Below are 56189 nucleotides of genomic sequence, written 5' to 3' on the forward strand. Positions count from 1 at the left end.
GGCGGCGCACCGGCTTGCGGGTGGTGCTCCGGGGCTTAGGGCGGCACACCGGGCTTTCGGATGGCGCTCCGGGTCTTCGGGCAGCGCACCGGGCTTGCGGGTGGTCCTCCGGGCTTTCGGGTGGTCCTCCGGCGGCCGTTCTCAGTGGCCGCCGGTGGGGCGCTGGCAGCCGGTGCTGTCCGGGTATCCGGCGAAGGCGTCGACCTTCGTGGTGGCCAGGTCCATGGTGCCCTCCAGGCAGATCGGCGCGTGGTCCACGAGGAAGCTCACCCCGGTCGGACCGTTCTGGAAGACGCCGACCACGGCGGGGTCGTAGCCGAGTCCGACGATGCTGTCGTGGACGTGGCCGGTGCCGAAGTCCTTCTTCTTCCGCAGCGGTTCGAGGGCCGCGGTCAGGGCGCGGGCCTGCGCGAGACCTTCGCAGCGCGGCTGTCCGTGCAGCGGCAGCGGGATCTTGAAGCCGTTGTTCTCGGCGTAGTGCGGCGCGCCGTCGCCCGCCTCGGGGAGGCCGGTCGCGGTAGGCGCCGGCGTCGCGGTCTCCCCCGGGCACAGCACTTCCGGCGGGGTCGTCACGGCGCGCGAGGTCGCGACGGGCGGGTGCCCGGACGGCAGCCCGGCGCCCGTGCCGTCGGCGGTGCGCGTCCCGCAGCCGGACAGGACGAGGGCGAGCACCGCGACGGCGGCCGGCGCGGTCGGCAGGAGGAGGGCGGCGCGGCGGCCGGTGGATCGGGGCATGCCACGATCATGCCGGGTGCCACGGGCCCGCCGCGTGAGTACCCCTACTCAGTCGGCCCGATCGGCGCGACCGTCATTCCGCGTCGATGCCGGTGATGACGGGATCGCCGAGCCGGGCGCCGTCCTCCGCGATGCCCGCGACCCGCAGTGCGTCGCGCACCAGGTCGGCCGCGACCTGCTCGGCGCCGTCAGGATTGTCGGCGTCCACCGCGACGCGGACGCTGAAGGCGCTGGAGTCGCCGTACATGGTCAGGATGTCCAGCTCCTCGTCCTCGCCGAAGTCGGTGCTCTGCGGGTCGGCGGGCCGCAGCGCCCGGACGAGCGTCGTACGGGCCTCGGTGGTCGGCGCGTCGAGGAAGGTGCCGGGGACGGTCACGACATAGGTGGTCATGAAACTTACGTGTGCCCGCTGCGCGGCCGGTCATCCCCGGTGCGCCGGGTGTCACGCGTTCGGGCGCCCGGCGCGCCGGTGTGCGGCGCGCCGGGCGGTCCCTGCCGGCAGAAGGTCAGCTGTGGTTCCAGGTGACGCTGAAGTTGGTGCCGCCGGACAGCGCGGAGGTGGTCGCCTTCGTGGTGCTGCCGGAGGCCATGTTGATCTTGTCGGGGCCGAAGTTCCCGATCGGCTGGCCGTTGGCGGTGGCGCTGGTGAACGACGCGGTGCTGAAGTGCGCGAGCGGCAGGACACCGGTGGAGCTGGACGGCGCCTCGGCGATGATCTCGGCGGACGCGAGCGAGGCGTTCCGCAGCGTCTTCGTGGTGGTCTTCGTCCAGCCCCTGGTGGTGTTGGACAGGGTGAGGGTGAACGAGCCGCTGCCATTGGTGGAGACCGTCGAGGTGAAGTGGTCGCCGGGGCTCACCGGGTTGGAGTAGTTCACCGGATACGCCGGATACATCTCGTACCACGAGGAGTACACGGCCCGGCCGCCGGAGCAGTCGGCCTCGGTGCCGGTCTGCTCCACCGAATTGCTGCCGTCGCCGTCGAGTCCTATCCAGAACGAGGAGTAGGTCGTGGCGCTGGTGCAGCTCACCGACGGCTGGACCCAACTGGCGGAGACGCTGGTGAAGGTGGAGCCGGTGGCCGCGTAGCCGGCCCAGTTGCCGCTGGTGCTGTGCGCGATGCGGCTGTCCGGGCCGACCAGGTGGTGGCTGCTCATGGGGGTGAGGCGGACCGGGGAGTCCGTCGCGGCGGCCGCGCCGGGCGCGGTCGCCAGAGCGGACAGAACCGCCGCTGCCACGGCGGATACGGCGGTGATGCGCAGGGTTGCCGACATGCTGCTCCTTCTCGCGGGTCTCGCGGTGCAGGTGTCACCGGCGTGATCGGTGGGGTGTGCGTGGCGCCGGTGGTGATGCTTGTCAGTGTGCTGACAAGTTCGCCGAGTAGGTGCAGGCGGAATCAAACGATCGGCAAAAGTCACGCCAAGTCGCCTGTCGGACACGGCCGGTTGACGGCGTGCGACGCCCTCGCGTCACGCCGCGGCCGGCGCCTCCGTCGGGGTGAGCCGGGCCGCCCGCATCGACGGGTGGACGCACATGTCCCGTCACCGGAGGGGACGGGGACGGGGTCAGGCCCGGCGCCTGAGGTGCGGGCGCCGGGCCGGATGCGACGGCGGCATCATGCGATCGCGCGCCGCCGCGAGGTGCGCGGGGTGTCGTGGGAACCGCTCAGGTGCGGGACCACTTCTGGTTGCCGCCGCCGTTGCACGTCCAGATGTCCAGTGCGGTGCTGTTGGCGGTGCCGGCCCGGTACGCGTCCAGGCAGGTGCCGGAAGCGACGTTGACGACGGTGCCGTCGCCGCGGACCCGCCACTGCTGGGCGGTGGCGCCGGTGCAGACGTTGATCTCCACTCCCGTGCCGTCGGCGGTGGCGCCGCCGATCGTGCCCAGGCACTTGTTGTCGTAGACGGTCAGCTGATTGGTGGCGGTGGAGGTCCAGGTCTGCTGCGGGCCGTGGTTGCAGTCCCAGAGCGCCGGCTTGGTGCCGTTGTCCTGGCCGGCGGCGGGTACGTCGACACAGCGGCCGGACGCCTGGCCGGTGAGCGGTCCGGATACGGCGCCGCGGTCCCAGGTCTGGTTGGTGCCGCCGTGGCAGGTCCAGATCTCCAGCGGGGTGCTGTCGGCGGTGGCGCCGCCGGGCACGTCGAGGCACTTGCCGGAGCCGACGCCGACGACGCTGCCGTCCGCATTGACGTTCCACTGCTGATTGCTGCCGCCGGTGCAGTCGGAAATGTCGACGGCGGTGCCGTCGGCCGTGCCGCCGCCCGCCGTCTCCAGGCACTTGCTGCCGTAGACCATGAGCTGCTTGGCCGGTGTGGCGGTGAAGGTCTGGTTGCCGCCGCCGTTGCAGCCCCACAGGGTGACGGCGGTGCCGTTGGTGTGGCTGCTCGCGGGCACGTCCGCGCAGATCCCGGAATTGCGGTCCTTCAGGAAGCCGCTGACATTGCCCGCGGGCCCGGGGGTGACGGACAGATTGTCGAACTGGTCGGTCTGGTAGCCGACCACGCCGAAGCCGATCTGGCCGCTGCCGTAGGAATTGTCGTTGACGGCGCCGAGCGTGCCGCCGTCCAGCGTCGCGGTGATCCGGTCGCCGGAGAAGCCGAGCGTGACGGTGTGCCAGCTGTTGAGACCGAGCCCGGCGTGGCTGCCGGAGGCCAGGGTCGTGCGGCTGCCCGCGCTGGTGGACTTGACGATCGACCAGCTTCCGGTGTCCGAGACCAGTAGTTGATACGCGGCCTGATGGCTCTGCGGCCGGGACTGCGTACCGGCCCGGCCCAACAGGGTGACGCTGCCCGCCTGTTGGAGATCGACGTCGACGCTGACGGTGTAGTTCGACCAGCTGGTGTCACCGGCGAGGGTGTAGGCGTCGGAGTCGTCCTGCCATTCGATGGGCTTGACCGGGGCGACCTGCTGGACGCACTGCCCGGACCGGCCGCCGGCGCACGGCCGCGCCTCGAACGAGCCCTGCATGTCGGACAGATAGCGGGCCTCGGTGTTGGTCGCGGTGCCGTCGAAATTGTCGGAGTACGGCAGCGCCAGGGCGTGCGCGGCCGGGCTCGTGGCCGTGCCCTTGCCCTGGCCGGTGGTCGTGCTCACCGTGTAGACGTAACCCGGCTGCAAGGTCAGGGAGTACGAGCCGCCGGACGGAGCGATGTCCTGCGTGTGGACGAAGGAGGTCGCCGGACTCGGGGAGTTCACCTGGGTGGCCCACACATGCACGGTCCCGGCCGAAAGGCCGCCCTGCACATGGAGGTTGACGCTCTGCGCGGCCGTGGCGGTGGTGGTCTCCAGGACGGTGGACCAGTCGGCGGACGTGTTCGACTTGATCGTCACATAGCTGCCGTTGGATTCGGCGCCGCCGAGGTAGCCGGAGGCGGAGTCGATGAATTTCCAGCCGGGTTTGGTGAATTGGGTGACCTGGGCGGTGGCCCAGGTGCTGGCGCCGATGGTGTAGTTGCCCGACCACGGCGAATTGGCGGTGGCCAGGCCGACGGTGTTGTACGGCAGATTCGGGTAGATCGCGGCGAGCAGCGGCCAGTTGAAGTAGCTGACCATTTTGGCGTCCGTATAGCCGCGGGTGATGGCGCGGATCAGCGCGGGGGCTCCGGTGTTCATGTCCTGGGAGCCGTTCTCGCTGTCCCACAGCGGTTTGCCGTTGTTCCGCGCGGCAGTGGTACTGCTGCATGTGTCGGCGCTGCCGCCGTCGCCGCCCTCGCAGGAATAGTGCGTTCCGATGATCGAGACGGCGTTGTTGAAGGCGGGATTGTTCGCCATGTCGTCGGCGACGCCCCAGCCGCTGTCGTCGGCGACGAGCTGGACGCCGGAGTATCCGGCGTTGTTCAGGGCCGAGCGGAGCTGGACGTACCAATTGGCGTCGTGGCCGCGTTCGTTCCAGCCGCCGAGGTATTTGATGGTCAGTCCGTGCTGCTTGGCGCAGCCGAGCCAGGTGATCAGGTAGTTGATGGTGTCGGTCGACCAGAATCCGCCGCTGATCCAGCCTGGCGCGGCCCAGGCCAGGCCGTACAGGCCGATGTCGGGATTGCGCGCCTTGGCCTGTTCCGCGAGCCAGAATTCGTATCCGGCGTCGCAGTTGACCTGGCCCTTGACGTGTTCGACGGACGGCTCCGAGCCGTCGGTGGAGTTGGCGTCGCCGCCGATCTCCAGTTTGAGCAGTTGCAGATTCGCGCCGTAGCCGGGCTTGAAAAGGTAGTCGAGGATCTGCGCCTGCTGGGCGGCCGGATAGTCGGTGAGCAGCCGGGAGTTGCCGCCTCCGCCGCTGATCGCGCCGATGCCGTCGAAGGTCCGGCCGCCCTGGGTTCCGTCCACCGTGATCGTGGTGGTCGCGGCTTGCGCGGGTGCGACGCCTACGGTCAGCAGTGCGACAAGGAGCCCCATGACCCACAACGGGGCGAATCTCCATGTTCGTAACATGCCTGAACCCTTCACCGTGGGGGGAATGGGGTTCAGTGTCTTGTCGTGTTCACTTCTCGGTCAATATCCCGAACAAAGAAAACAGAATTGAACGCTTCAGGTGGGGTCGCCGCCCGACTCGCCGGTGCGGCGGGCGGCCCAGACGGTGCGTTCGGTGCGGACGGTGAGGTCGGCGCGCTTCAGGATGCTCTCCGGCCCTTCGGTGTCGAGCAGGCGGTCGAGGGCGGCGAGATCGCCTGCGTCCAGGGCGGGTGCGGCCGAGCCGCGCATCCGGCGCAGACTCTGCAGCGCGTAGCGGCCGACGGCCGGGGCGGCGGCGCCGTCCAGGTGCACGGAGACGGTGCGTTGGTGTTCGACGGTGAAGCCCGCGGCGGTCAGCATGGCGCCCCAGTCCGCACCGCGGTGCGGTACGTGCTCGGTGTGGTGGCGTTCGCTCGCCGCGTGGCAGCGCTCTTCGAGGCCCGGCCGTTCCTCGGGCGCGTCCGCGGGCAGGAAGCGCGGGAAGCCGGCCAGTTCGACGACTGCGAACAGGCCGCCGGGTGCGAGCAGTTCATGGACCCGGCGCAGCGTACGGCCGGGGTCGGCCATGTGGTGCATCGACGCGGACGCCCAGACGAGGTCGGGGGCCGTCAGGTCGGGCCACGGCGCGTCGAGGTCGGCCTGCACGGTACGCACCCGGCCCGCCGTACCGCTCGCCGCGGCCTTCTCCCGCAGCCGTCGCAGATGGTCGGCCGAGGAGTCGACGGCGGTCACCTCGGCGTCCGGGAATCGGGCGAGGAGCGCGAAGGTGCCCGCTCCGGTGCCGCAGCCGAGGTCCACGACGCGCCGCGGGGCCGGACCCACGGGCAGCGACGCGACGATGTCGGCGAGGTGCCCGGCGAGCACTTCCGCGTCCAGATCGAGGAGGTCCGCCTGGTCGTGGTCATGGCCGTGGCCCGGGTCAGGGCTGTGGCCGGCGCCGTGGTCATGGCCGGCGCCGTGGTCATGGCCGGGACCGTGGTCATGGCCGGGACCGTGGCCGTCGTCGGGGTCGTGTTCCGTGGCGCCGTGCGCCGCGTGCGGGGCCGCGTGGTGGTTCATGGCGCCACGCTAACCCGGCCATGCGCCGACGGCACGACGTCTTTCCGTTTACGCAAGGCGACGGCGCGGATCGCTGCCCGACGCGCAAAGCGGTGCGGCCTGGGCCGCGGCCGAAGCGGTCAGCCGGACCCGGCTTCCGCGCGCTGGTGGCCGCGCCGGGCGTCCCGGTCGAAGATCCCCATGATCTCGCAGGGACCACCCTCGGCGCCGATCGCGTGCGGCAGCATCGTGGGGAATTCGGCGGCCTGATTGGTCTCGATCCGGAAGCGCCGGTTGCCCAGCAGCAGCACGGCCGTACCGGACAGGACGACGAGCCATTCGCGGCCGGGGTGGGCGCGCAGCCGCGACGGGCTGTCCGGCGGGGGTTCGGTCATCCGCTGCCGCATCACCGACATGCCCGGGTCCGCCTTGACCAGCCACCGCATCACGCCGTGCGCGCCGTCGATCTGCGGGCTGGAGACGACGTCGTCCGCCGCCGTCTCCACCAGCTGGTCGAGCGTGGTGTCCAGGGCGCGGGCGAGCGTGACGAGACTGTCCAGGGCGAGCCGACGCTGCCCGTTCTCGATCCGGCTGAGCGTGGACTGACTCAGCCGCGCCCGGGCGGCCAGCTCCTCAAGCGACCAGCCCTGCGCCACCCGCAGCGCGCGGATCCTTTTGCGCACCAGGCTGTCCAGCTCACCATCATTTTGCGTCATGGGCAACATCGTATGCCGACCGGGCAAGGCCCGCCTACGGTCGTGCGGGGGCGGCATCCGCCGGCCCCGTACGCGGCCGGCCCTCGCCGCCGTACCCCTCGCATCGCCTCGCCCTTGTCGGGAGACATCATGAGTACGAGCCCGTCCAGCCCACCCGACGCGCGTCAGCGGCGCACGATCCTCGTCACGGTGTGCGTCGCGCTGATGGCCGTGATCGCCTCGGTGTCGGGTCTGAACGTCGCCCAGCCCGACCTCGCCGTCGCCTTCGACGCCTCGCAGAGCACGATTTTGTGGATCATCAACATCTACACCCTGAGCCTGGCCGCGCTGCTGCTGCCGCTCGGCGCAATCGGCGACCGGCTCGGCCGCAAACCCATGCTGCTGACGGGTCTGACGCTCTTCGGCGTGGCGAGCGCGGTGGCCGGGCTCGCCCCGTCCTCCGGGGTGATGCTCGCCGCACGGCTGCTCAGCGGCGTCGGCGCGGCGATGATCATGCCCATCACGCTGGCCGTCATCACCTCGACCTTTCCCGAGGAGGAACGCGGCCGCGCGATCGGGGTGTGGACCGGAGTGGCCGGCGGAGGCGGCATTCTGGGCATGTTCCTGTCGGCGGCGCTGGTGGACGTCGCGAGCTGGCGCTGGCTGTTCGTGCTGCCGGTCGTGCTGGTCGCCGTGGCGCTGGCCATGACGCTGCGGTCGGTGCCCGACTCCCGTGAGCGGTCCGGGCACTCCTTCGACGCGGTCGGCGCGCTCACCTCCGTGGTCGCCGTCGTCGGGCTGATCTTCGTCCTCCAGGAGGGGCCGGAGCGCGGCTGGAGCGCGCCGGTGACCCTGCTGAGCCTGGTCGTCGGGGTGCTCGCGGCGGTCGCCTTCGTGGCCTGGGAGCTGCGCCGCCGGGACGCGTCGCTGCTGGACGTACGGCTGTTCGGGGAGCGCGGTCTCGCCGGCGGTTCTGTGACGCTGCTGACGGTCTTCGGTGTGCAGGCGGGCATCTTCGTGGTGCTCTTCCCCTTCTTCCAGGCCGTGCTGGGCTGGTCCGGGCTGCTGTCCACCCTCGCGCTGATGCCGATGGCCGTGCTGATGATGCTGGCCTCGGGTCTCGCGCCCAAGCTGGCCGCGCGGGTCGGCAGCCGGGCGACGATGGCCGCGGGCATCGCCCTGGCGGGCGCCGGGCTTGCCCTCATGGCGGCCCTGGTCTCCGTCGGCGGCGGCTACCTGTCGGTGCTGCCCGGGATGCTCGCGATGGGCACCGGCATGGGCCTGTCGATGACGCCGTCCACCGAGGCGATCACCGGCGCGCTGCCGCGCGAGCGGCAGGGTGTGGCCTCGGCGCTCAACGATGTGGCGCGCGAATTCGGCACCGCGCTCGGTGTCGCCCTGCTCGGCGCCCTGCTGTCGGCCGGCTATCGCGGCGCGATCGGCTCCCGGCTCGACGGTGTGCAGCGCGGCGCCGCCGACACCGCGCGTGAAGGCGTCGCCAACGCCGTCGAGGTCGCGCCGACCACAGGGCCACACGCCCGGGCCCTCGTACGCGCCGCCCGCGAGTCGTTCGTCGACGGCTGGCAGCAGGCGATGTGGGCGGGCGTGGCGGTGATGGCCGCGCTTTTCCTCTACATCGTCCTGCGCGGCCCGCGCGCCCAGGACGCGGCGGTCGCGGACAGCGCGGACAGCGCGGACAAGCAGCCGGAGCCGGTGGCCTGAGCCCGGCCCGGGCGGTCCGGGAGTCCGGGCGGGCCGCGAGTCCGGGCGGGCCGTCAGCCGGTGACGTCCATGCGCTGGGTGCCGATCACCGAGAGCAGCCGCAGCGCCTGCTCGGAGGGCGACCCGGGCGTCGCGGTGTAGATGACGACGCGCTGGTCCCGGTCGGCGATGTCGAGGACGTCGCAGTTGACGGTGACCGGACCGACCAGCGGGTGCTGGAAGGTCTTGCACAGCGTCGGCTCGTCGAGGACGTCGTGCGACTCCCACAGCCGCCGGAAGTCCTCGCTCCCGGCGAGCAGTTCCGCCACCAGCTCGCGCACCTCGGGATCGTCGGGGTAACGGGCGGCGACCGTACGCAGCCGCTGGGCCGAGGCCCGGCCGAAGTGCTCCACGTCGGACACGCCGTACAGCCGCCCGTCGGTCGGCGGGCCGAGGAAGGCGCGGCGGACGAGATTGCGGTCCCGGCGGGGCAGGGCGGAGAAGTCCTCCATGAGGGCCGCCGCGAGGTCGTTCCAGGCGATCACCTCGCCGATCGCGGACATCACGGTCGCCGCGGCCTGCGGCAGCCGGTCCAGGAGGTCGAGGATGCTCTGCCGCACCTCGCGCGGCGGCCCGGCGGCGGCAGGTCCGGGCGGGGCCCCGGCGAGGTGGTGCAGGTGGGCGCGCTCGACGTCGGTCAGCCGCAGCGCGCGGGCCAGTCCGGCGAGCACCTCGCGGGACGGGCGCGGGCCCCGGGCCTGTTCCAGGCGCGTGTAGTACTCGGTCGAGATGAAGGCCAATTGCGCCGCCTCCTCGCGGCGCAGCCCGGGTGTGCGGCGGCGCGTACCGGCGGGCAGCCCCACCTCGGCGGGGGTGATCCGCTCGCGGCGGCTGCGCAGGAAGTCGGCCAGTTCTCGTCTGTCCACCTCTCCAGTGTGCCCGTCCGCCGCGCGGCAGCCAGGTACAGCCGGTGCCTGGTTGCGTCCCGCGGTCCGGCACACGCTCGATGCCATGGACAACACACCGACCACCCCTGTTCCCCCCACCGCTTCCACCCCGGCGCCCGGCACCGCGACCGCCGGTTCCGCCCCGTCCGGCCTGCTGGCCGGCAAGGTCGCCTTCATCACCGGCGCCGGCCGCGGCATCGGCGCCGCGGCCGCCCGGCTCTTCGCCCGCGAGGGCGCGAAGGTGCTGCTTGCGGCGCGTACGGAGACCCAGCTCAAGGCCGTGACGGAGGAGGTGCGGGCGGCCGGCGGCACCGCGGAGTACGTGGTGTGCGACCTCGCGGACCCGGCGAGCGTCCGCGCGGCCGTCGACCGTACGGTGCGGCTGTACGGACGCCTGGACGTGGCCTTCAACAACGGCGCGACGAGCGTGCCGCCCAATGCGGTGGACGCCGTGCCCCAGGCCGACTTCGACCTGCTGTACGCCGTGAATCTGCGGGGCCCGTGGCTGGCGATGGCCGCCGAGGTGGCCGCCATCAGGGCGACCGCGGGCAGCGGCGCGATCGTCAACAATTCCAGCGTCGGCAGCCTGCGCGGCAATCCCGAGCTGCCCGCGTACGGCGCGATGAAGCGGGCGGTCAACAGCCTGACCGAGTCCGCCGCGGTCACCTACGGCCCCGAGGGCATCCGCGTGAACGCCATCGCGCCCGGCGGCACCCTCACCGAGATGATCCACGACTGGGCGGAGCACTCCCCCGGCCTGCTCGACCGGATCACCGCGCACACCCCGCTGCGGCGGGCCGCCGACCCGGCCGAGATCGCCGAGGCCGCGGCCTGGCTGCTCAGCGACCGTTCCTCCTACGTGACCGGCACGGTGCTGCGGGTGGACGGCGGCGCCGCGGCCTGAGGCCGCGACGTTCAGGTGCGGCGCGGCGACCGTCGGAGGACGGGCGCCGCGCCGCACTGGCGCGCTCGTGCTCGTGCTCGTGCTCGTGCTTGTGCTTGTGCTCGTGCTCGTGCTTGTGCTTGTGCTCGTGCTTGTGCTTGTGCTCGTGCTTGTGCTCGTGCTTGGCAATCGGGCGGATTCCGTTCGCGCGGATCAGCCCGTGCCGCAGGAGACGGACGGCCAGGTCCAGGAGCCGTTGCTCTGGATCGTCACGCCCCAGTTGTCACCGTTGCCGTTGGGTTTGGCGACGAGCGTCTGCGCGCCGGGATAGCTCGCGGTGACGTTCCAGGTCGCCATGACCTTCTCGGGCGCCGGGACGTTCATCGTCACCGTCCACTGCTGCGATCCGGACACGGCGACATTAAGGTTGTAGCGGTCGCTCCACCTGGTGCCCGCGGTCACGGTCGCGGTGCAACTGCCGCCGCTCCCACCGCCCGTTGTGCCTCCGGTCGTTGTGCCTCCGGTCGTGCCGCCTCCGCCGTCGGGGGCGACGGCGCGGCCGGTCTGCGGCGAGATCATGCCCGCGCACAATCCGCGGGATGCCAGATTCTGCGCGATCCGCGGGATCGCGGCCAGGGTGTTGGCGGGCCACTCGTGCATCAGGACGACCTGGCCGTTGGTCAGCCGGGAGTTGGCCTGCACGATGGCGTCGACGCTCGCGCCGTTCCAGTCCTGCGAGTCGACGTCCCAGATGACCTGGGTGAGACCGTGCGCGGCCTCCACGGACTGGAGCGTCGCGTTGGTCTCGCCGTACGGCGGCCGGAACAGCCTGGGGGTGCCGCCGCCCGCGGCGGCGATGGCCTGCTGTGTCCTGGACACCTCGGAGTCGATCTGCGCCTGGCTCTCCTGGACCAGATGCGGGTGGGTGTAGCTGTGGTTGCCGACCCACATGCCGGCGGCGACCTCCGCCGCCACCTGGGCGGGGTAAGCGGCGGCGTACTGGCCCTCGTTGAACATCGTGGCCCGCAGGCCGTTCTGCTTGAGGGCGTTGAGCACGGCCGGGGTGTGGTCGTTGGAGGGGCCGTCGTCGAAGGTGAGGCCGACGTAGCCGTTGCAGGTGGCGGCCTGTGACGGGGTGGAGTTGACGGTCGCGGTGACCAGGCCGGTCACGGCGAGTCCGGTCGCGGCCAAACCGGCGACCAGGGCGCGCGTGGAGCGCGGTTTTCCGGGCATGGGGGGATCTCCTCTGCGGGACGGCGGTCCGCCGTCGGACGAGGGGTGCGGTGCCGGTGGGTCAGCCGGCCGCGCAGGAGAAGGTGGGCCAAGTGGTCGAACCGTTCTTCTGCACGGTCAGGCCCCAGTTGTTGCCGTTGCCGTTCGGTTTGGCGACGAGCGTCTGCGCGGTGGGGTAGGTCGCGGTGATGTTCCAGGTCGCCATGACCTTCTCGGGGCTGGGCACGTTGACGGTGACCGTCCAGTTGGCGGCGCCGCTCACCGCGACATTGAGGTTGTACCGGTCGGACCACTGGTCGCCCGCGGTGACGCTGGCGGTGCAACTGCCGCCGCCCGTACCGCCGTTGTTCCCTCCGGTGGTGCCGCCCGTGGTCCCGCCGGAACCGCCGCCCGAGCCGACGGTGATGCTGGAGCTGCCGGAGGACTGATAGCCCTCGGTGGCGAGGATCTCGTAGTTGAAGCTGCCGAGATTCATGCCCGCCCCGGCCCAGGCGTTGAAGTGGTTGGCGACGGTGATGGTGCCGCCGGTCCGCTTGGACTGCCGGACGCTCCAGTACTGGTTGAAGGTCCGATTGCCCTCGATCGAGGGCGCGTTGACCCGGGTCGTCTCGTAGATGTCGTAGGTGCCGCCGTCACTGGTGACGGTGCCCTTGTACGTGCCGGTCGGCCGGTAGGTGCCGTAGTTGTCGACGACGTAGTACTCGACCAGCGGATTGGTGGTCCAGCCGTACAGCGACAGATACGCGTTGCCGGACGGGTTGAAGCTGCCGGAGTACGTGACGGGGTTGCGGCTGCCGGTGGACCAGCCCTTTCCGGCGACGAAGTTGCCCGCGTTGCTCCAACTGGTGCTGTAGCTGCCGCCGGCTCCGAGGTTCATCGAGACCTGGCCGCTGCCTTCGGTCCAGAAGGAGTAGAAGTAGCCGTTGTTGGTGCCCGTCTGGTTCGAGGTGATCACGGTGTCGGCGCTCGCGGTACCGGGCAGCGTCAGGGCCGCTACGGCAACGAGCGCGACGGCGCAGACGCCGCCGAGGAGCAGCCGGAGCCGGCTGAGTAACCCGGGCGAGCGGCGTCCGCCGCTCCCGCGGTGTGCGGTGTCGTTCATGGATGCATGACCTCCCGTTGGCAGGGGTTGGCCGGGTCAGTGTTGAACTGGGCACATCAACTGTCAACACTTTCGACATGCATCACGAAAGCTTCGAATGGCGGTCGCTCCACGCAACACCCCATATTCCCAGGTCAATCCCCACCCTCCCGCTGCTGATTCACGTCTCGCTCAACGGCCACTTCCGCAGGAGTGGATCACACGGAATCGAATCCCCGAATGTTTCGAATCTTTCGACGCACCATCCGGTGCCGTCGACCCTCCCCCGCGAGGACGCCGCGCGTCGGCGGGCAGGCGGTCACGCGTGGCGGGCGAGGTCCGCCGAGACGTTGTCCGCGAGCCGCCGCAGGAGCGTCATGGCGGCCTTGGTCTCCTCGGGCGAGAGGTTCATGGCGGCGCCGATCGCCGGCGGTACGTCGCGGGCCCGGTCCCGCAGCCGGTCGCCCTCCTCGGTGAGGTTGACGTGCACGGTCCGCTCGTCCCGGGCGCTGCGCTCGCGGCGCACCAGGCCGGCCGCCTCAAGCCGCTTGATCAGCGGAGTGAGGGTGCCGTAGTCGAGCTGGAGCGCGGCACCGACGTCCTTGATCGGGACGGCGCCGTGCTGCCAGAGCACCAGCATCACCAGATACTGCGGATAGGTGAGACCGAGGTCGTCGAGCAGCGGCCGGTAGCGGCTGGTGACCGCACGGGAGGCGGCATACAGCGCGAAGCAGAGCTGGTCGTCCAGGAGCAGCGTGAACTCGCGCTCTGCTGCTGCTTCTCGCGTGCGGTCCATGGGGCGCGGCCCTCCTGGGGTGACGGGTAGGACATCGACCGTTACGACATCGACCTTTGAGCCTAGCTTTACTGGACGGCAATTTCAACGTGCACATTTAACTTGTGCACGATGTAATCGTGTCCTAGTCTTCTGGATGTGCGGACGACGCTTCCACCGAGCAGCATGGGAAGCGCCGGGCACATGCACCGTCCGTCCCGTCGTGCGAGGAGTCCCCGTCATGTCCGAACCCGCTTCCCGGCCCGCCGCAGAGTCCACGGCCACGCCCACGTCCACGTCCGCCGACGCCGCGTCGTCACCCGCGGGACCCGTACTGGAGCCCGCCGCCGCCGAGTTCGCCGCCGCCACCGCCAATCCGCCGTATCTGTTCGACCTCGGCCCCGAGGCCGGCCGCAAGGCCGTCGACGAGGTGCAGTCGGGCGAGATCGCGGCGCCCGAGATCGACGAGGAGTGGGTGACCGTCCAGGGCGGGCCCACCGGCTCGGTGCGCGCGCGGATCGTCCGCCCCAAGGGCGCCACCGGCACGCTCCCGGTGATCGTCTACATCCACGGCGCCGGCTGGGTCTTCGGCAACGCCCGCACCCACGACCGGCTGGTGCGCGAACTGGCCACCGGCGTCGGCGCCGCCGTGGTCTTCCCCGAGTACGACCTGTCCCCCGAGGCCCGCTACCCGGTCGCGATCGAGCAGAATTACGCGGTCGCCCGCTGGGTCGCCACCGACGGCGCGGCCAACGGCCTGGACGCCGCCCGTATCGCGGTCGCCGGGGATTCCGTCGGCGGCAACATGGCGGCGGCGCTCACCTTGATGGCCAAGGACCGCGGCGATGTCCCGCTGGTGCAGCAGGTGCTCTTCTACCCGGTCACCGACGCGTCCTTCGACACCGGCTCCTACCGGCAGTTCGCGACCGGCTACTTCCTGCGGCGCGACGCCATGCAGTGGTTCTGGGACCAGTACACCACCGACCCCGCGCAGCGCGCCGAGATCACCGCGTCGCCGCTGCGGGCGACCACGGAGCAGCTCGCCGGGCTGCCGCCGGCCCTGGTCGTCACCGGTGAGGCGGATGTGCTGCGCGACGAGGGCGAGGCGTACGCCGACAAGCTCCGGCAGGCGGGCGTCGCCGTCGCCGCGACCCGCTACCCCGCGATCATCCACGACTTCGTGATGCTCAACGCGCTGCGCGGCACGAAGGCCGCCGAGGCCGCCATCGGCCAGGCGGTCGCGGCACTGCGCTCGGCGCTCGCCACGGGCTGAGCGCGGCGCCCCTACGCCGGACCCGGCCGCCCGCGGGCGGCCGGGTCCGGCGTTTGACGGCGGACAGGCCCGATGTCAGACCAGTGAACGGGCCAGCGAGCGGCCCCACATGCCCATGTGGCCGAACGCCTCGGGATGCCACACCCCGACCCCCAGCACCGGCACCACCAGCAGGATCGCCAGGACCAGCGAGGTCTCGCCGAGTGTCGACAGCTCGTAGCGCTCCACCAGGGTGCCCAGCACCATCAGGCTGAGGAAGACGACGGCGGCGAGCGCGAGCAGATCACCGACCGCGTAGACCGCCACGACCCCGGCGCCCGGGTGTTCCCAGCGCGCGTACGTGAAGCTGGTGCCGGCCAGTATCACCAGCAGGAGCAGGCAGCAGCCGGTCAGCACCGTCAGCCATGTCGTCCACTGCGGTGCCGGCGGCTTGCGGTCCTCGGGGGCGTCCTCCGCCGCTTCGGCGTCCCCGGCCGTCGCGGCGTCCTTCGCCTTGCTCAGCTTGGTGGCACCCGCGGGTACGGCGTCGGCGGGCGCCGGGCGGGCGCTGCCGATGGCGGCGCGGGCGGCGGCCATCTGGGTGTCGGAGGCATCGAGCCGCCGCCGGGCCGAGGCCAGCACCCGGTCGACCTCCCGCAGCCGGTTCTCGGTCGCGCCGGACTGGGGGTCGTCGGCGACGAGGACCGCGGCGGCAGAGCGGTCGCCCGCGACCGGGACGAGGGGCGGTGCCGGTCGCGGCCGGTGCCGGTCGCCCTCGCCGGACATGCGGCGGGCGACGATCGCCAGTTCCTCGGCAGCGTCCCGCTTGCCGCGGGCCGTGGTCAGCAGCGCTTCCGCCGCCACCAGGCGGTCCTGATGCTCCGCCAGGTCGCGGCGGCGCCGCCGTACGTCGACCGCGCCCGCGTCATTGGCCCGGCTCTCCAACTGGGCGCACCACGCCTGGAGATCGGCCACGAGATTCATCAGCGTCTGGACCACGGCGGTGATGACGGTGAGCACCTCGCGCACGAGCACATGCCCGTGGTGTCCGTCGTCGTCCCCCGTGACCGATGGTGGTTCCGGCTCCGGCGCCCCGCCGGCCGGCTCCCCCTGCGACATCGAACTGCCCCCGTTCTCGACCGGCTCCCCGATGCCGCGCCGCGGCATCGGCAGTCCCCGGGACCCATCAGATCACCTGCGCCGGTGATCGGCCACCCTGTTTCGCGCGCCACGCCGGAGCGGTACGAGCACGGTCCGACCGCCGTTCGCGCCGGGCGCACGATGCGCGGCGCCGGGGGCTCCGGCGGGAACGTCCGGCGCCTCCCTGCCGGGGGATGGCGGTGACCGGAGGGGTGGGTCCGGTCCGGCAGGGAGGCGCTGTCAACGGGGTGGTCCGGCGCGGTGCCGCGCCGCGACCCGTGGGGGGATCGAGGGGAGGGCGGGTCAGTCGACGATCAGGTCGAACTGCTCCCATCCGCCGATGGTCGCCCGATTGGCGATCAGCGCGCCCGCACCGGCGTTCTCGGCCGTCACGTACTGGTTGTTGGCCAGGGCGCGCAGGCTCACGGTGCCGTTGGAATTGTGGACGAGCTGGAAGGTCTCCCAAGGGCCGACCGAAGTGCGGTTGGCGATCAGCGCGGCGGCGCCCGCGTTCTCGGCGGTGACGATCAGATTGTTGGCGTGCGCCCGCAGTGCGATGGCGCCGCCGCCCGCGTCGAGCTGGTCGAACTTCTCCCAGGTGCCGATCGCGGTGCGGTTGGCGATCAGCGGTGAGGAGCCGGCGTTGTCGGCCGTCACGTAGTTGTTGTTGGCGCGGGCGCGCAGGCTGATCACCGTGCCGCTGCCGCTGCCGGGGTTGCCGATGACGGGTTGGGTGGGGCGGGTGGGGGTGAGGGGGATCTGCCCTTTGAGCATGCGGCCGCCGTCGCCGGTCAGGCGCAGGTAGTAGTCGGAGGAGCAGGCGGTGCCGTCCTCGTCGAGGGCGAGCATGCCGGAGTCGGCGGGGAGCCAGGCGGTGGATTCGGCGGTCTTGGCGATCTGGTTGCCCTCGTTGTACTCGTCGAACATCGAGATGTAGACAGAGGCGACGCCGGCGCGTTTCATGTTGTAGAACTGCCGCCACATGAAGTCCCCGTGCGCCCGCTGCCGCAGCGACACGGCACCGGGCAGCACGCAGGGCTGGTAGTCGATGCCGTGCGCGGCGCATTCGGCCAGGTCCGGGACGGTCGCCACGTTGTAGAAGTTGTCGGCGTCCCCGACGTTCCCGATCCGGCCCACCATCCACGGCGAGAGCATGTCGAAGGCGCGGTACACATCCCCGAACCCCGGCCGTGAATCACGGTCACCGGTCCGCCACCACGTCGGCACACCCCCGATCACATAACACCCCTGCCCCTTGAACCAGTTCACGACATCCAGACACGGCGCGGGAGCCCAGGGCCGTTTGTCGTCGTTGAAGCCGAAGCCCCAGATACAGACGACGGGCTTGCCGTTCTGCTTGGCGTACGCCGAGGACGCGGTGTGCGCCTTCATCTTGCTGGTCCAGTCGGCCTTGATCTCCGACTGCATGTTCGTCCAGTCGGTGACGTCGTACATGATGTAGAACTTCCGGCCGTGCGACTCCGCCGCACTCCGCACCTTCGCCGCCATCGCATCCCGCGTCGGACCCTCCCCACCCGTCGGGTTGAACCGCTGGAGGGCGGCGGTGTCGATGCTGTTCTGCTGCATCCACAGGAAATGCGTGTCCACCGTCTGCTGGTCGTACGACGAGAACAGCGTCGCCGGCTGACCATTGCCGAGATTCGCGTAGGACGTGCGGTACGTCGCGGTGTAGTCGCGCATCTCCGGCCAGGCGACGATGCCGGTGTTGGACGGCGAAGGGGCCTGGCCGGCGTTGGCGCTCCAGTGCCACCACGCGTTGATCGGGGCGCCGTCGCCAATGCAGGCGAACCAGCCCTGATAGCCGACCGTCACCTTGCCGACCACATCACCGGGACCGCTCGCGGCGGGCGCCGCGGCGGCGGTGGGCGAGGCCGACGCGGCCTTGGCAAGACCGAGGGCGGCGAGGGCCGCGGCGGACGTGCCGCCCGCGGTGACGCTCAACAACGTACGACGTGACACTGCCATGGGGGGACTCCGTACGGCGACGCGCGGCGGGGGTGCCGCGCGTATCGGTGGGCTGAGTGTGGGGGGTCATACTGTTCGCGGTGGGCGGCGTTCAACAGATGAACTCAGTGCTGACCGACGGGTTAGCCGGCTGCCATCCCTGCTCGATGGTCGTTTGCGTTTGTTTGCGCTGGCTTGCGTTGGGAAACGACGCGTGCGGTCCTCTCACACACGTCACGCGAAGCACTTGTGCATGAGTGGTTCCGGCACGCAGCGATTCAACTGCTGAACCAAACATTGCGTCAAGGCTCCGGACCCGATCGGACGTTTATCCGGAAAAGTGCCAATCATCCGCAGTAGGACGGGAGTTGAACGCTCTGTTCAATGCCGAAAGGTCGGACGACCGACTTCAGAGGATGGCGGCAGGGCGGTGGCCGGCAGAGCGCCGCACGGCGGAGCGGCGCACAAGAAGAGGGGGCGGCGTCACGCGGACAGCGCCTGCTCCTGCCCGTCCGCTCCGCCCTCGTCGGGCGCGCAGGCCGCGGCCAGGACGTCCAGCGACATGCCGAGCGCGGCGGCGAGCGCCACCACGGTGAAGAAGGCCGGTGTCGGCGCCCGGCCGGTCTCAATCTTGCGCAGGGTCTCCGCGGAGACCCCGGCGGCCGCGGCCACGTCCACCATGCTGCGGTCGCCGCGTGCCGCACGCAGCAGCGCGCCGAAGCGCTCACCGCGGGCGCGCTCCTCGGGGGTCAGGGGTGTTCTCACCATGCCCGTGATACTAATACCGGTATAAGTATTGGGTCACATCGCGGTCGGACGGGTCCGGCCGCGCGCAAGCCGAGGAGTGGCGGGACATGGTGGAGATCAAGACCGACGCGGCGCTGGACGCGATGCGCGAGGCCGGGCGCGTCGTGGCGCAGGCGCTCGCGGCGGCGCGGGAAGCGGCGGCCGTGGGCGTACGGCTGCGGGAGCTGGACGAGGCGGCCCGCGCCGTCCTGGACGAGGCGGGCGCCGGCTCGCCCTTCCTCGGCTACCAGCCGTCCTTCGCGCCGACCCCCTTTCCCGCGGTGCTCTGCGCCTCGGTCAACGACGCGGTCGCGCACGGCATCCCCGACGACTACCGGCTGCGCGACGGCGATCTGGTGAGCATCGACTGCGGCGCGGAGCTGGACGGCTGGACCGGCGACGCGGCCGTCAGCTTCATCGTGGGCACCGCGCGCCCGGCGGACGTCGAATTGATCGCCGCCACCCGGCGCGCCCTGGACGCGGGCATCGCGGCGGCCGTCGTCGGCCACCGGATCGGGGACATCTCGCACGCGATCGGGTCGGCGGCCCGCGCGGCCCGCTGTGGCATGCCCGCGGACTTCGGCGGCCACGGCATCGGCCGCCGGATGCACGAGGACCCGCACGTGCCGGGCCGCGGCCGGCCGGGGCGCGGTTTCCCGCTCCGCCACGGCCTGGCGCTGGCCATCGAACCGATGCTGATGGCCGGCGGCAGCGACACCTACCGTACGGACGCCGACGGCTGGACACTGCGCACCGTCGACGGCAGCCGCGCCGCGCACATCGAGCACACCATCGCGGTCACCGAGCAGGGTCCGCGCATCCTCACACTGCTCTGAGCGCCGCGGCGGCGGACGGTCCCCGCCCCACGTCCGGAACGGGCGGCGCTACGGGCAGTTTGGCCAACCGCCACACACGGCACCCGCGGTAACCCCCGTTGACCTGTGCCTTCGTCCGACCGGTCCGGGCCACACCGGGCAGTTTGTTGTTTGTTATGGGCCGGTCCCTGTCAAAGTGGCGTTGGTATAACTCTTCCACGGGCAAAACCGGGCACGCCGTGCCCGGACCGGTGAGAGTCAGGTGGTGACCGTGCGAGCGCAAGAACGCCAGCACCGCATCCTCGCGCTCGCGCGCCACCAGGGCCAGGTCGAGGTCACCTTGATGGCCGCCGACCTGAAGGTGGCGCCGGAGACGATCCGGCGCGATCTCGGTGTGCTGGAGAGCCGGGGCCTGGTCCGCCGTACCTACGGCGGCGCCTACCCCGTGGAGGGCGCGGGTTTCGAGACCGACCTCGCCCAGCGGGTCACGCTGCACGTCGCCGACAAGCGGCGGATCGCGGCCGAGGCGGTCAAGCTGCTCGGCGAGGCGGAGACGGTCTTCGTGGACGAGGGGTACACCCCGCAACTGCTGGCGGCGCTGCTGCCGAGCGACCGGCCGCTGACCGTGGTCACCGCGTCGCTGACCACCGCGGCGGCCGTCGCGGACTCCGCGAACACCACTGTGCTGCTGCTCGGCGGCCGTGTCCGGGCCCGGACACTGGCCACCGTCGGCTCCTGGGCGTGCGACATGCTCGCCGGCTTCGTCATCGATCTGGCCTTCGTCGGGTCGAACGGCATCTCCCGTGAACTCGGTCTCACCACACCCGATCCGGTGGTGGCCGATGTGAAGGCGAAGGCGCTGGAGGTCTCCCGGCGCCGGATCTTCATGGGTCACCACAGCAAGTTCGGCGCGAGCAGCTTCTGCCGCTTCGCCCAGGTCGGCGACTTCGAGGCGATCGTCACCGACACCGGTCTGTCCAGCGCCGAGGCGCACCGCTACGCACTGCTGGGACCCCGCGTCTTCAGAGTGTGACCCGCGGGCCCCGCCCCGCGCCCGTACTCGCCCACCGTCCCCCGGCCCTGTCCTCCGCAGAGCTGCCCGTTTCCGTCCGGTTCGCCAATCCTGGCTACCCCCTGCCCTCCCGCACCCTCACTCACAGCATTCCCGGCACTCCCGGCTCCCCCGTATTCCCGGATCTTCCAGCACCCCCAACCCTCATCAACAGTCATGAAAGGGACGCATCATGACACCGAGAACCAGAAGGCTGCACCACCTCCTTCCCCCGGTCGCGCTCGCCGTCTGCGGCACGCTGCTGGCCGCCTGCTCCGGCGCGGGCGGCTCCGGCGGGAGTTCGGGCGGGCACTCCATCAATGTGCTGATGGTGAACAACCCGCAGATGGAGGACCTGCAGAAGCTGACGGCCGCCAACTTCACCAAGTCCACCGGTATCAAGGTCAATTTCACGGTGCTGCCGGAGAACGACGTCCGCGACAAGATCACCCAGGACTTCTCCAGCCAGGCCGGCCAGTACGACGTCGCCACCATCAGCAATTACGAGACGCCGATCTACGCCAAGAACAACTGGCTCGCGTCATTGACCGCGCACACCAAGTCCGACACCGGTTTCGCGCAGAACGACATCCTGCCCGCCCTCCAGCAGTCGCTGACCTACAACGGGCAGATATACGCCGAGCCGTTCTACGGCGAGTCGTCGTTCCTGATGTACCGCAAGGACGTGTTCGCCGCGAAGGGCCTGACGATGCCGGCCAATCCCACCTGGGACCAGGTGGCGGACCTGGCGGCGAAGGCGGACGGCGCGCAGTCCGGGATGAAGGGCATCTGCCTGCGCGGCCAGCCGGGCTGGGGCGAGGTGATCGCCCCGCTGACCACCGTGGTCAACACCATGGGCGGCACCTGGTTCGACAAGGACTGGAAGGCCCAGGTGAACAGCCCCGCCTTCACCAAGGCCACGCAGTTCTACGTGGACCTGGTCCGCAAGCACGGCGAGGCGGGCGCCCCGCAGGCCGGCTTCACCGAGTGCCTCAACGACCTGGAGCAGGGCAAGGTCGCCATGTGGTACGACGCCACGTCCGCGGCCGGTTCGCTGGAGGCCAAGGACTCGCCGGTCGCCGGGAAGCTCGGCTACGCGCCGGCGCCGGTCGACCAGACCAAGAGCTCGGGCTGGCTCTACACCTGGGCCTGGGGCGTGCAGAAGGCCAGCAAGCACCAGGACGACGCCTGGAAGTTCATCTCGTGGGCCTCGGGCAAGGGCTACGAGGAACTGGTCGGCAAGCAGCTCGGCTGGTCGCGCGTCCCGGCGGGCAAGCGGACCTCCACGTACAGCAACCCCGACTACGTCGCGTCCGCCTCGGCGTTCGCCAAGGCCACCGAGACCGCGCTGGAGGCGGCCAACCCGTCGAACCCCGGGGTGCAGCCGCGGCCCGCGCCGGGCATCCAGTTCGTCGGCATCCCCGAGTTCACCGATCTGGGCACCCAGGTGTCGCAGCAGATCAGCTCCGCCATCGCCGGCCAGACCAGCGTCAGCAGCGCACTCGACGCGAGCCAGAAGCTCGCCGAGAAGGTCGCCGGCAAGTACGCGGGCAACTGACCGCTCCCGCCCCATCCGACGGTTCCCCGCCGCCCCCGACCCCCGCTCCACGCGGCACCGGGCCGGGAGGCGGGCGGGGGCGCGAAGCGGAGAGAGACGACTGACCCCATGAGCACGCCATCCCTCACCAGACGTATCCGCGCGCCGCAGGCCGAGCAGGCGCCCGCGCCGCGCACCGAGCGCCGCTCCCCCGGCGCCTGGGCCCGGCGGGCACCGCTGCTGCCCGCCCTGGTCTTCATGATCGTGGTGACCCAACTGCCGTTCGTCGGCACCCTGGTGATCTCGTTCATGCGCTGGAACGCCCTCGACCCCGGCGACCGCGGCTACGCCGGCCTCCAGAACTACAAGGAGGAGTTCACCGACCCGCAACTGCGGCACGCCCTCACCACGACCGTCGTCCTGACCGTCGCCGTGGTGCTGGTCAGCCTGGTGCTCGGACTCGGTCTCGCGCTGCTGCTCGACCGGAAGTTCCTCGGCCGCGGCATCGTGCGCACCCTGCTGATCACGCCGTTCCTCGTGGTCCCGGTGGCGTCCGCGCTGCTGTGGAAGCACGCGCTGTACAACGCGTCGTACGGTTTCATCAACGGCGCCCTGACCTGGATCTGGAGCCTGTTCGGCAGCGACAACCCGCCGCAGCCCGACTGGCTGACCACCCATCCGCTGCTGGCCGTCGAGGCGTCGCTGGTGTGGCAGTGGACACCGTTCATGATGCTGATCCTGCTCGCCGGGCTGCAGAGCCGGCCGATGGACATCGCCGAGGCGGCCCGGGTGGACGGCGCGGGCACCTGGCAGATCTTCCGCTATCTGACCTTCCCGCACCTGCGCCGCTATCTGGAACTGGCCGCGCTGCTCGGCTCCGTGTACGTGGTGCAGAACTTCGACGCGGTGTTCACCATCACCTCCGGCGGCCTGGGCACCGCGAATCTGCCCTACACCGTCTACACGACCTTCTACCAGGCGCACGACTACGGGCAGGCGTCCGCCGCCGGCGTCATCGTCGTCATCCTGTCGATCATCGTGGCCACCTTCGCGCTGCGGACCGTCTCGTCGCTGTTCCGAGAGGAGACCCGCTGATGGCCTCCGTCGCCCTGCCCTCCGCCCGTCGCCGGCTCGCGCCGGCCGCCCGCAGGGAGCGGCGCAACCGCTCGCTGCTCGGCCTGCTGGCCTGGCTGTGCGGGATCGTCTTCTTCCTGCCGTTCGCCTGGATGGTGCTCACCTCCTTCCACAGCGAGCAGGACGCGGCGACCAATCCGCCGAAGATCGACGCGCCGCTGACGCTGCACGGCTACCGGGAGTTCTTCGGCTCCGGCACCGGTGTCAGTCCGTGGCCGCCGCTGACCAACTCGCTGACCGCGGCGGCGGTCTCCACCGCGCTGGTGCTGGTGCTGGCCTTCCCGGCCGCGTACGCGCTGTCGATCAAGCCGGTGCGCAAGTGGACGGACGTGATGTTCTTCTTCCTGTCCACCAAGATGCTGCCCGCCGTCGCGGGTCTGCTGCCGGTCTACCTGATCGCGAAGAACGCCGGTCTGCTGGACAACATCTGGCTGCTGATCCTGCTCTACACCTCGATGAACCTGCCGATCGCGGTGTGGATGATGCGGTCGTTCCTCGCCGAGGTGCCGGTGGAGATCCTGGAGGCCGCGTCGATCGACGGCGCGGGCCTGCCGACCATCCTGGTGCGGATCATCGCGCCGGTGGTCACCCCGGGGATCGCCGCGACCGCGCTGATCTCGTTCATCTTCAGCTGGAACGAGCTGCTGTTCGCCCGGGTGCTGACCGGTGTCGTGGCCGGCACCGCGCCGGTCTTCCTGACCGGGTTCGTCACCAGCCAGGGGCTGTTCCTCGCCAAGGTGTGCGCCGCCGCCGTCTGTATCTCCCTGCCGGTCCTGGCCGCCGGTTTCGCCGCCCAGGACAAGCTCGTCCAGGGCCTCTCCCTTGGAGCCGTCAAGTGAAAGCAGCTGTCATCAGCTCTCCCGGTGTGGTCGGCATCGAGACCGTCGACGACCCGGCGCCCGGCCCCCGGGACGTCGTCGTCCAGGTCGCGGCCTGCGGCCTGTGCGGCACCGATCTGCACATCCTCCAGGGCGAGTTCGCGCCGACCCTGCCGATCGTGCCCGGGCACGAATTCGCCGGCGAGATCGTCGCGATCGGCTCCGAGGTACGGGAGTTGGCCGTCGGCGACCAGGTGGCGGTGGACCCGTCGCTGTACTGCCACGAGTGCCACTACTGCCGGATCGGCCGCAACAACCTGTGCGAGCGGTGGGCCGCGATCGGCGTCACGGTGCCGGGCGGCGCCGCCGAGTACGCGGTCGCGCCGGTCGCCAACTGCGTCAAGCTCCCCGAGCACATCAGGACGATGGACGCGGCCCTCATCGAGCCGCTGTCCTGCGCGGTGCGCGGCTACGACATCCTGCGCAGCCAACTGGCCAGCCACGTACTGATCTACGGCTCGGGCACGATGGGCCTGATGATGCTGGAGCTGGCCAAGCGGACCGGCGCGGCGACCGTGGATGTCGTGGACGTCAACGAGGAGCGGCTGGCCACCGCGACCGCGCTGGGCTGCTCCCGGGTGGCGACCAGCGCCGAGGAGATCAGCAGGCCGCGCGGCTGGGACGTCGTCGTGGACGCCACGGGCAACGCGCAGGCCATCCAGGACGCCCTGGAGCGGGTCGGCAAGGGCGGCACCTTCCTCCAGTTCGGGGTCGCGGACTACGCGGCGCGCGCGACCATCGAGCCGTACAAGATCTACAACCAGGAGATCACCATCACCGGCTCGATGGCGGTGCTGCACAGCTACGAGCGGGCCGCGGAGCTGTTCGCGGGCGGGGTGCTCGACCCCGAGGTGTTCATCAGCGACCGGCTGCCGCTGGTGGACTACGCGACCGCGCTCCAGCGCTTCCAGGCAGGCCAGGGCCGCAAGATCCAGGTGGTGCCCTGACCGTCGGGCACCTCGCCGATCGGGGGCCGGGCCACCGCGCTTGTGGCCCGGCCCCGGCCGTCGGCAGGATGGGGCCATGACCGAGATCCGCACACCCCGCCTGCTGCTGCGCCGCTGGCGCGAGGACGACCTCGCGCCGATGGCCGAGATCAACGCCGACCCGCAGGTCATGCGGTTCATCGGCGACGGGACGCCGCGCGACCTGGAACAGACCGCCGAGTCCATCCAGCGGTGGGAGGACGAGTGGGACGACGAGGGCTTCGGCCTGTTCGCCGTCGAACTCCTCGGCTCGGGCGAGCTGGCCGGTTTCACCGGTCTCGCCGTCCCGTACTTCCTGCCCGAGGTGCTGCCCGCGGTGGAGATCGGCTGGCGGCTCGGCCGCCAGTTCTGGGGACAGGGGTACGCCTCGGAGGCGGCGCAGGCGGCCCTGGACTTCGCCGTCACCGACCGCGGTCTGGACCGGGTGATCAGCATCGCGCAGATCGGCAACCACGCCTCGGAGAACGTGATGCGCAAGCTCGGCCTGACGCCGGAGCGCGAGACCACCCACCCGCTGTCGGGACGGCCACTGCGGGTGCACGCCATCGACCTCACCGAATACCGGGCCTGAACGGACCGGCCACGGTGCACGAGTGGGACGGAGGGCACACAGCGAGCGACGCCGGTCACATGGACACATCACAGGCTTTTCACTAAGGTTTGCCTTGCCTAAGGCAACCTTGCGGTAGCACCTGCCTGCGCATCCCTGTCGTCCCCGCCGTTCTCCTTTCCTGCCCGTGGAGTTGTTGACCCATGTCTGCCGTGCCCAGAGCCTCCGCCGTCGCCCTGCTCTCCCTCGTCGTTCTCGGCACGGCCGCGGTCACCGGCTGCGCCAAGAAGAGCGACGCCTCCTCCGACGGCGCGATACGCGTGGACGCGGCCGACAACTCCTGCAAGGTCTCCAAGACCGAGTTCCCCTCCGGCACCGTCAGCCTGGACCTGCACAACAAGGGCTCCAAGGTCACCGAGGTCTACGTCTACGCCCCCGGCGACCGCATCGTCACCGAGCGGGAGAACATCGGCCCCGGCACCAGCGCCAGCATCACCGCCCAGATCAAGGCGGGCGCGTACGAGATCGCCTGCAAGCCCGGCATGAAGGGCGACGGCATCCGGCAGAAGATCACCGTCACCGGTGCGAACGCGCCCAAGCCCGGCGACCCGCGCCTGGACCAGGCGGTCGCCTCCTACCGCAAGTACTCGCAGGAGCAGGCGGATCTGACCATCCCGCTGGTGCAGAAGTTCGCCGACGCGGTCAAGGCCGGCGACGTCGCCGCCGCCAAGGCCGCCTTCGCGCCGTCGCGCGTCGGCTGGGAGCGCACCGAGCCGGTGGCCGAGAGCTTCGGCGACATCGACCCCAAGACCGACACCCGTGAGGACGGTCTGGAGGACGGCCAGAAGTGGACCGGCTGGCACCGGCTGGAGAAGACGCTGTGGACCACCGGCAAGCTGACGCCGGAGGACAGCACGCTCGCCGACCAGCTCGTCGCCGACCTCAAGGACTGGCAGAAGCGCGTCGGCACCGCCGACATCACCGCCACCAGCATGGCCAACGGCGCCAAGGAACTGCTGGACGAGGTCGCCACCGGCAAGGTCACCGGTGAGGAGGACCGCTACAGCCACACCGACCTGTCGGACTTCAACGCCAATGTGGACGGCGCCCGCAAGGCGTACGAGCTGCTGAAGCCGGTCGCGTCCGAGAAGGACCCGGAGCTGTCGAAGACGCTGGACACCGAATTCGCCGACATCCAGACGCTGCTGGACAAGTACCGGCAGGGTGACGGCTTCGTCTCCTACGACAAGGTCACCGAGAAGGAGCGCAAGGCGTTCTCCGACGCGGTGAACGCGCTCGCCGAGCCGCTGTCCAAGCTCGCCGCGGCCGTCGCGCCCGCCAAGTAGCCCCCGCGCCCCCGCGCGCACCCCACCGACGTCCCACCGCAGCTCACCGAGCCGTGGCACACCCCGCGAGGGGCGTGCCACGGCTGCGGCGCGGCGGGGCCCGGAACCGCACCGCAGCAGTACGCAGTACGCACAGCCGACAAGAAGGGCACCAACTCATGGGCGGAGCAGACGCGGCCGGCACCCACGGCGACCGGTCCACTCCCGACGGGCCCGCCGCCGACGGACCCGCTCCCGACGAGGCCGCCGACGAGCCCACCGCCGAGCGGGCCACGGGCCTCAGCCGCCGGGCGGTCATGGGCTGGGCCGGCGCCGGGCTGGCGCTCGGCGCGGCGGGCGGCGGTTCGGTCGCCGCGGCCGTGAGCGGCGGCTCGGACAGCGGCACCACGGTCTCGGACGGGGCGATCGCCTTCTACGGCGACCATCAGGCGGGCATCGCCACCCCTGTGCAGGACCGGCTGCACTTCGCCGCCTTCGACGTCCTCACCGACGACCGCAAGGAGCTGGCGGCGCTGCTCAAGGAGTGGACCAGCGCCGCCGCCGCGATGACCGCGGGCCGCGAGGTCGGCCAGGGCGCGGTGGACGGGCTGGCCGAGGCGCCGCCGGACGACACCGGTGAGGCGCTGGGTCTGCCGCCGTCCCGGCTGACCCTCACCATCGGCTTCGGCCCGAGCCTGTTCGAGCAGGTCGACGCGGACGGCACCCGCACCGACCGGTTCGGGCTGCGCGCGCGGCGGCCCGCGGCGCTGGTGGACCTGCCGCACTTTCCCGGCGACAGTCTCGATCCGGCCCGCAGCGGCGGCGACCTGTGCGTCCAGGCGTGCGCGGACGACCCGCAGGTCGCGGTGCACGCGATCCGCAATCTGGCCAGGATCGGCATGGGCAAGGTCTCGGTGCGCTGGTCGCAGCTCGGCTTCGGCAAGACCTCCTCGACCACTCCTGACGCCCAGACCCCGCGCAATCTGATGGGCTTCAAGGACGGCACCCACAACATCGCGGGCACCGACACCGCGACGCTCAAGGACCATGTCTGGGCGGCTCCCGGCGACGGCCAGGACTGGATGACCGGCGGCTCGTACCTGGTGGCGCGCCGGATCCGGATGCACATCGAGACCTGGGACCGCGAGGGTCTCAAGGCGCAGGAGGACGTCTTCGGCCGCACCAAGGGCGAGGGCGCGCCGTACGGCAAGCAGCGCGAGCGCGACACGCCCGACCTGGCGCGGCTGCCGAAGGACTCGCACGTCCGCCTCGCCCACCCGGACACCAACGGCGGGCTGCGGATCCTGCGCCGCGGCTTCTCCTTCACCGACGGCACCGACGGGCTCGGCCGCCTCGACGCCGGCCTGTTCTTCCTGGCCTACCAGCGCGACACCCGCAAGGCGTTCGTGCCGCTGCAGCGGCGGCTCGCCGCCAACGACGCGCTCAACGAGTACATCCAGCACGTCGGTTCCGCGCACTTCGCGTGCCCGCCCGGCGTCCGCAAACCCGGCGAGTGGTGGGGGCAAGCCCTGCTCGGCTGACGCCACCCGCCCCCGACCAGCGTCCCAACCGTCCCGGCCCCTGGAGTACCGCCGTGTTCGCCAACTATCTGATCGGCCTCCGAGAAGGTCTCGAAGCAAGCCTGATCGTCTGCATCCTGATCGCCTACCTGGTCAAGTCCGACCGCCGTGAGAGCCTGCCGCCGGTCTGGACCGGCATCGGCGCCGCGGTCGTGCTGAGCTTCGGCTTCGGCGCGCTGCTCCAGTTCGGCTCGTCCGAGCTCACCTTCAAGGCCCAGGAGGCGCTGGGCGGTTCACTGTCCATCGTCGCGGTCGGCCTGGTGACGTGGATGGTGTTCTGGATGCGCCGCACCGCCCGCCATCTGAAGGCCGAACTGCAGGGCAAGCTGGACGCGGCGCTCGCCATGGGCACCACCGCGCTGGTCGTCACCGCATTCTTGTCGGTGGGCCGCGAGGGCCTGGAGACGGCGCTGTTCGTGTGGACCGCGGTGCAGTCCAGCGACGACGGGGCGCGTCCGCTGGTCGGCGCGATGCTCGGTCTGGTCACCGCGGTGATCCTGGGCTGGCTGTTCTACCGGGGTGCGGTGCGGATCAATCTGGCGAAGTTCTTCACCTGGACCGGCGGCATGCTGGTCGTGGTCGCCGGCGGTGTCCTCGCGTACGGTCTGCACGACCTCCAGGAGGCGGGCTGGATCGGCGGCCTGAACAATCTGGCCTTCGACATCAGCTCCACGATCCCGCCGGACAGCTGGTACGGCACGCTGCTCAAGGGCATCTTCAACTTCCAGCCCGACCCGACCGTGCTGCAGCTGTGCGCCTGGTTCGCCTATCTGGTGCCGACGCTGTACTTCTTCTTCCGCCGCCCCGGCGGCAGCCGCCCGGCCCCGGCCGCGCGGGTCTCCCCCGAGCCGACGGCGAGCACCGAGACGGCGCACTGACCCGACCGCCCCGGCCCCGTCCCCCCGATATTGCTGTTCCGGCAACAAAGTTTGCCACGGCCGCCTAGGTGTCCGATGCTCCGGAAACGGAGGTGGTCACCATGACCGAGACGGTGAACGAGTACGGAACGGCCGGCGGGCCCGGGCACGCCGGTGAGGAGCGGCGCTACGACGTCGTGGTGGTGGGCGGCGGCGCCGCGGGACTGAGCGGCGCGCTGACGCTGGGCCGGGCGCGCCGCTCGGCGCTGGTGATCGACGCGGGCGAGCCGCGCAACGCGCCGGCCGACGGCATCCACAACTACCTGGGCCGGGAGGGCGCGCCACCGGCGGAGCTGCTGGCCACCGGCCACGACGAGGTGCGCCGCTACGGCGGCGAGATCACCGAGGGCCGCGCCGTCTCCGCCGCACGCCTGGCCGACGGCGGCTTCCGGGTCGTCCTCGACGACGGCCGCGCGGTCCGCGCCGACCGCCTGCTGCTGGCGACCGGCCTGGTGGACGAGCTGCCGCACGTCGAGGGGCTCGCGCGGCGGTGGGGCCGCGATGTGCTGCACTGCCCGTACTGCCACGGCTGGGAGGTGCGCGACCAGGCCGTCGGTGTGCTCGGCACCGGCCCGCTCGCGGTCCACCAGGCGCTGATGTGGCGGCAGTGGAGCGCGGACGTCACCCTCTTCCTGCACACCGCGCCCGAACCGGACGACGAGCAGTACGAACGGCTGGCCGCGCGCGGCATCGCCGTGGTCGACGGCACGGTCGAGTCGCTCGCGGTGACCGACGACCGGCTCACCGGCGTGGCGCTGGACGGCGGCCGGGTCGTCCCCTGCCAGGCTCTGGTGGTGGCCGCCCCCGTCAGCGCCAGGACCGACCTGCTCACCGACCTGGGCCTGGCGAAGGTCGGCCTGGAGATGGGCGGCGTGCCGGTCGGCGACCGGGTGGACGCCGACCCGACCCAGGCCACCTCGGTGCCGGGCGTCTGGGTGGCGGGCAACGTCACCGCTCCGACCGACGTCCTCATCGGTGCGGCGGCCGCGGGCGTACGGGCCGCGGCGGCGATCAACGCGGACCTGACCGAGCAGGAGACGGTCCGCGCGGTCGCGGCGCGCCGGGCCACGGCGGACGCCGTCTGATGCCGGCGGACCGGCCGGGGCCGGCGACCAGGCGCACCGAGGAACGACACACGAGGCAGACGGCGGCGGGACACGCCGGGGAAAGGGAGCGACCGATGACCGAGGACACGCACGCCGCCGACCAGCCGCTCCAGGGGCGGGAGTTCTGGGACGCGCGCTACGGCGAGAAGGCGCGGATCTGGAGCGGCAACCCCAACACCGTCCTGGTGCGCGAGGCCGCGGGGCTGCTGCCGGGCCGCGCGCTGGACCTGGGCTGTGGGGAGGGCGCCGACGCGATCTGGCTGGCCAAGGAGGGCTGGCGGGTCACCGCCGTGGACATCTCGGGGGTCGCGCTCGACCGGGCGGCAGGGCACGCCGCGCAGGCAGGTGTCGGCGACCGGATCGACTGGCAGCGGCACGACCTCGGCGAGTCCTTCCCCGAGGGCTCGTACGACCTCGTCTCCGCCCAATTCCTGCACACGCTCGGCGAGATGCCGCGCGAGGAGATCCTGCGGCGGGCCGCCGCCGCTGTCGCGCCCGAGGGCGTGCTGCTCGTCGTCGGTCACTCGGGCTTCCCGTCCTGGGAGAAGAACCCGCACCCCGAGGTGCACCTGCCGTCGCCGCAGGAGGTGCTGGCCGGTCTCGAACTGCCGGACGGCGCCTGGGAGGTGCTGCTGTGCGCCGAGCACGAGCGGATCCAGAACGACCCGGAGGGCCGGCCGACCACCCGCACCGACAATGCCGTGAAGGTCCGCAGGCTGCCGGCCGCGCGCTGAGCGGCGCGCCCGTACCCGCCCCGTCCCCGGCCCGCCGCTGTTCGGCGAGTCGGGGGTCTTCACCCCCCGGTCGGCATGGCGTCAGGTACGAGTGGGAACGTGAGGCGCATGACGGAGATCGGACTGCCCTCTGGCGTACGAGCCTGCCTCTTCGACCTGGACGGAGTGCTGACGCCCACCGCGCTGGTGCACGCCGCCGCGTGGAAGGAGACCTTCGACGACTTCCTGCGGGAGCGGGACGGCGACGGTTTCCGCCCGTTCGACGCGACGGCCGACTACGACGAGTACGTCGACGGCCGGCCGCGCGCCGACGGGGTGCGCAGCTTCCTCGCCTCCCGGCACATCGAACTGCCCGAGGGCGACGACGAGGACCCACCGGACAAGCAGACCGTGCACGGCCTCGGCAACCGCAAGAACGACGCCGTACTGGAGAAGATCCGCACCCAGGGCGTCAAGCCGTATCCCGGCTCGGTGCGCTATCTGGAGGCGGTCCGCGCGGCGGGTCTGCGGACCGCCGTGGTCTCCTCCAGCGCGAACTGCCGCGACGTACTGGTCTCGGCGGGCATCGAACACCTGCTGGACGTGCGGGTGGACGGTGCGACCGCCAAGGAGCGGCACCTGCCGGGCAAGCCGCACCCGGACACCTTCCTGGCCGCCGCCGCTGACCTGGGCTTCGACGCCGCCCGGGCGGCGGTCTTCGAGGACGCGCTGGTCGGCATGGACGCGGGCCGGGCCGGGCACTTCGGTTTCGTCGTCGGTGTGGACCGCGTCGGCCAGGCCGCCGCGCTGCGGCAGCACGGTGCGGATACGGTGGTCGAAGACCTCGCCGACCTGATCGGAGCCACCGCGTGATCACCGACCCGGCCTACGAGGTCGCCCCCTGGACGCTGCGCGAGTCCGAGCTGAATCTCGAGGTGCTGCCGCAGAGCGAGTCCGTCTTCGCGCTGTCCAACGGCCACATCGGCTGGCGCGGCAATCTCGACGAGGGCGAGCCCAACGGACTTCCCGGCTCGTATCTCAACGGCCTGTACGAGAGCCACCCGCTGCCGTACGCCGAGGCAGGCTACGGCGACCCGGAGTCCGGGCAGACCGTCATCAATGTCACCAACGGCAAGATCATCCGGCTGCTGGTGGACGACGAGCCGTTCGACCTGCGGTACGGCACCATCCGCGCGCACGAACGCGAACTCGACCTGCGGGACGGGGTGTTGCGCCGGGTGTGCGAGTGGGTCTCCCCCGCCGGCCGCGCGGTGCGGGTGACATCCACCCGGATGGTCTCCTTCACCCACCGCGCGGTCGCCGCGATCGCCTACGAGGTGGAGCCGCTGGACGGCAGCGTCCGGGTGGTCGTGCAGTCGGAGCTGGTGGCCAACGAGGAAGTGCCGCGCAGCAAGGGCGACCCGCGGCGGGCGGCGGCGCTGGAGAACCCGCTGGTGCCGGAGGAGAATTCGGCGGCCGGCACCCGGCTGCGCCTGGTGCACTCCACCGCGCGCAGCAAGCTGCGGCTGGCCGCCGCCGCGGACCATGTGGTCGCGGGGCCCGACGCCACCAAGCTCTCCTCGGAGTCCGACGACGACGTCAGCCGGCTGACCGTCACCTCGGTGCTGGAGTCGGGGCAGCGGCTGCGGGTGGAGAAGTACGTCGCCTACGGCTGGTCCGCGACCCGCTCGCTGCCCGCGCTGCGCGGCCAGGCGGACGCCGCCCTGGTCGGCGCGCGCGACACCGGCTGGGACGGGCTGCTGGCCCAGCAGCGCGCCTACCTCGACGACTTCTGGGACCGCGCCGATGTCGAGGTCGACGGCGACACCGAGATCCAGCAGGCGGTGCGCTTCGGTCTGTTCCACGTCCTCCAGGCCGGTGCGCGGGCCGAGGAGCGGGCCATCCCGGCCAAGGGCCTGACCGGCTCCGGCTACGACGGTCACACCTTCTGGGACGCCGAGACGTGCGTGCTGCCCGTGCTGACCTTCACCTCGCCGCGGGCGACCGCCGAGGTGCTGCGCTGGCGGCACAACACGCTGCCCGCCGCGCAGGAGCGGGCCCGGCAGCTCGGTCTGGCGGGCGCGGCCTTCCCCTGGCGGACCATCAACGGCGACGAGGCGTCCGGCTACTGGCCGGCCGGCACCGCAGCCTTCCACATCAACGCGGACATCGCCGACTCGGTGGCGCGCTATGTGACCACGACGGGGGACCGCGACTTCGAGGAGAACATCGGCCTCGAACTGCTCACCGAGACCGCCCGCCTGTGGCGTTCGCTGGGTCACCACGACCACTCCGGGGCGTTCCACATCGACGGTGTCACAGGACCCGACGAGTACAGCGCGATCAGCGACGACAACGCCTACACCAATCTGATGGCGCAGGCCAATCTGGTCGCCGCGGCCGACGCCGCCGAGCGGCACCCGCGCCGGGCGCACGAGTTGGGCATCACCGACGAGGAGACGGCGGCCTGGCGGGACGCGGCGGCGGCCATGACGCTGCCGTACAACGACGAACTGGGGGTGCACGAGCAGTCCAAGGGTTTCACCCGGCACCAGGTGTGGAATTTCGCCGAGACCGATTCCGCGCACTATCCGCTGCTGCTCAACTACGCCTACTTCGACCTGTACCGCAAGCAGGTGGTCAAGCAGGCCGATCTGGTGCTGGCGATGTTCCTGCGCGGCGACGCCTTCGAACACGCCCAGAAGATCCGCAACTTCGCCTACTACGAGCCGCTGACGGTACGCGACTCGTCGCTGTCGGCGTACTGCCAGTCGATCATCGCCGCGGAGGTCGGCCATCTCCAACTGGCCTACGACTACCTTGGCGAGTCGGCGCTGATCGACCTCGGCGACCTGGAGAACAACTCCCGGGACGGCCTGCACATCGCGGCGCTCGCCGGTACGTGGACGGCGCTGGTGTCGGGCCTCGGCGGGATGCGGCTCTTCGACGGCGACCCGATCCGGTTCGCGCCCCGGCTGCCGGACGCGCTCAGCCGGATCGCCTTCCGGCTGGCCTTCCGTGGCCGCCGGCTGCGGGTGGAGGTCACCCGGACGAAGGCGACGTACACCCTCGCCGCGGGCGAGCCGATCGAAGTGCTGCACTACGAGAAGCCGTTCATGCTGACCGGTGAGCACCCGGTCAGCCGTGACCTGCCGAAGATCACCCATCTGCCGCAGCCCGCGCAGCCGCCCGGCCGCGCGCCGCGCCGCCGCAATCAGCGGCCGAGCTGATGTGAAGGGGGCCCGGCCGCCAGTGGCGGCCGGACCCACGGCGATCTGCTGCGGACGGCCGGTGTCCGCGCTACCACCGGTACCAGCGGCCCCGGCTTCCACTGGCATTGGTGCCGCGGGCGACAAAGCCCAGCAGCCACAACACCAGCACCACCAGCGCGACCCACCAGAGGATCTTGACGGCGAAGCCGACACCGAACAGCAGCAGTGCGAGAAGCAGTACGACGATCAGTGGTCCCATGATTACCAACCTCCTGACGTCCGCGTTCCCGCGCCTTATTCGTTCATGCGCACGAAAAACGCCGCCCTCCCGGCCCCGTCGCGGGGTGGGAGGGCGGCGTGCCGAGGACTGGCGCTACCGCTCGTCCGGCGGCGTCGCGCGGCTGTGCCGCGTCTCGCTCTCCTCGGGCGGATGCCAGGATCCGGCGCGTTCCCTGGTCGGCGCCGGCTGCCGTTCGGGCGGCGCCGGCGGGGCCGATCTGCGCGCGGTCCTTCTGCTGCCGAGCAGAAATCCGCCGAGCAGGACGACGAGGACGACGATCGCGATGCCGATCGCCCACGCCGCCCCGGTGGACATGGCCAGTTCAGAGGTGTTCCGCAGGGCGGAGTGCATGACGACCTTCCTCTGTCGGTGCGCAAGGGGCGGCGGTTCGGCGGTCGTGCCGTGCCGTCCCCGTCCTTCAGCGACGGGCCAGCAGACGTACCCCTTCGGCGCTGGGCTTGTACGGCAGCCCGTAGTGCTCGAAGATCGCCGCCTCGTCCTCGACCGGCAGGACATCGTCCGTGCCGATGGAGGGGGCCGACTTCACCAGAGCCTTGCCGTAGGGGACCTTCACCCAGCCCGGACCGACGATCACGTCCACGACGGGCGCGAAGGTGAGCCGGTGCCGGGTGGGCAGGCCGATCTGGACGGTCACCATCAGCGGCTCGTCCGTACCGGTGTCCACGTACACCGCCTCGAGGGCGCCGATCTTGTGCCCTTCCTCGTCCACCACGTCGTGGTCCCGCCATTCGCGGAGATCTGCGGGCTTGATCATGGCGAACCTCCTGGGTGACGTCAGCTACCCGTTCACTGTGCGTCTGCCCCGCTCCGGCCGCCACACGCGTGCGGCAGTCGGGTCACCCGCGGCGCCTGACCGGGCCCCGGAACCGGCCCCGGTCAGTCGGTGCTCACCTCCGAGCGGTCACCGCCCCACAGCGTGTGGAAGGAACCCTCGCGGTCGGTGCGCCGGTAGGTGTGCGCACCGAAGTAGTCGCGCTGGCCCTGGGTGAGCGCCGCGGGCAGCCGCTCGGCGCGCAGCGCGTCGTAGTACGCCAGCGCCGCCGAGAAACCGGGGGTGGGGACGCCGTGCTCGACGGCGGTGGCCACCACCGAGCGCCAGTCGTCCTGCGCCGCGCCGATCTCGTCGGAGAACTGCTTGTCCGACAGCAGGCTCGGCAGGTCGGGCCGACTGTCGTAGGCGGACCTGATCCGGTCCAGGAACGCGGCCCTGATGATGCATCCGCCGCGCCAGATCGACGCGACGGCGCCCAGGTCGATGTCCCAGTCGTAGGTCTCGCTGCCGGCCTGGATCTGGTGGAAGCCCTGCGTGTAGGAGACGATCTTGGACGCGTACAGCGCCTGCTCCACCCGGTCGGCGAAGGCGGCGGCCTCGGCCTCGCCGAGTGTCGCGACCGACGGGCCCGGCAGGTCGCGCGAGGCGGCCCGCAGCCCGCCGTGGCCGGACAGCGACCGGGCGAAGACGGCCTCGGCGATGCCGGAGACGGGGACGCCGAGGTCGAGCGCGATCTGTACGGTCCAGCGGCCGGTGCCCTTCTGCTCCGCCTGGTCGGCGACGACGTCGACGAAGGGCTTGCCGGTGGCGGCGTCGGTGTGCGCGAGCACCTGCGCGGTGATCTCGATCAGGTACGAGTCGAGGCGCCCGGTGTTCCAGGTCGTGAAGATCTCGGCGATCTGCGCGGGCGAGTAGCCCGCGACCTCGCGCAGCAGGTGGTACGCCTCGGCGATGAGCTGCATGTCGGCGTACTCGATGCCGTTGTGCACCATCTTCACGAAGTGGCCGGCGCCGTCCGGGCCGATGTGCGTCGTGCAGGGCGTTCCGTCCTTCGCCTTCGCGGCGATCCGCTCCAGCAGCGGGCCGAGCGACTCGTAGGACTCGGCGGAGCCGCCGGGCATGATGGACGGCCCGTTGAGCGCGCCCTCCTCGCCGCCGGAGATGCCGACGCCGACGAAGTGGATGCCGCGCTCGCGCAGTTCCTTCTCGCGGCGGCGGGTGTCGGCGAAGTGCGCGTTGCCGCCGTCGATGATGACGTCGCCGGATTCCAGCAGCGGCGCGAATTCCTGGATCACGGCGTCGGTGGCCTCGCCGGCCTTCACCATGATGACCAGCCGCCGGGGCCGTTCCAGGGCGGCGACGAATTCCTCGGCGGTGCGCGCCGCGATGAAATTCCCCTCGTCGCCGTGCTCCTCGACCAGGGCGTCGGTCTTGGCGGTGGTGCGGTTGTGCAGGGCCACGGTGAAGCCGTGGCGGGCGAAATTCCGGGCGAGGTTGCTGCCCATCACTGCCAGCCCGGTGACGCCGATGTCCGCCGATGCGCTCATGCGATCTCTCCACGTTTCTCACGGGTGCCGGTCCGCCGCGGTGTCCGTGGTCCGGGCGCGGCCGGTCGATCTCTTGGTGTGCAACGGTCGCCGGTGCCGTGCGCTTCCCGTGGCGGCCACTGCCGAGCCTGCCCCTTCCGGCTCCGTCCAGCCACCCGTACGCGGCACGTGTACCCGCCACGGTGGACGGCGAGCGGCTGACGGCGGATCCGGCCGGGCCGGGAGCGCCGGGCTGCCGGATGATGACAGGGGCGGCCCGTACGGACCCGTACGGCAGGGGCGTCCACGGGGCGGTAGCGGAGAGGAGTCGCCGTGGCGGAGCAGCAGGACCGGCTGGCGAAATACCGCGGGATGCGGCGCTTCGACCGCACCGACGAGCCGGAGGGCGGCGCCGCGGCGCCCGGCGAGGACCCGTCCTTCGTGGTGCAGATCCATGACGCGACCCGGATGCACTTCGACTTCCGGCTGGAGGTCGACGGGGTGCTCAAGTCGTGGGCGGTGCCGCGCGGCCCCTCCACCGACCCGCGCGACAAGCGGCTCGCGGTGCCGACCGAGGACCACCCGCTGGAGTACCGCGGGTACGAGGGCATGATCCCGGGCGGCCAGTACGGCGCGGGCCCGGTCATCGTGTGGGACCACGGCACGTATCACCCGCTGGTGGACGGCGGGCCCGAGGCGTTCGCGCGGGCCCTGGAACGCGGTCACGCCTCCTTCGAGTTGCACGGGACGAAGCTGCGCGGCGCCTACGCGCTCACCCGGATCCACCAGGGCCCGGACGGCGGCGCCGGGGACGCGGCCGATCCGGCGTGGCTGCTGGTCAAGAAGAAGGACGCGCACAGCACGCCGGGCCGCCCCACCACCCCGGACCCGCACCGGGCCCGCTCGGTGCTGTCCGGCCGCACCCTCGCGGGCGTACGGCGCGAGGAGCCGCAGGACGGGTCCTAAGCGCGCCGTCGTTTGGCCGTCCCGCGGGCGGGCAGCCGCCCCGCGAGGGGCCACCGCCCCGGCGAGGAGGACGACGCCATGTCCGAGCACAGCACCTCCGCGACTCCCGAACCGCGTCCGCGCTGGGAGCGGGAGAACGGCCGCGACTGGGGCCAGACCAGCGAGCCCGTGCAGGAGCCGGCCGACACGCCGCGCGGCGCCAAGGGCGCCTTCCTCATCGGTCTCGGGGTGATCGTGCTGGCCGCGGTGATCGTCCTGATCGTCGCGCTGGTCTGACACCGGCCGGCCCGCGGCCCCGTATCCACGTTTCGGGGCGAAACGGGCGGGTACGGCCAACGACAGGACGGTGGCGGAGCTGGTGACGTCACCGACTGCCGTACGGCAGCCAACCGCTCCGCCGCATGACCACTCCGATCAGGAGGCACTGTGACGGACCAGGGAAGCAACAAGACCGGCCCCGCGCGCGACAACGAGCTGAAGAAGGAGATGCAGGGCGATCTCAAGGCCAATCGCGCCGTGCGGGTCGAGGAGCAGTACGAGCCGCAGCCGTCCGGCGAGGACCAGCCGCTCGCGGCCCGGCAGCCGGCAGGTGGCGCGGCGGGCGCGCCCGCGGGCATGACGCCGCAGGACGTGATCGTCCGCAGCGAACTTGCCAGGCACCTGGAGCGCTCGGTCTACCCGGCCGACCGTGCCACCCTGCTGGCGTCGCTGCGCCGCCACCAGGCTCCCGACGGCCTCACCGCACTGGTCTCCCGCCTTCCCGCGGCCGACACCTATCCCAATCTCCAGGGCGTCGTGACGGCACTCGGTCTCGGCGCCGAGCGCGGCCGGGGCTGACGCCGGAGTACCGCGGGCGGGGCCCGCGGCGGCGGGCCGAAGTCCGCGTCCGTGACCGTTCGACCGGCGCTCCGATCCGGATGAGGGGGCAGCGATGCCCACGCGACGCGAAGTGATGAGCCGCCTGCTCGCCGAGCAGGGCCGTACGTACGCCGAGGAGGCCGGAATCCGGCTCCGCGACACCCCGCAGCCGCTGTACCGGCTGCTCGTCCTGGCCCATCTGCTCAGCGCCAGGATCCGTGGCGACATCGCCGTCGCCGCGGCCCGCGCACTCGCCGACGACGGGCTGCGCGGGCCGCGGGCGATGGCGGACGCGACATGGCAGCGCCGGGTCGACGCCCTCGGCCGGGGCGGCTACCGCCGCTACGACGAAAGGACCGCCACCCAGCTCGGCGACGGCGCCCGGCTGCTCCTCGACGAGTACGGCGGCGACCTGCGACGGCTGCGGGACGCGGCGGACGGCCGGGTCACCGACCTCCGGCGGGCCCTGCGCCGCTTCCCCGGGATCGGGCCCGCGGGCGCGGACATCTTCCTGCGCGAGGCGCAGCGGGTGTGGACCGGTGTGGCGCCCTATCTGGACACCAAGGCCCTGGAGGGCGCCGAGCGGCTCGGTCTGCCGGACCGGCCCGCCGCGCTGATGCGACTGGCGGACGGGGCCGAGCCGGCGGTCGTCGCCGCCGCGCTGGTACGGGCGGCGCTCGGCGCGCGTCCGGCGGGCACGAGCACCTGACCGGTCCTCAGGGGTGCGTGAGGCGTTCCAGGAGTGCCAGGGCCTCCAGGACGGTCGCGCGTTCCTCGGGGGTGTAGCGGTCCTGGAAGGCGCGGGCCAGCCACTCCTCGCGGGCGGCGCGGTTGCCCTGGACGCGTTCGCGGCCCGCCGCCGTGAGGACGATGAGCTGGCGGCGGCCGTCGCGCGGATCGGGGTGCCGCTCGATCAGCCCGTGCTGGTCGAGCGCGGCGAGGGCGACGGCCATCGACTGCGGGCGGACGCCTTCCGCCGTGGCCAGGGCGCTGGCCGTGGCCTCCTCGCCCTTGCCGAGGCGGCTGAGCACCGAGGTCTGGGAAGGGGTCAGGTCCTGGGTGCCGGCGATCTCGCGGAACCGGCGCAGCAGGCGGCTGATCACCACCCGCAGGTCACGGGCCGCGTGGACCGCGGTCTCTGAAATGTCGTCGGTGCTCTCGTCCATGCCTCTACCGTAGGGAAGCCGGTGCCGCGGCGGCGGCACGGGAGCGCGTCACGCGCGGCGGGTCGGCGTCGGGCTCGTGCGTGCTGCGGGGTCCGGCCGGTCGTGGTCGGGCGGTCAGCCGCTCTGCGGCGGCGACCAGACGTACGGCGTCGTGGTCGTCACCGCGTGGAAGCCGAGCCGCCGCAGGATCGGCGCGCTGTCGTCGGAGGCGTCGACCTGGAGGTAGCGGATGCCCCGGGCGGCGGCGACGGACGCGCGGACGGCGACCAGGGCGCGGTAGATGCCGCGTCCGCGCCACTCCTGGAGCGTGGATCCGCCCCACAGACCCGCGAAGTCGGTGCCGGTGCGCACCACCAGCCAGGCCGCGGAGACGACCTCTCCCCCGGCCTCCGCCACGAAGACGGCGACTTCGTCGGGCGCGGCGGCGACCCGGGCGATCAGGTCGTCGCCGAGCCAGGCCCAGTCCTGGCCCCAGACCACCGACTCCATGGCGGCGATCCGCCGCATGTCGGCGTCCGCGGTGACCTGGCGCAGCGCCACCCCGTCGGGCAGTACGGGCTCGGCGGCCATCTCCCGCGCCCGCCCGATCAGTACGGTCTCCCGCTCCTCGGGGAGGAAGCCGGCGGCCCGCAGCCGGTCGGGCAGCGCGGCCGGGCGGTCGGGCAGCGCGGCCGGGCGGTCGTGGCCACGGGTCTTCCACTCCAGGGACTCGCCGCGCGCGGCGAAGTGGTCGCGCTGCCGCGCGATCAGCAGGTCCAGTTCCGCACCGTCCACCCCGAGGTCGGGCGGTGTGCTCACGAACCCGCGGAACTGCCCCGTCAACCGCAGCACCGGCCCGTCCTGCTCGGCCACGACTCCGGCCGGGAGGTTGGGCGGTACGCCCCGCATCTGCTCGTCATAGGCCGCGAGCAGGCCGTCGGTGTTCGTCATATGAGCCAAGGCTACGAACGGCGGCAAGTGGTTTTCGCCGCCCGGCCGATGAGTTCGGCGCGCCGGGGCGGTCTACCGGGACATGACTGCTTCCGTACCTTCCACGAGTCCTCGGGCGCATGTCCCGCCACGCATCGTCGACCGCGCCGCCCAGCCGTACGCGGGCGTGCGGTCGGTCGTCACCATGGACACCGTCGCGACCGTCGCGCACCGCATCCCCGAGGTCATCGGGCGGCTGGCCGCGCTCGGCGTCGAACCGGCCGGGCCGCCCTTCCTCAAGTACAACGTCATTGATATGGCACGGCAGTTGGAGATCGAGGCGGGCGTGCCCGTCGCCGGCGCCGTGGTCGCCGACGGCGACCTCTTCTCCGGTGTGCTGCCCGCGGGCCGCTTCGCGACGTACACGCATGTCGGCGGCCCGGACGGTCTGATCGGCGCGAACGCGCTGCTGCTCGACTGGGCCGCCGCGGCCGGTCTGCGCTGGGACATGGCGCCGTCGCAGGACGGTGACCGATGGGGCTGCCGGACGGAGAACTATCTGACCGACCCGCGCGTCCAGCCCGACACCTCCAAGTGGGAGACGGAGCTGGCCTTCAGGCTGGCCGACTGACCGTCCCGGCGTCCGCCGTCGCGGGGGCGCCGACGTCCGCCGTCGCGGGGTCGGCGGCGACCAGTTCCAGCAGACCGGCGAATCCGGCGTCCGCCAGGGCATGGCGCTGGCGGACGGCGCCGGTTCCCTCGGCCAGGATCCGCCGCACCCCGGACGTCACCCGGTCGGCGTCGCCGGCCTCGTCGAGCGCGGGACCGACATACGCCAGCAGCGCGGCGACGACAGCTCCGGCGGGCGCGGGTTCGCCGCTCACCGGGTCGACGAGGTCGCCGCCGAGCCCGTGCCTGGCCGCGTGCCAGCCGGCCGCCCGCACGATCTCGTGCGGCGGGATCAGCGGCGGTGTGCCCGTGTCGGCCTCGCGCAGCGCGGTGATCACCAAAGCGCGGGTGAGCCCGGCGATCGTGACGGCGTCGGGGACGTCGAGCTGTACGTCGGGGGCCCGGACCTCCAGCGTCGGGTAGCGGTCGGACAGCCGTGCGTGCCAGTACGCCTGGTGCGGCTCGCGCATCACGCCGGTGGCGAGCAGCCGTTCGAGGGTGGCGTCGTAGTCGGCGGCGTCCCGCGCGTACGGCGGGACGCCGCTGACCGGCCAGCGGCCGAAGACGACGGTGCGCCAGCTGGCGAAGCCGGTGTCCAGGCCGTCCCAGAACGGCGAGTTGGCGCCGAGCGCCACGAGAGCGGGCAGCCACGGCCGCAGCCGTCCGAGCGCGGCGGCGCCCGCCGACCTGTCCGGTATCGCCACATGGATGTGCATGCCGTTGATGAGCTGCTCGTCCACGAGGTGCGCCGCCTGGGCGCGCATCGCGTGATAGCGGGGTTTCTCGGTGACCGGCACCGGCACCGGCTCGCGGTCCGCGACCGGGGCGGCGCCTGTGGCGACGACGCGGCATCCGGTCCGCCGCGCCGCGGCGCTCACGGCCCTGCGGAACCGCGTGAGGTGGGCCGCTACCTCCGCCAGGTCCTCGCACACGGGGGTGGCGACCTCCACCTGTGCCTGGAGCAGTTCGTTGTCCACCTCGCCCTCGGCCAGGCCCGCCTCCCGGTCGGCGGCCGCCCGCACCCGCGACGCCCGCGCCGCGGGCAGCCCGGTGCCGTCGTCCAGCAGCAGATATTCCTCTTCCACACCGAGCGTGACCATGTCCGGCGTCTAACCCGGCCGTGCGCACGCATTCTGCCGGGTCGGCGGCCAGAAAGGTCAGGTCAGGCGGGTCAGCCGCCGCTTGCGGGCCTTGTGCCACACGTGCGGCAGCGCGCGTCCGGCCCGCTCGGCGAGGTCGTCCTGCCGGGCCCGGAGCAGGCCGTACGCGAAGGTGTTGGCGCCCGCGCGGTGGGCGTCGACGGCCAGCGTCGGCAGTGCGGCGCGCGCGACGACGGCGTCCTGATGCTCGCCGAGCACCTGCTGCACGGCCTTGGCGCGTTTGCGCAGCCGCCGGGCCCGCTTGCCCGCGTACGGCAGGGCGGTCTCCGCGGTGTGCCGGACGCGCCGGGCCGCCTTGCGGGCGGCGTGCAGCGCCAGGTCCCGTTCCTCGCCCGCGGGGGCGGCCTGCGCCGCGGCGATCCGGCGGGCGAGCCTGCGGTGGTCGCGTGCGGCGGCCTTGCTCAGCTGCGCAAGGGCGGGCTTGCGGGCCCTGCGCCGCAGCGGCGGGTCGGCGCGCAGCGCGTCGAGGGCGTCGAGCAGCGCGAAGTAGCGCGGCTCGTCGAGCGCCAGGACGGCGGTCCGCCATGCGGTGTCGTGCCGTTCGCGTTCCTGCTTGCCGATCCGGCGGGCCGCCGCGCGGTGCTCGGGGCCGAGGCGCAGCATGTGGGCCGGCAGCCGGTCGGCCAGAACCTCGTGGTCGCGTGCGGGTGCCAGCAGCGAGGTGAGCCAGGCGAGTTCGCGGATTACCGGCTCCGTGCGGTCGCGGTCGAGCAGCCGGCGGTGGCTGCGCAACAGATTGCGGATCCGCCGGGAGGCGGTACGCATTCCGTGCAGGGCGTCCGCCTCGTCCGCGCGCACTCCGGGATCCAGGTCCAGCAGCGCGGAGACCTGCTGGTCGAGCCGCCGCATGATCGCCTCGCCCGCCGAGCCCGGCCGCACCTTGCGCCGGCTGCCGCCGGCCCGTTCGCGCGCCGCGGGCAGTTCTTCGGCGAGGGTGTGGTCCAGCTTGTGGGCGCTGGGCGACGGATACCAGCCCGCGTCGGCCAGGCGGCGCGCCGCGGCGTCCAGCAGCCGGGGGCCGCCGTCCTCCAGCTCGACCTCGATCTCGAACCAGTGGGTGAGGCGGGTGCTGGTGTCCGCGCTGTCCTTCTTCGCCGCCGCGCCCAGCCGTTCCGTCCCGAGCACCTGCGCGGCGACCCGGTCCTGCGCGACCTCGGCCAGCGGCCGGCCCTTCTTGTCGAGCAGCACATGACGGCGGCGGTGCGTGCGGACGTGTGCCACCGGTGTGAGGGGGCCGCCGCGTGCGAACGCGGCCAGTCTCCGGGCGAGTTCGGGCGGTACGGCGCCGGCCTTTCCCGCCTTCAGCGGCGCGTGGATCTCCCGGTTCCCGCGGTGCGCCTGCGGCTTGGGCATCTTCACGTGCCAGCCGGCGTCGTGGCCGCCGCGGCGGCGGCGCAGCGTGATGCCGTGCGTCAGCAGGCGCAGGTCGGCAGTGTCGTAGTAGAGGGCGTCCAGTTCCTCCGCGACCTCCTCGCGTATCCGGGCGACGCCCGGGAGACCCCGGAGTGCCTCGGGGTCGAAGACGCCGCTTCCTTCGAACTTGGCTTCTCGCTCCGTTCGGATGGTGGTCATACTCATCGCGTGCCCCTCTCTGTCCAGGGCACCCCCGTTCCCCGCACGCACGGACGACGGCCCCTCTCCGAGGGGGCGGCTTTCGCCTGACGGCGAGCGAGTCTTTTAGGGCGCGGGGTCGCGCGCTGCGTCGGCGGAAGTGGGTGCCCGATAGGGGCGCGGGGAACTGCGCGCTCAGCCCGCGCGGGCCTTCAGGCGAAAAACCGCCCACAGCGGGGCAGACGCTGTTGTTTTGCGACCACCGGCCCGGTGGTGGGTTGCTCGCGCAGTTCCCCGCGCCCCTAAAAACATGACTCCCGCACTCCGCAGGAGACATCAGGCACCCCTGGCAGGGGATCACGCACCGCACTCCGCAGGAGAACACGCACCCGCCCTCCGCAGACGGGGACCGTCCTCCGCACGCGCGGGTACAGGCGCCGCGCCCGGAAGAGACCTCGGGCACCGATTCCCTCACAGTTGGGCGCCCACCGCGAGGAGGAGAGCCGCCATACCGACGGTCAGCCACATCAGGTAGTCGCCGAGGAGGCCGGAGTGGAGCCGGCGCAGGGGGACGACGGCGAAGCGGTGGGCCGGGCCGGCGGGACGGCGCAGGACGCGGAGGGCACGTTCGGGAGCGGCGGGCAACCATACGGCGGCGGCGGCAAAAGCGATGGCGAGGCCGCAGGAGAGCAGGCCGAGGAGCAGCCCGGAGCCGGTCCAGGCAGTGGGGGGTGGAGGCGGCGGAAGCGCCGCGTGGGCGCCGGTGACGTCCGCCAGGTAACCCGCGCGGTCGCCGAAAGCACGGGCGCCCGCGGCGACGGCCCGGCCGGCGCCGGGAAGCACGCCGAGCGCGAGGCTCCCGGCGAGCAGCAGCCCCGGCACGACCGTCATCGTCAAGGGCACCGCCCTGCGCGGGTCGCGCACCTCGGGCTCCTCGCCCTCGCCACTGGTCTCGATGTCGGCGTGGCTGCGCCGCGGCGCGGGTCCGGCCCCGCCGAAGACCCGCAGCCCCGCCCGCAGGACGGCGCCGCCGGTCACGGCGGACACCAGGACGTAGACGGCGGTCAGCCATCCCGCGTACTCCCCCGCCGCGTGCTCGGCGAGCGCCTTGCCGAGGCCGGTACCGAAGGGCGGCAAGCCGGACAGGGCGAGGCCGCCGAGCAGGAACAGGCCGCCGGCCAGGCGCAGTTCACGGCCGCGGCCGTGCAGCGCGTGCTCGTCCACCGAGCCGTGGCGGTCGAGCAGTACCCCGACGAGTCCGAAGAGCGCGGCCTTGGTCCCGGCGTGCCCGGCCACGTACAGGGCGGTGCCCGCGGTGGCGTGCGGGTCGAGCAGGCCGAGGCCGATCAGGAACAGCCCGGTGTGCCCGATGGTGGAGAAGGCCAGCAGGCGCTTGAGGTGCCGTTGCTGCCAGCACATCACCGCGCCGACCAGCGCGGTCAGCACCCCGATGCCGATCATGGTGTGCTGGTAGGCGTGCGCCGGGATGCCGTGCGGTCCGGCGAAGACGGTGCCGTAGATCCGGGCCGTGCCGTACACGCCGAGTTCCACCATCACTCCGGACATCAGCATGCAGACCGGGGTCGGCGCGACCGCGTGGGCGTCGGGCAGCCAGAAGTGGAAGGGCACGGCGGCGGCCTTGACGAGCATGCTGGTGACGGTGAGGACGAAGGCGGTCACCAGCAGGGCGTCGGTGTGGTGCCCGGCCAGTTGGGCACCGATCTGCGCCATGCCCAGTTCGCCGGTGCGGGCGTACAGCAGGCCGATGCCGAGCAGGGTGCCGTACGCGGCGAGCGAGTTGACGACGCCGAAGGTGAGGGCGCCATGCAGCGGCCGCGAGTCCTCGACGCGGTAGCCGGTCAGCGCGTAGGCGCAGACGCCCATCAGCTCGAAGAAGACGAAGGCGTCGAAGAGGTCGCCGGTCAGCGCGAAACCGCACATGCCGGCCTCGAAGAGCAGCAGCAGCGCGGGGAAGGAGCCGCGGTGCCGCTCGGGCGGCTCGTCGAAGTAGCGCCAGGAGTAGGCAAGGACGGCCACTATGAGGACGGCGGCCAGCAGTGCCAGGCCGATGCCGAGCCGGTCGCCGACCAGCACGATGCCGACGCTCTCGCCGTGCCGGGGCCGCCAGCCGCCCGCCCAGCTCACCACCCGGCCGTCGCCCGCGCGCAGCCACAGCACCGTCAGGGCCGCGCAGGTCGTGACCGCGACGGCGGTGGCCAGCACATCGTTGGCGGTACGCGGCAGCAGCCGTCCTGCCACCACCAGGAGGGCGGCGCCGAGCAGCGGCAGGGCGACGGTCAGCGGCAGCATCCTGGACGGGTCGAGCACCGGCCCCGTCAGCCCTTCAGCCCGGTCAGCGCCTCGGGATCGAGGGTGCCGGTCCGTTTGCGGATCTGGATGACGAGGCTGAGCAGCAGCGCGGTGACGGTGGCGCCCACGACCACATCGGTGAGGACCAATGCCTGGACGACGGGGTCGACCACGGTGCTGCCCACGGGAATGTCGGCGAAGACCGGCGCGGTGCCGCCGCGCCGGTAGCCGACGGCCAGCAGCAGGACGTACGTCGAGGACTGGGCGACGGCCAGACAGCCCACGGCGTGCACCAGATTGCGGCTGGTCACCATGCCGTAGAGGCCGACGAGGAAGATCCAGCCCGCCGCGAGGAAGGGCAGCAGGGTCACGATGCCTCCGGTGGGTTGCCCGGCGCGCCGCCGCCGGTGTTCTGTACGGGCCCGGCGTGTCCCGGGCTGGTGATCTCGACGGCCTGGTCGAGGAATTGGGCGAGCAGCACGATCACGCCCGAGGCGACCTCGACGCCGACCGCCGCGTTCACCAGCGGCACGGTGCCGCCGGACGTGAGCTGATTGAAGGTGCCCAGCGGCAGGACGTTCTCCAGGTACGAACCGCCGGCGATCAGACCGGCGAGGCCGAGCGCGGTGAACGCCCCGGCGCCGGTGGCGTCCAGCGCGCCGAACACCGCGAGCGGCCGGACCCGGCGCAGCACGCGGTAGTCGGCGGCGACGTACGCCAGGTGCAGGCCGGTGGCGAGCACGACGCCGCCCTGGAAGCCGCCGCCGGGGCTCAACTGCCCGTGCGCGACGACGTACACGCCGACCAGGACGGTGACCGGCAGCAGTGCGGCGCCCAGCAGTCGGGTGGAGGGCAGCACCCGGCGCGGCTCGGGGTCCGCGCGGTCCTCGTCGCGCGCCCGGCGCAGCAGTACGACGGCGCCGAGGACGGCGGCGAAAAGGATCGACTCCTCGCCGAGGGTGTCCAGGGCCCGCTGGTCGAAGTTGATGGCCGACACGACATTGGCCGTGCGGTGGGCGAGCGCGGCCCGGACGGCGCGGTCGCCGTAGGGGTGGGTGTCGGTGCCGAAGCGCGGCAGGCCGGTGCAGGCCCAGGTGAAGGCGGCGGCCAGGACGGCGGCGGCGACGAGGAAGACGGTTGTGCGGGTGTTCCGCGTCATGGGGTCACTCGCCTTCCCGTTCGCGCCGCGCGTCTCCGTTGCCGGGCGACCGGTCGGGCCGGGCGCCGTCGCCGCGTGCGGTACGACGCGCCTTGCGGACCGTCAGGAGGATGAGCAGCGGGGTGAGCGCGCTTCCGACGGCGAGCTGGGACAGGGCCACATCGGGTGCCTGGACGGCCACGAACAGCAGCGCGAGGCAGAGACCGAGGGCCGACAGGACCGCCGCCTGCCGTACCGGGTCGCGGGTGAGCGCGGCGCAGGTGGCGGTCACGGTGACCAGCACCAGGGCCACCGCGACGAGCCAGTCGACTCCGCCCGAGGTGCCGCTCACGCGGGCGGCTCCTGGCCGGTCGACGCCGCCCGGTCGGTCGCGGCGGCGCGCTCCTCGTGGACGGTGCGGCCGATCGCGATGGTGACGACCGGTCCTGAGACGGCCACGAGCGCCGCGACGACGAGCAGTTTCACCGCGGCCCTGCCGGGGCCCGCGTCCACGGCGAGCGCTAGGCAGACCAGTGGCACGCCGAGGACGGTGGCGGGCGCGAGCGCGTGCAGCCGCTGGTAGGGGCCGGGCAGTACGAGCAGGGCGAGCGCCGACAGCAGCAGTGCGGCCGTGCCGCCGGCCAGCAGGATCAGCGCGCTGGCATCGCGTACGTCCATCCTGTGCTCCTCCCAGTGCCCGTGTTCCAGTGCGTGTGTCTCAGTGCCCGCGTCTCAGCGCCCGGGCGCGCGTTCGGCTCCGGTGCGGCGCGGTTGCCGCGCGCCACCGGCCAGGCAGCGGCAGAAGACGAGCGTGCCGGTGGGCGACAGCACGGCCAGGACGAGCGCCAGGTCGACATAGGACGTACGGTCCAGGCCGCGGGCGGTCAGCAGGAAGACTGCGGTCGCGACGGTGCCGCCGAGGGCGATGCCGGTGAGCCGCTGGTCGGGTGCCCCGCGGCAGGCCCGCCACACGCACGGCGGCATTCCCGCGGTCAGCAGGCCGCAGGCGGCCAGCAGCCAGGCGTTCACCGTTCCCGCCGCCCGGGCAGCGCCGCTTCCACCGGGGAGGGTGCGGCGTCGAGCAGATGCACCGTCAGGAGGGCGCCCGCGCCGGGCTCCCCGGCGTCCTCGCCCGCTTCCTGGATGTCGATGACGCAGGCGCCGGGGCTCGCCGACAGCAGGGCCGCCGCGAGGGCGGGTCCCGCACCCGGCTCCAGGCGTACGGTCACTTCCCGTCCGGTGTCCGGCCGCCCGCGCAGGGTCCGTACGACGGCCGCGGCCAGTCGTACGGTCTCACCGGCGAGCGCGGCCGGGAAGGCGGCGCCCGCACCGCCCAGGCGCCGCGCGCCGCCTGCCGGGGGACGCTCGGCCCGCCGTACGGCCTCCGCCGCGACGGCGCCGAGCAGCGCCGCGCCACCGCCCACCGCGAATTCCGCGGGCGAGACGGTCGAGACGCACACGAGGTAGAGCGCGAAGAGCAGCGCCCACCAGCTCAGCAGGGTCACGGCGGTCGTCGTCGCGGCACGCGCCATCCGCCGTCGCCTCCTCGTCCGCGCACACTCCCGGGACCACCGGTATACCGGCGCGGGTCCCGCGGAATCCCGCGCCGCACGCGGACACCCGGCGGGCACCACTCCGATGCCGCTCCCGGCCGCGCCGGTGTCCCCCGCCTTGCCCGCGCGGCACGGACCAAACACCGTGAGCCCCGCCCTGCGGGCGGACGCCGCGACTTTGCGGACACGCCTTAGCGGGCTTCGCCCGGGTAGGTGCCGAAGGACCAGTGGTTGCCCTCGGGGTCGAGAGCGGCGAAGTCACGGGAGCCGTAGTCGGTTTCGTGCAGGCCGGTGCTGATCTCGGCGCCCGCGGCCTTGGCGCGGGCGTGCACGGCGTCCGGGTCGGCGGTCACGACGTAGGCGCCGAAGGTGCCGGGCCGCAGCGCCCATTTGTCGTCCGTGTCCCCGTCGCGGACGGAGCCGAGCATGATGCCGCCGCCTTCCGGCCAGGCCAGTTCGGCGTGTGCGACGAGGTCGCCCTCGCCGTGGACGGCGGTCTCCTCGAAGCCGAAGGCGTCCACGAGGAAGCGGATCAGCGCGCGGGCGTCGCGGGCCCGCAGTGTGGGCCAGACCTGCGGCGGGGGCGGGGTCTTGGCGCGCGGCGCGGTCCCGGCGCCGCCGGCGCCCTCGGTCAGGATGTCGTCGGTGCTCTCGATCATGGGAAGCGGACCTCCTCGGGTGTCGTGTTCCCTTGCGGTGATCCGTCCAGCCTCACCCGGGCGGGTGGTGTCCGGATTGGATGTTTCGGCGTTCCTCGGCCAGCCACGCGGTGGGCGGGCAGCCGGCCATGGCCCGGAATTCGCGGTCCATGTGGGCCTGGTCGAAGTAGCCGCGGTCGGCGGCGAGCCGGGCGAGGCCGCCTTCGGTGCCGGGCCGCGCGGCCAGCCCGCGGCGGGTGCGGTCGAAGCGGATCACCCGGGCCGCGGCCTTGGGGCTGAGCCCCACTTCGGCGGCGAACCGGTCCCGCAGCCGCCGCTCGCTCCAGCCGGTCCCGGCCGCGAGCGCCGCGACACCGATGGAGCCGCCCGTGGCAGCCAGCAAGTGCCAGGCGTGCCGGACCTCCGGGGCGAGCCGTACGTCGGAGCGCGCCCGGCCGAGCAGCCAGGCGTCGAGCACGGCGAACCGCCCGGGCCAGTCGGGGGCGGCACGCAGCAGGTCGTGGGCCTCGGCGACGGTTGGGCCGAGTACGTCCTCGGCGGCGAGGTCGGCGCCCGCCAGGGCGCCCGCGGGCAGCCCGAGCAGGGTGCGGGCGCCGAGCGGGTCGAGGGCGATCTGCACCCCCGACTGCCGTCCGGGCACGGTGATCAGCGCGGGTGTCGTGTGCAGGCCGCCGACCAGCGCCGCGTAGTCGCCGGGCGGGTCCGCCGGGTCGGGGTGCGCGGCGACGGTGATCGGCTCGTCGAGGGTGAGGATCAGGGTCAGGTACGGCGACGGCAGGCCGCGGTGCCGGGTCACGGGCACGCCCCGCTGGCGGTAGCCGGAATACCAGGCGACCAGCCCGCGCAGGGCCGACGCCGGCCGGCCCCGTACCGCCTCGTCCACGACGATGCCCGTGCTCACCGCTGCCTTCCGGTCAGCCGCCCGCGATCAGTCCCCGGGTGTGCTCGCGGATCTGGTCGGCCGTCAGATAGTCGTTGGTGTATTCAAAGTCCTTCAAGGTGGCCGGGTTGCGGGACTGGAAGCCGGTGCGGACGAAGTCGTCGCCCGCGAAGGCGTTGAGCATCCAGTTGGTGAGCACCCTGGTCTTGGCGACATTGGTCCGCAGCGCCGACCAATGGTAGCCACGGGCCACCGCCTGCGCGGGCAGGCCGCGCAGTTCGATGCCGAGCGGCTTGGACACCGCGTCCTTGCCGCCGAGGTCGACCACGAGGCCCAGGTCCTTGTGCGCGTAGGGCTTGAGCGGCTGGTTCCGCAGCGACGCCAGGATGTTGTCGGCCATCACCCGGCCCTGCCGCATGGAGTGCTGGGCGGTGGGCGGGCAGACCGCGTCGTCGCCCTTGGTGGTGTCGGGCACCGCCGCCGCGTCGCCGAGCGCGAAGACGCCGTCGAGCCGGGGCACGGTCATCTCAGGGGTGACCGCGAGCCGGCCGCGTACGGTCTCGGCGTCGAGCGTGGCCACCAGCGGGCTCGCGGCGACGCCCGCGGTCCAGATCAGGGTGCGGCAGGGCAGGACGCGGCCGTCGGTGAAGGTGACCTCCTCGGGGCCCGCCTTCTCGATGGACACCCCGAGCGACACCTCGATGCCGCGCTTGCGCAGGATCTCCAGCGCGCTCTGCCCGAGCTTGTCGCCGAGTTCCGGCATCAGCTTGGGCGCGATGTCGATCAGGTGCCACTTGATCAGTTTGGGGTCGAGCCGCGGATAGCGCCGGATCGCGTTGGTGGTCAGGCGTTGCAGGCAGGCCGCGGTCTCGGTGCCCGCGTAGCCGCCGCCGACCACCACGAACTGCAGCCGGGAGGCGCGTTCCGCCTCGTCCTGGCTGGCGTCGGCGAGGTCGAGCTGCGAGATCACGTGGTCGCGGATGTACGCGGCCTCGGCGAGCGTCTTCATGCCCCGGGCGTTGTCGACGAGGCCGGGGATGTCGAAGGTGCGGGTGATGCTGCCGGGCGAGAGCACGATGTAGTCGTACGGCTCGTTCACCATCTCGCCGGTGATCTTGCGGATCACGCACACCTTGGCCTTGGCGTCCACGCCGACGGCGCCGCCGGGGATGATCCGCGTGCGGTGCTTGCTGCTGCGGCGCAGCGACACCGCGATCGACTGCGGTGTCAGCACCCCGGAGGCCACCTGGGGGAGCAATGGCAGATACAGCTGGTACGAGAAGGGTGTGACCAGGGAGAGGTCCGCCTCTCCCACACCGAGTCTGCGCTCGAGGCGGCGTACGCACGCCACTCCGGCGAAACCGGCGCCCACCACGAGAATCCTGGGTCGTGCCACGACATCCGTCCCTTCTCAGGCTTACGCGGTCGTCTGCTCCCCTGCCCCGTGAACGCGGTTCCGGCACTTCCTGTCTTAGCGCGCCGCGGGCGGCCTCGCCAGCCGAACGGCCGAGTACGCGGTGGCCGGGAGGGCCGGTGGCGCCCGATCCGCGCCGCGCGTGCGCCGCCGGTCCCGCGCTGCACGGATCGCCGTCCCGACGGAGCATGGAACCGACGGGCGGTGCCCGCGGGCGCGCGGGCGGCCCGTACGTCGTCACGGGCCCGGAACGGCCGGTGGACCGGCAGGCGGGCGGACGAACACGTACGGCGAGCGGACCGACGGACGGGACGGCGGATGAGTCGAAGGGGCCACGGATGAACGATCGTGACGACGGACCCCCGGCAGACCGCCGTACCACCGGGCAGCGGTCCGCCGCGACGCCGTCCACGCCCGGGCCCGCGCCCGACGGACAGCCGGAAGAGCAGCCGGACGAGAGGCCGGAAGAGCCGCAAGACTCACCGGCCGCACGGCCGACCACCGACGAACGGCCCGACCCACCGGCCGCGCCGCCGGCCACCGGCGAGCAGCACGACGAGCACCCCGACCGGCCGGCCGAGCTGCGGCAGATCGACGCGCTCAACGAGATCCCGCCCGGCCGGGACGAGGCCGGCGCGGGGCCGGGTGGGGACCGTACGCGGGAGGGCGGCGCGGGCGGCGCGGGCCAGGCGCCCCGGCAGCGTGACGTGACGCTGATCGAGGCCGGCCGGGCGCTGGCCGAGGCGACCTCGCTGGAGGAGGTCTTCACGGCGCTGGCCTCCCTGGACTCGCCAGCCTTCCCGCTCGACGGCATGGCGGTCTTCGGCGTCACCGAGAAGTCGCTCAATCTCCTCGGCCGGTACGGCTACCGCACCGGCGGCGGCCGTACGGTCCGGATGCCGATCACCACCGATCACCCGGCCACCGAGGTGCTGCGCACCGGCCGCGCGGTGTATCTGCCGACCGTCAAGGAGTACCGCGAGCGCTTTCCCACCACTTGGCGGCTCGCGGCCCGCAAGGGCAGCCGCTCGTGGGCGCTGCTGCCGCTGGTGAGCACCGGGCGGATCACCGGGGTGTGGCTGGTGGCCTTCACCGAGCAGGTGGAGTTCGACGGCGCGCTGCGGAACACCCTGGTGACGCTGGCCCGGCTGATGTCGCGGGCGCTGGACCGCACACACACCGGGGAGGCGGAGCTGGCGCTGTCGCGGGGCCTGCGCAGCAGCATGGGGCGCGGCGCCTCGCAGTACCGCGGGATGACGGTGGCCTCGCGTTACGTGCCGACCGGGGGCGGGCTGATGGTGGGCGGCGACTGGTACGACGTGATCGACCTGCCCTCGGACCGGCTGGCGCTGGTGATCGGCGACGTCCAGGGGCACGATCTGCACGCGGCCACCCTGATGGCGCAGTTGCGCACCGCCGTGCACGCCTACGCCGCCGAGGGCCACGGGCCCGACGCCGTACTGTCGCGCACCTCGCGCTTCCTGACCTCGCTCGACGAGGACCGCTTCGCCACCTGCATCTACATCGAGGCGGATCCGGGATCGGGCACGCTGCACGTGGCGCGGGCCGGGCATCCGCACCCGGTCCTGCGGATGCCGGACGGCACCTGCATGATCAAGCACATCAGGGGCGGCCTGCCGCTGGGGCTGATGCCGGACGAGGACGACTACCCGGTCAATGTGCTGGAGCTGCAGGCCGGTGAGGTCATGATGCTCTGCACCGACGGGCTGATCGAGACCGGCGGGCACGACATGTACAGCGGCTGGGTCCGGGTGCGCGACGCGCTCTCGCCGGGTCCGGCCGACGATCTGGAGGGCATGGCCGACCGGCTGGTCCAGGGGGTGGTCGGGCCGGTGACGGAGAACGGCGAGGAGCGGCTGACCCCGCGCAACGAGGACGACATCGCGCTGCTGATGCTGCGCCGCGACACCGGCGCCCAGCATCCCGTACGGCCGGTGCGGCGCATCCTGATCACCATCGAGCAGGACCAGGCCGAGGGCCTGGCCGAGGCGCGGACCGAGCTGCGGGCGCTGCTGCACGACTGGACGCAGCCGGACCAGGTGGACACCGCAGTGCTGCTCGCCTCCGAACTGCTGGGCAATGTGCTGGTGCACACCGACCAGTCGGCGGCCCTGATGGCGTCGGTGTCCGGCGAGCCGGGGACGCGGACGCTGCGGGTGGAGGTCACCGACAGCGGCGACGAGCTGCCGCACCAGCGGACGCCGGGCGAGATGGCGTCCTCGGGGCGCGGCCTGGTGCTGCTGGACATCCTGTCGGACCAGTGGAGCGTGCGCCCGGAGTCGGAGGGCAAGACCGTCTGGTTCGAGCTGGCCGAGGAGTCCGTCACGGGCGACGGCGCCGGGCCCGTATGACGGCGTGACCGCGTGACAGGGCGACCGCCTTACGCGGTGGCCGCGTGACAGGGCGACCGCCTTACGGGGTGACCGCGTGACGGGGTGAACTCCCCGCGGCACGGACCGGGTTGCCCGCCCGGGCGGTTTTGCCGCCGCTTGGCCCGATGGCCATCCGGCGTTTCTCACAGGTACATGACACTCTTCGCGGTGATTGGCGGCACCGACGCGTGACGGCCGTTCAATACGGTCCGTCCTCGCACCGTCACACCCCGATCAAGGAGTCGTGTTGACGCCTCTGTCCCGCCGCGGTTTCCTGACCGCCGCCGCAGGCACGTCCGTCGCCGCCGCCGTCGGAGGGCTGCCCGCCTCCCTGCAGGAGGCGATGGCCGCAACCTCGGCCGCCGGAACGCTCGACGACGTCGAGCACGTCGTGATCCTCATGCAGGAGAACCGCTCCTTCGACCACTACTTCGGCACGCTCAAGGGGGTGCGCGGCTTCGCCGACCGCTCCCGGCTGCGCTTCCCGAACGGCTCGGACGTCCTGCGCCAGACCAGCGCGGGTGCCGCGGGCGGCAGCGTCGTCCTGCCCTGGCACCTGGACACCGCGACCACCGACGCACAGCGCGTGCGCGATCTGGACCACGGCTGGTCGGGCACCCACAACGCCTGGAACAACGGCAAGTACAACGGCTGGATCCCGGCCAAGAGCGCCTGGAGCATGGGCTATTACCAGCGCTCCGACATCCCGTTCCAGTTCGCGCTGGCCGAGGCGTTCACCGTCTGCGACCAGTATTTCTGCTCGGTGCAGGGCCCGACCAATCCGAACCGGCTCTACCAGTGGACGGCCACCGTCGACCCGGCGGGCACCCACGGCGGTCCGGTCACCGACAATTCGGAGAAGGGCTACACCTGGACCACCTACGCCGAGCGGCTCCAGGCCGCCGGTATCTCCTGGCGGGTGTACCAGCAGCAGGACAACTACGACGACAATCCGCTGGCCTGGTTCACCACCTTCAAGAAGGCGTCCACCACGTCGCCGCTGTACGTCAACGGCATGCAGCGCCGCAGCGCCGCCGCCTTCAACCAGGACGTGGCCGCCAACACGCTGCCCGCGGTGAGCTGGGTGGTGGCCCCGGCGAACCAGAGCGAGCACCCGGACTACCCGCCCGCCTACGGCGCGAACTACACCTCGCAATACGTGCTGGAATCGCTCGCCGCCCACCCCGAGGTCTGGGCGAAGACGGTGGTCTTCCTCAACTTCGACGAGAACGACGGCTTCTTCGACCACGTGGCACCGCCCGTGCCGCCCTCCGGCACCGCCGACGAATTCATCGGCGGCGTCCCGATCGGTCTCGGCCCGCGCGTCCCGATGATCGTGATCTCGCCGTGGAGCCGCGGCGGCTACGTCAACTCGCAGGTCGCCGACCACACGTCGCCGCTGCGCTTCCTGGAGAACTGGACCGGCGTGAAGGAGACCAACATCTCCGCCTGGCGCCGTACGGTCTGCGGCGACCTGATGAGC

At 72.2% G+C, this 56189-nt stretch carries 55 protein-coding genes (1 of these 55 cut by a window edge); 24 read left to right on the top strand and 31 right to left on the bottom strand.

All coding sequences use genetic code 11. The features are described 5' to 3' along the window. Positions 1–141 precede the first annotated feature (141 nt). From BM076_RS37565 to BM076_RS18865, 6 genes are all read right to left on the bottom strand, one after another. Positions 142–735 (bottom strand): hypothetical protein, encoded by a 594-nt coding sequence (locus BM076_RS37565; protein ID WP_245796142.1) that lies wholly within the window; start codon positions 733–735, stop codon positions 142–144. A 73-nt stretch (positions 736–808) separates the two neighbouring features. After that, a complete protein-coding gene (locus tag BM076_RS18845; protein ID WP_093714754.1) occupies positions 809–1126 on the bottom strand; it encodes a hypothetical protein in 318 nt (105 codons plus the stop codon). 115 nt (positions 1127–1241) lie between these two features. Beyond that, a complete protein-coding gene (locus BM076_RS18850) occupies positions 1242–2006 on the bottom strand; it encodes a G1 family glutamic endopeptidase (protein ID WP_093714755.1) in 765 nt (254 codons plus the stop codon). 391 nt (positions 2007–2397) lie between these two features. Continuing rightward, entirely contained in the window at positions 2398–5124 is a 2727-nt protein-coding gene (locus BM076_RS18855) for a ricin-type beta-trefoil lectin domain protein (RefSeq protein WP_093714756.1), read from the bottom strand. Between the two features lie 132 nt (positions 5125–5256). Next, positions 5257–6240 carry a class I SAM-dependent methyltransferase gene (locus tag BM076_RS18860; protein WP_093714757.1) on the bottom strand — a complete coding sequence of 328 codons (984 nt, stop codon included), beginning with the start codon at positions 6238–6240 and terminating at the stop codon, positions 5257–5259. A gap of 119 nt (positions 6241–6359) precedes the next feature. Beyond that, positions 6360–6935 (bottom strand): XRE family transcriptional regulator, encoded by a 576-nt coding sequence (locus BM076_RS18865; RefSeq protein WP_218160086.1) that lies wholly within the window; start codon positions 6933–6935, stop codon positions 6360–6362. A 129-nt stretch (positions 6936–7064) separates the two neighbouring features. On the opposite strand from BM076_RS18865, the gene BM076_RS18870 reads away from it, so the two are divergent. After that, complete coding sequence (locus BM076_RS18870) at positions 7065–8636, top strand: MFS transporter (protein ID WP_093714759.1); 1572 nt, start codon at positions 7065–7067, stop codon at positions 8634–8636. A 53-nt stretch (positions 8637–8689) separates the two neighbouring features. Here the strand turns inward: BM076_RS18870 and BM076_RS18875 are convergent, their stop codons facing one another. After that, positions 8690–9541, bottom strand: coding sequence for a helix-turn-helix transcriptional regulator (locus tag BM076_RS18875; protein ID WP_093714760.1), 852 nt, complete (start codon positions 9539–9541; stop codon positions 8690–8692). An 85-nt stretch (positions 9542–9626) separates the two neighbouring features. Here BM076_RS18875 and BM076_RS18880 point away from each other — a divergent pair, with 85 nt between their 5' ends. Continuing rightward, on the top strand, positions 9627–10466 hold the full coding sequence (locus BM076_RS18880; RefSeq protein WP_093714761.1) for an SDR family NAD(P)-dependent oxidoreductase: 840 nt from the start codon (positions 9627–9629) through the stop codon (positions 10464–10466). A gap of 192 nt (positions 10467–10658) precedes the next feature. On the opposite strand, the gene BM076_RS18890 is transcribed toward BM076_RS18880, so the two are convergent. The 3 genes from BM076_RS18890 to BM076_RS18900 form a co-directional block, all read right to left on the bottom strand. Beyond that, positions 10659–11678: a polysaccharide deacetylase family protein gene (locus BM076_RS18890; RefSeq protein WP_093714762.1), complete on the bottom strand. Its 1020-nt coding sequence runs from the start codon at positions 11676–11678 to the stop codon at positions 10659–10661. 61 nt (positions 11679–11739) lie between these two features. Further along, positions 11740–12780: a glycoside hydrolase family 11 protein gene (locus BM076_RS18895; RefSeq protein WP_093714763.1), complete on the bottom strand. Its 1041-nt coding sequence runs from the start codon at positions 12778–12780 to the stop codon at positions 11740–11742. A 298-nt stretch (positions 12781–13078) separates the two neighbouring features. Then, complete coding sequence (locus BM076_RS18900; RefSeq protein ID WP_177246510.1) at positions 13079–13555, bottom strand: MarR family winged helix-turn-helix transcriptional regulator; 477 nt, start codon at positions 13553–13555, stop codon at positions 13079–13081. Between the two features lie 220 nt (positions 13556–13775). Here BM076_RS18900 and BM076_RS18905 point away from each other — a divergent pair, with 220 nt between their 5' ends. Further along, positions 13776–14807 (top strand): alpha/beta hydrolase, encoded by a 1032-nt coding sequence (locus tag BM076_RS18905; RefSeq protein WP_093714764.1) that lies wholly within the window; start codon positions 13776–13778, stop codon positions 14805–14807. 75 nt (positions 14808–14882) lie between these two features. On the opposite strand, the gene BM076_RS18910 is transcribed toward BM076_RS18905, so the two are convergent. The 3 genes from BM076_RS18910 to BM076_RS18920 all read right to left on the bottom strand — a co-directional run bounded on the left by BM076_RS18910 (position 14883) and on the right by BM076_RS18920 (position 18659). Beyond that, complete coding sequence (locus BM076_RS18910) at positions 14883–15953, bottom strand: hypothetical protein (RefSeq protein ID WP_093714765.1); 1071 nt, start codon at positions 15951–15953, stop codon at positions 14883–14885. Between the two features lie 276 nt (positions 15954–16229). Further along, positions 16230–17912 (bottom strand): lectin, encoded by a 1683-nt coding sequence (locus BM076_RS18915; RefSeq protein ID WP_093714766.1) that lies wholly within the window; start codon positions 17910–17912, stop codon positions 16230–16232. Between the two features lie 462 nt (positions 17913–18374). Further along, positions 18375–18659 carry a helix-turn-helix domain-containing protein gene (locus BM076_RS18920; RefSeq protein ID WP_093714767.1) on the bottom strand — a complete coding sequence of 95 codons (285 nt, stop codon included), beginning with the start codon at positions 18657–18659 and terminating at the stop codon, positions 18375–18377. A gap of 86 nt (positions 18660–18745) precedes the next feature. Here BM076_RS18920 and map point away from each other — a divergent pair, with 86 nt between their 5' ends. From map to BM076_RS18990, 14 genes are all read left to right on the top strand, one after another. Further along, positions 18746–19513: a type I methionyl aminopeptidase gene (map, locus tag BM076_RS18925; protein ID WP_093714768.1), complete on the top strand. Its 768-nt coding sequence runs from the start codon at positions 18746–18748 to the stop codon at positions 19511–19513. Between the two features lie 250 nt (positions 19514–19763). Continuing rightward, entirely contained in the window at positions 19764–20525 is a 762-nt protein-coding gene (locus BM076_RS18930) for a DeoR/GlpR family DNA-binding transcription regulator (protein ID WP_093714838.1), read from the top strand. A gap of 211 nt (positions 20526–20736) precedes the next feature. Then, on the top strand, positions 20737–22101 hold the full coding sequence (locus BM076_RS18935) for an ABC transporter substrate-binding protein (protein ID WP_093714769.1): 1365 nt from the start codon (positions 20737–20739) through the stop codon (positions 22099–22101). Positions 22102–22209: 108 nt separating this feature from the next. Further along, positions 22210–23175, top strand: coding sequence for a carbohydrate ABC transporter permease (locus BM076_RS18940; RefSeq protein ID WP_093714770.1), 966 nt, complete (start codon positions 22210–22212; stop codon positions 23173–23175). Next, the gene (locus BM076_RS18945) at positions 23175–24053 is read left to right on the top strand and encodes a carbohydrate ABC transporter permease (RefSeq protein ID WP_093714771.1); all 879 of its coding nucleotides are present in this window, start codon (positions 23175–23177) and stop codon (positions 24051–24053) included. Before BM076_RS18940 ends, BM076_RS18945 begins: the two co-directional genes overlap by 1 nt. Then, positions 24050–25039: a zinc-dependent alcohol dehydrogenase family protein gene (locus BM076_RS18950; RefSeq protein ID WP_093714772.1), complete on the top strand. Its 990-nt coding sequence runs from the start codon at positions 24050–24052 to the stop codon at positions 25037–25039. Before BM076_RS18945 ends, BM076_RS18950 begins: the two co-directional genes overlap by 4 nt. Positions 25040–25115: 76 nt before the next feature. Beyond that, positions 25116–25649, top strand: coding sequence for a GNAT family N-acetyltransferase (locus BM076_RS18955; protein ID WP_093714773.1), 534 nt, complete (start codon positions 25116–25118; stop codon positions 25647–25649). A 182-nt stretch (positions 25650–25831) separates the two neighbouring features. Continuing rightward, positions 25832–26974 (top strand): iron uptake system protein EfeO, encoded by a 1143-nt coding sequence (gene efeO / locus BM076_RS18960; RefSeq protein WP_093714774.1) that lies wholly within the window; start codon positions 25832–25834, stop codon positions 26972–26974. Positions 26975–27132: 158 nt separating this feature from the next. Next, positions 27133–28494 carry an iron uptake transporter deferrochelatase/peroxidase subunit gene (gene efeB / locus BM076_RS18965; RefSeq protein WP_093714775.1) on the top strand — a complete coding sequence of 454 codons (1362 nt, stop codon included), beginning with the start codon at positions 27133–27135 and terminating at the stop codon, positions 28492–28494. A gap of 53 nt (positions 28495–28547) precedes the next feature. Then, positions 28548–29411, top strand: coding sequence for an iron uptake transporter permease EfeU (efeU, locus tag BM076_RS18970; RefSeq protein WP_093714776.1), 864 nt, complete (start codon positions 28548–28550; stop codon positions 29409–29411). 101 nt (positions 29412–29512) lie between these two features. After that, positions 29513–30535: an NAD(P)/FAD-dependent oxidoreductase gene (locus BM076_RS18975; RefSeq protein WP_093714839.1), complete on the top strand. Its 1023-nt coding sequence runs from the start codon at positions 29513–29515 to the stop codon at positions 30533–30535. A gap of 95 nt (positions 30536–30630) precedes the next feature. After that, the gene (locus tag BM076_RS18980; RefSeq protein WP_093714777.1) at positions 30631–31290 is read left to right on the top strand and encodes an SAM-dependent methyltransferase; all 660 of its coding nucleotides are present in this window, start codon (positions 30631–30633) and stop codon (positions 31288–31290) included. Between the two features lie 108 nt (positions 31291–31398). After that, positions 31399–32142, top strand: a complete 744-nt coding sequence (locus tag BM076_RS18985) for a beta-phosphoglucomutase family hydrolase (RefSeq protein WP_093714778.1) — start codon at positions 31399–31401, stop codon at positions 32140–32142. After that, positions 32139–34499: a glycoside hydrolase family 65 protein gene (locus BM076_RS18990; RefSeq protein WP_093714779.1), complete on the top strand. Its 2361-nt coding sequence runs from the start codon at positions 32139–32141 to the stop codon at positions 34497–34499. The genes BM076_RS18985 and BM076_RS18990 overlap by 4 nt, the downstream gene beginning before the upstream one ends. Before the next feature lie 70 nt (positions 34500–34569). Here the strand turns inward: BM076_RS18990 and BM076_RS18995 are convergent, their stop codons facing one another. The 4 genes from BM076_RS18995 to gndA all read right to left on the bottom strand — a co-directional run bounded on the left by BM076_RS18995 (position 34570) and on the right by gndA (position 37101). After that, positions 34570–34740, bottom strand: coding sequence for a hydrophobic protein (locus BM076_RS18995; protein WP_093714780.1), 171 nt, complete (start codon positions 34738–34740; stop codon positions 34570–34572). Positions 34741–34854: 114 nt separating this feature from the next. Beyond that, positions 34855–35112 (bottom strand): DUF6479 family protein, encoded by a 258-nt coding sequence (locus BM076_RS19000; RefSeq protein WP_093714781.1) that lies wholly within the window; start codon positions 35110–35112, stop codon positions 34855–34857. Between the two features lie 67 nt (positions 35113–35179). After that, positions 35180–35536 carry a PRC-barrel domain-containing protein gene (locus tag BM076_RS19005; RefSeq protein ID WP_093714782.1) on the bottom strand — a complete coding sequence of 119 codons (357 nt, stop codon included), beginning with the start codon at positions 35534–35536 and terminating at the stop codon, positions 35180–35182. A 122-nt stretch (positions 35537–35658) separates the two neighbouring features. Continuing rightward, a complete protein-coding gene (gene gndA, locus BM076_RS19010; RefSeq protein ID WP_093714783.1) occupies positions 35659–37101 on the bottom strand; it encodes an NADP-dependent phosphogluconate dehydrogenase in 1443 nt (480 codons plus the stop codon). A gap of 312 nt (positions 37102–37413) precedes the next feature. Here gndA and BM076_RS19015 point away from each other — a divergent pair, with 312 nt between their 5' ends. The 4 genes from BM076_RS19015 to BM076_RS19030 all read left to right on the top strand — a co-directional run bounded on the left by BM076_RS19015 (position 37414) and on the right by BM076_RS19030 (position 39613). Further along, positions 37414–38046: a DNA polymerase ligase N-terminal domain-containing protein gene (locus BM076_RS19015; RefSeq protein WP_093714784.1), complete on the top strand. Its 633-nt coding sequence runs from the start codon at positions 37414–37416 to the stop codon at positions 38044–38046. A 78-nt stretch (positions 38047–38124) separates the two neighbouring features. Then, on the top strand, positions 38125–38322 hold the full coding sequence (locus tag BM076_RS19020; protein ID WP_143120593.1) for a hypothetical protein: 198 nt from the start codon (positions 38125–38127) through the stop codon (positions 38320–38322). 150 nt (positions 38323–38472) lie between these two features. After that, positions 38473–38883 (top strand): DUF2795 domain-containing protein, encoded by a 411-nt coding sequence (locus tag BM076_RS19025; protein ID WP_093714786.1) that lies wholly within the window; start codon positions 38473–38475, stop codon positions 38881–38883. A gap of 94 nt (positions 38884–38977) precedes the next feature. Further along, positions 38978–39613: an HhH-GDP family DNA glycosylase gene (locus BM076_RS19030; protein WP_177246511.1), complete on the top strand. Its 636-nt coding sequence runs from the start codon at positions 38978–38980 to the stop codon at positions 39611–39613. 7 nt (positions 39614–39620) lie between these two features. Here the strand turns inward: BM076_RS19030 and BM076_RS19035 are convergent, their stop codons facing one another. Both BM076_RS19035 and BM076_RS19040 read right to left on the bottom strand, forming a co-directional pair. Beyond that, on the bottom strand, positions 39621–40070 hold the full coding sequence (locus tag BM076_RS19035; RefSeq protein ID WP_093714788.1) for a MarR family winged helix-turn-helix transcriptional regulator: 450 nt from the start codon (positions 40068–40070) through the stop codon (positions 39621–39623). Positions 40071–40184: 114 nt separating this feature from the next. After that, the gene (locus tag BM076_RS19040) at positions 40185–41000 is read right to left on the bottom strand and encodes a GNAT family N-acetyltransferase (protein WP_093714789.1); all 816 of its coding nucleotides are present in this window, start codon (positions 40998–41000) and stop codon (positions 40185–40187) included. 82 nt (positions 41001–41082) lie between these two features. Between BM076_RS19040 and BM076_RS19045 the strand changes: the two genes are divergently transcribed. Beyond that, the gene (locus tag BM076_RS19045) at positions 41083–41610 is read left to right on the top strand and encodes a GyrI-like domain-containing protein (protein WP_093714790.1); all 528 of its coding nucleotides are present in this window, start codon (positions 41083–41085) and stop codon (positions 41608–41610) included. On the opposite strand, the gene BM076_RS19050 is transcribed toward BM076_RS19045, so the two are convergent. The 12 genes from BM076_RS19050 to BM076_RS19105 form a co-directional block, all read right to left on the bottom strand. Continuing rightward, positions 41594–42748: a carboxylate-amine ligase gene (locus BM076_RS19050; protein ID WP_093714791.1), complete on the bottom strand. Its 1155-nt coding sequence runs from the start codon at positions 42746–42748 to the stop codon at positions 41594–41596. The genes BM076_RS19045 and BM076_RS19050 overlap by 17 nt on opposite strands. Before the next feature lie 57 nt (positions 42749–42805). Further along, positions 42806–44386: a CYTH and CHAD domain-containing protein gene (locus tag BM076_RS19055; protein ID WP_093714792.1), complete on the bottom strand. Its 1581-nt coding sequence runs from the start codon at positions 44384–44386 to the stop codon at positions 42806–42808. A gap of 444 nt (positions 44387–44830) precedes the next feature. Continuing rightward, on the bottom strand, positions 44831–46669 hold the full coding sequence (locus tag BM076_RS19060; protein ID WP_093714840.1) for a complex I subunit 5 family protein: 1839 nt from the start codon (positions 46667–46669) through the stop codon (positions 44831–44833). 26 nt (positions 46670–46695) lie between these two features. Further along, positions 46696–47040, bottom strand: coding sequence for a sodium:proton antiporter (locus BM076_RS19065; protein WP_093714793.1), 345 nt, complete (start codon positions 47038–47040; stop codon positions 46696–46698). Then, positions 47037–47828, bottom strand: coding sequence for an MnhB domain-containing protein (locus BM076_RS19070; RefSeq protein WP_093714794.1), 792 nt, complete (start codon positions 47826–47828; stop codon positions 47037–47039). Before BM076_RS19070 ends, BM076_RS19065 begins: the two co-directional genes overlap by 4 nt. 4 nt (positions 47829–47832) lie before the next feature. Continuing rightward, a complete protein-coding gene (locus tag BM076_RS19075; RefSeq protein ID WP_093714795.1) occupies positions 47833–48159 on the bottom strand; it encodes a Na(+)/H(+) antiporter subunit B in 327 nt (108 codons plus the stop codon). Continuing rightward, the gene (locus BM076_RS19080) at positions 48156–48485 is read right to left on the bottom strand and encodes a monovalent cation/H(+) antiporter subunit G (protein ID WP_093714796.1); all 330 of its coding nucleotides are present in this window, start codon (positions 48483–48485) and stop codon (positions 48156–48158) included. Before BM076_RS19080 ends, BM076_RS19075 begins: the two co-directional genes overlap by 4 nt. 54 nt (positions 48486–48539) lie before the next feature. After that, positions 48540–48836 (bottom strand): monovalent cation/H+ antiporter complex subunit F, encoded by a 297-nt coding sequence (locus BM076_RS19085; RefSeq protein WP_245796143.1) that lies wholly within the window; start codon positions 48834–48836, stop codon positions 48540–48542. Next, positions 48833–49339 (bottom strand): Na+/H+ antiporter subunit E, encoded by a 507-nt coding sequence (locus tag BM076_RS19090; protein WP_093714797.1) that lies wholly within the window; start codon positions 49337–49339, stop codon positions 48833–48835. Before BM076_RS19090 ends, BM076_RS19085 begins: the two co-directional genes overlap by 4 nt. Positions 49340–49551: 212 nt before the next feature. Then, positions 49552–50019: a VOC family protein gene (locus tag BM076_RS19095; protein WP_093714798.1), complete on the bottom strand. Its 468-nt coding sequence runs from the start codon at positions 50017–50019 to the stop codon at positions 49552–49554. Positions 50020–50071: 52 nt separating this feature from the next. Then, a complete protein-coding gene (locus tag BM076_RS19100; protein ID WP_093714799.1) occupies positions 50072–50920 on the bottom strand; it encodes an AraC family transcriptional regulator in 849 nt (282 codons plus the stop codon). Positions 50921–50933: 13 nt separating this feature from the next. Beyond that, positions 50934–52295: an NAD(P)/FAD-dependent oxidoreductase gene (locus BM076_RS19105; protein WP_093714800.1), complete on the bottom strand. Its 1362-nt coding sequence runs from the start codon at positions 52293–52295 to the stop codon at positions 50934–50936. A 356-nt stretch (positions 52296–52651) separates the two neighbouring features. Here BM076_RS19105 and BM076_RS19110 point away from each other — a divergent pair, with 356 nt between their 5' ends. Further along, positions 52652–54685 carry an ATP-binding SpoIIE family protein phosphatase gene (locus BM076_RS19110; RefSeq protein ID WP_093714801.1) on the top strand — a complete coding sequence of 678 codons (2034 nt, stop codon included), beginning with the start codon at positions 52652–52654 and terminating at the stop codon, positions 54683–54685. A 265-nt stretch (positions 54686–54950) separates the two neighbouring features. Further along, positions 54951–56189, top strand: the 5' portion of a protein-coding gene (locus tag BM076_RS19115) for a phosphocholine-specific phospholipase C (RefSeq protein WP_245796144.1). Its footprint extends 717 nt past the window's final position; 1239 of the gene's 1956 nt are visible here — the first part of the coding sequence; it begins with the start codon at positions 54951–54953; its stop codon lies off the right edge, out of view.

This window comes from Actinacidiphila alni (assembly GCF_900112845.1).
Taxonomy (GTDB): Bacteria; Actinomycetota; Actinomycetes; order Streptomycetales; family Streptomycetaceae; genus Actinacidiphila; species Actinacidiphila alni.

Bases quoted from the DNA above. Each gene is read 5' to 3' on its own strand.
- BM076_RS19040 (WP_093714789.1), bottom strand. From the start codon at position 41,000: ATGACGAACACCGACGGCCTGCTCGCGGCCTATGACGAGCAGATGCGG.
- BM076_RS18855 (WP_093714756.1), bottom strand. From the start codon at position 5,124: ATGGGGCTCCTTGTCGCACTGCTGACCGTAGGCGTCGCACCCGCGCAA.
- BM076_RS18995 (WP_093714780.1), bottom strand. From the start codon at position 34,740: ATGGGACCACTGATCGTCGTACTGCTTCTCGCACTGCTGCTGTTCGGT.
- BM076_RS18935 (WP_093714769.1), top strand. From the start codon at position 20,737: ATGACACCGAGAACCAGAAGGCTGCACCACCTCCTTCCCCCGGTCGCG.
- BM076_RS18895 (WP_093714763.1), bottom strand. From the start codon at position 12,780: ATGAACGACACCGCACACCGCGGGAGCGGCGGACGCCGCTCGCCCGGG.
- BM076_RS19060 (WP_093714840.1), bottom strand. From the start codon at position 46,669: ATGCTGCCGCTGACCGTCGCCCTGCCGCTGCTCGGCGCCGCCCTCCTG.
- BM076_RS18975 (WP_093714839.1), top strand. From the start codon at position 29,513: ATGACCGAGACGGTGAACGAGTACGGAACGGCCGGCGGGCCCGGGCAC.
- BM076_RS19070 (WP_093714794.1), bottom strand. From the start codon at position 47,828: ATGACGCGGAACACCCGCACAACCGTCTTCCTCGTCGCCGCCGCCGTC.
- BM076_RS18865 (WP_218160086.1), bottom strand. From the start codon at position 6,935: ATGACGCAAAATGATGGTGAGCTGGACAGCCTGGTGCGCAAAAGGATC.
- BM076_RS18920 (WP_093714767.1), bottom strand. From the start codon at position 18,659: ATGGTGAGAACACCCCTGACCCCCGAGGAGCGCGCCCGCGGTGAGCGC.
- BM076_RS19020 (WP_143120593.1), top strand. From the start codon at position 38,125: ATGTCCGAGCACAGCACCTCCGCGACTCCCGAACCGCGTCCGCGCTGG.
- efeB (WP_093714775.1), top strand. From the start codon at position 27,133: ATGGGCGGAGCAGACGCGGCCGGCACCCACGGCGACCGGTCCACTCCC.
- BM076_RS18945 (WP_093714771.1), top strand. From the start codon at position 23,175: ATGGCCTCCGTCGCCCTGCCCTCCGCCCGTCGCCGGCTCGCGCCGGCC.
- BM076_RS19095 (WP_093714798.1), bottom strand. From the start codon at position 50,019: ATGATCGAGAGCACCGACGACATCCTGACCGAGGGCGCCGGCGGCGCC.
- BM076_RS18910 (WP_093714765.1), bottom strand. From the start codon at position 15,953: ATGCCGCGGCGCGGCATCGGGGAGCCGGTCGAGAACGGGGGCAGTTCG.
- BM076_RS19005 (WP_093714782.1), bottom strand. From the start codon at position 35,536: ATGATCAAGCCCGCAGATCTCCGCGAATGGCGGGACCACGACGTGGTG.
- efeO (WP_093714774.1), top strand. From the start codon at position 25,832: ATGTCTGCCGTGCCCAGAGCCTCCGCCGTCGCCCTGCTCTCCCTCGTC.
- BM076_RS18915 (WP_093714766.1), bottom strand. From the start codon at position 17,912: ATGGCAGTGTCACGTCGTACGTTGTTGAGCGTCACCGCGGGCGGCACG.
- BM076_RS19055 (WP_093714792.1), bottom strand. From the start codon at position 44,386: ATGAGTATGACCACCATCCGAACGGAGCGAGAAGCCAAGTTCGAAGGA.
- BM076_RS18880 (WP_093714761.1), top strand. From the start codon at position 9,627: ATGGACAACACACCGACCACCCCTGTTCCCCCCACCGCTTCCACCCCG.
- BM076_RS18850 (WP_093714755.1), bottom strand. From the start codon at position 2,006: ATGTCGGCAACCCTGCGCATCACCGCCGTATCCGCCGTGGCAGCGGCG.
- BM076_RS18890 (WP_093714762.1), bottom strand. From the start codon at position 11,678: ATGCCCGGAAAACCGCGCTCCACGCGCGCCCTGGTCGCCGGTTTGGCC.
- BM076_RS19110 (WP_093714801.1), top strand. From the start codon at position 52,652: ATGAACGATCGTGACGACGGACCCCCGGCAGACCGCCGTACCACCGGG.
- BM076_RS19000 (WP_093714781.1), bottom strand. From the start codon at position 35,112: ATGCACTCCGCCCTGCGGAACACCTCTGAACTGGCCATGTCCACCGGG.
- BM076_RS19035 (WP_093714788.1), bottom strand. From the start codon at position 40,070: ATGGACGAGAGCACCGACGACATTTCAGAGACCGCGGTCCACGCGGCC.
- BM076_RS19080 (WP_093714796.1), bottom strand. From the start codon at position 48,485: ATGGACGTACGCGATGCCAGCGCGCTGATCCTGCTGGCCGGCGGCACG.
- BM076_RS18985 (WP_093714778.1), top strand. From the start codon at position 31,399: ATGACGGAGATCGGACTGCCCTCTGGCGTACGAGCCTGCCTCTTCGAC.
- BM076_RS18905 (WP_093714764.1), top strand. From the start codon at position 13,776: ATGTCCGAACCCGCTTCCCGGCCCGCCGCAGAGTCCACGGCCACGCCC.
- BM076_RS18900 (WP_177246510.1), bottom strand. From the start codon at position 13,555: ATGGACCGCACGCGAGAAGCAGCAGCAGAGCGCGAGTTCACGCTGCTC.
- BM076_RS18980 (WP_093714777.1), top strand. From the start codon at position 30,631: ATGACCGAGGACACGCACGCCGCCGACCAGCCGCTCCAGGGGCGGGAG.
- gndA (WP_093714783.1), bottom strand. From the start codon at position 37,101: ATGAGCGCATCGGCGGACATCGGCGTCACCGGGCTGGCAGTGATGGGC.
- BM076_RS18845 (WP_093714754.1), bottom strand. From the start codon at position 1,126: ATGACCACCTATGTCGTGACCGTCCCCGGCACCTTCCTCGACGCGCCG.
- BM076_RS18955 (WP_093714773.1), top strand. From the start codon at position 25,116: ATGACCGAGATCCGCACACCCCGCCTGCTGCTGCGCCGCTGGCGCGAG.
- map (WP_093714768.1), top strand. From the start codon at position 18,746: ATGGTGGAGATCAAGACCGACGCGGCGCTGGACGCGATGCGCGAGGCC.
- BM076_RS37565 (WP_245796142.1), bottom strand. From the start codon at position 735: ATGCCCCGATCCACCGGCCGCCGCGCCGCCCTCCTCCTGCCGACCGCG.
- BM076_RS18940 (WP_093714770.1), top strand. From the start codon at position 22,210: ATGAGCACGCCATCCCTCACCAGACGTATCCGCGCGCCGCAGGCCGAG.
- BM076_RS19030 (WP_177246511.1), top strand. From the start codon at position 38,978: ATGCCCACGCGACGCGAAGTGATGAGCCGCCTGCTCGCCGAGCAGGGC.
- BM076_RS19045 (WP_093714790.1), top strand. From the start codon at position 41,083: ATGACTGCTTCCGTACCTTCCACGAGTCCTCGGGCGCATGTCCCGCCA.
- BM076_RS18860 (WP_093714757.1), bottom strand. From the start codon at position 6,240: ATGAACCACCACGCGGCCCCGCACGCGGCGCACGGCGCCACGGAACAC.
- BM076_RS19050 (WP_093714791.1), bottom strand. From the start codon at position 42,748: ATGGTCACGCTCGGTGTGGAAGAGGAATATCTGCTGCTGGACGACGGC.
- BM076_RS19090 (WP_093714797.1), bottom strand. From the start codon at position 49,339: ATGGCGCGTGCCGCGACGACGACCGCCGTGACCCTGCTGAGCTGGTGG.
- BM076_RS18870 (WP_093714759.1), top strand. From the start codon at position 7,065: ATGAGTACGAGCCCGTCCAGCCCACCCGACGCGCGTCAGCGGCGCACG.